This is a genomic window from Massilia oculi, assembly GCF_017582745.1.
In the GTDB taxonomy this organism is placed as follows: domain Bacteria; phylum Pseudomonadota; class Gammaproteobacteria; order Burkholderiales; family Burkholderiaceae_D; genus Telluria; species Telluria oculi_A.
This window is the reverse complement of record NZ_JAFVIM010000018.1, coordinates 1-56,987: the sequence shown is the minus strand read 5'-3', so window position 1 is coordinate 56,987 and position 56,987 is coordinate 1. Positions and strand designations below refer to the sequence as shown.

47 protein-coding genes and 2 pseudogenes (1 of these 49 running past the window's edge) are annotated in these 56,987 nt (G+C 65.0%); 23 read left to right on the top strand and 26 right to left on the bottom strand.

What is annotated here, in order from left to right; genetic code table 11:
• Positions 1–913, bottom strand: the beginning of a protein-coding gene (locus J3U95_RS19395; protein WP_208280301.1) for an FdhF/YdeP family oxidoreductase. Its footprint begins 1,397 nt before the window's first position; only the first 913 of its 2,310 coding nucleotides appear in the window; the start codon lies at positions 911–913; its stop codon lies off the left edge, out of view.
• Between the two features lie 251 nt (positions 914–1,164).
• Between J3U95_RS19395 and J3U95_RS19390 the strand changes: the two genes are divergently transcribed.
• The 3 genes and pseudogenes from J3U95_RS19390 to J3U95_RS19380 all read left to right on the top strand — a co-directional run bounded on the left by J3U95_RS19390 (position 1,165) and on the right by J3U95_RS19380 (position 4,704).
• Positions 1,165–2,712 (top strand): catalase, encoded by a 1,548-nt coding sequence (locus tag J3U95_RS19390; RefSeq protein ID WP_370662086.1) that lies wholly within the window; start codon positions 1,165–1,167, stop codon positions 2,710–2,712.
• 78 nt (positions 2,713–2,790) lie between these two features.
• Positions 2,791–3,792 (top strand): alpha/beta hydrolase family protein, encoded by a 1,002-nt coding sequence (locus tag J3U95_RS19385; RefSeq protein WP_208280300.1) that lies wholly within the window; start codon positions 2,791–2,793, stop codon positions 3,790–3,792.
• Between the two features lie 107 nt (positions 3,793–3,899).
• Positions 3,900–4,704, top strand: a pseudogene (locus tag J3U95_RS19380) (IS1595 family transposase).
• A 64-nt stretch (positions 4,705–4,768) separates the two neighbouring features.
• Here the strand turns inward: J3U95_RS19380 and J3U95_RS19375 are convergent.
• Both J3U95_RS19375 and J3U95_RS19370 read right to left on the bottom strand, forming a co-directional pair.
• On the bottom strand, positions 4,769–6,037 hold the full coding sequence (locus tag J3U95_RS19375) for a nitronate monooxygenase (protein ID WP_208280299.1): 1,269 nt from the start codon (positions 6,035–6,037) through the stop codon (positions 4,769–4,771).
• Between the two features lie 181 nt (positions 6,038–6,218).
• Entirely contained in the window at positions 6,219–6,704 is a 486-nt protein-coding gene (locus tag J3U95_RS19370; protein ID WP_208280298.1) for a YajQ family cyclic di-GMP-binding protein, read from the bottom strand.
• A 145-nt stretch (positions 6,705–6,849) separates the two neighbouring features.
• Between J3U95_RS19370 and murB the strand changes: the two genes are divergently transcribed.
• From murB to blaOXA (J3U95_RS28775), 6 genes and pseudogenes are all read left to right on the top strand, one after another.
• Positions 6,850–7,878 carry a UDP-N-acetylmuramate dehydrogenase gene (murB, locus tag J3U95_RS19365; RefSeq protein ID WP_208280297.1) on the top strand — a complete coding sequence of 343 codons (1,029 nt, stop codon included), beginning with the start codon at positions 6,850–6,852 and terminating at the stop codon, positions 7,876–7,878.
• Positions 7,879–7,888: 10 nt separating this feature from the next.
• Positions 7,889–8,596, top strand: coding sequence for an SDR family oxidoreductase (locus J3U95_RS19360; RefSeq protein WP_208280296.1), 708 nt, complete (start codon positions 7,889–7,891; stop codon positions 8,594–8,596).
• Positions 8,597–8,658: 62 nt separating this feature from the next.
• Positions 8,659–9,042, top strand: coding sequence for a BlaI/MecI/CopY family transcriptional regulator (locus J3U95_RS19355; RefSeq protein ID WP_208280295.1), 384 nt, complete (start codon positions 8,659–8,661; stop codon positions 9,040–9,042).
• Positions 9,039–10,754: a class D beta-lactamase gene (blaOXA, locus tag J3U95_RS19350; RefSeq protein WP_208280294.1), complete on the top strand. Its 1,716-nt coding sequence runs from the start codon at positions 9,039–9,041 to the stop codon at positions 10,752–10,754. Before J3U95_RS19355 ends, blaOXA (J3U95_RS19350) begins: the two co-directional genes overlap by 4 nt.
• A gap of 21 nt (positions 10,755–10,775) precedes the next feature.
• Positions 10,776–11,618, top strand: a pseudogene (bla, locus tag J3U95_RS28780) (subclass B3 metallo-beta-lactamase); the annotation flags it as partial.
• The gene (gene blaOXA, locus J3U95_RS28775) at positions 11,607–12,374 is read left to right on the top strand and encodes a class D beta-lactamase (RefSeq protein WP_370662089.1); all 768 of its coding nucleotides are present in this window, start codon (positions 11,607–11,609) and stop codon (positions 12,372–12,374) included. The pseudogene bla and the gene blaOXA (J3U95_RS28775), both read left to right, overlap by 12 nt.
• A gap of 2 nt (positions 12,375–12,376) precedes the next feature.
• On the opposite strand, the gene J3U95_RS19340 is transcribed toward blaOXA (J3U95_RS28775), so the two are convergent.
• The 6 genes from J3U95_RS19340 to J3U95_RS19315 form a co-directional block, all read right to left on the bottom strand.
• Positions 12,377–12,706 carry a YkgJ family cysteine cluster protein gene (locus tag J3U95_RS19340; RefSeq protein ID WP_208280292.1) on the bottom strand — a complete coding sequence of 110 codons (330 nt, stop codon included), beginning with the start codon at positions 12,704–12,706 and terminating at the stop codon, positions 12,377–12,379.
• Between the two features lie 100 nt (positions 12,707–12,806).
• Entirely contained in the window at positions 12,807–14,039 is a 1,233-nt protein-coding gene (locus tag J3U95_RS19335; RefSeq protein WP_208280291.1) for an argininosuccinate synthase, read from the bottom strand.
• A 115-nt stretch (positions 14,040–14,154) separates the two neighbouring features.
• Complete coding sequence (gene argF / locus J3U95_RS19330) at positions 14,155–15,081, bottom strand: ornithine carbamoyltransferase (protein ID WP_208280290.1); 927 nt, start codon at positions 15,079–15,081, stop codon at positions 14,155–14,157.
• A 231-nt stretch (positions 15,082–15,312) separates the two neighbouring features.
• Positions 15,313–16,215, bottom strand: a complete 903-nt coding sequence (gene rsgA, locus J3U95_RS19325) for a ribosome small subunit-dependent GTPase A (RefSeq protein ID WP_208280289.1) — start codon at positions 16,213–16,215, stop codon at positions 15,313–15,315.
• Complete coding sequence (locus tag J3U95_RS19320) at positions 16,212–16,544, bottom strand: 4a-hydroxytetrahydrobiopterin dehydratase (protein WP_208280288.1); 333 nt, start codon at positions 16,542–16,544, stop codon at positions 16,212–16,214. The genes rsgA and J3U95_RS19320 overlap by 4 nt, the downstream gene beginning before the upstream one ends.
• Complete coding sequence (locus tag J3U95_RS19315) at positions 16,541–17,803, bottom strand: M48 family metallopeptidase (RefSeq protein WP_208280287.1); 1,263 nt, start codon at positions 17,801–17,803, stop codon at positions 16,541–16,543. The genes J3U95_RS19320 and J3U95_RS19315 overlap by 4 nt, the downstream gene beginning before the upstream one ends.
• A gap of 70 nt (positions 17,804–17,873) precedes the next feature.
• On the opposite strand from J3U95_RS19315, the gene orn reads away from it, so the two are divergent.
• The 3 genes from orn to J3U95_RS19300 all read left to right on the top strand — a co-directional run bounded on the left by orn (position 17,874) and on the right by J3U95_RS19300 (position 22,195).
• Positions 17,874–18,458: an oligoribonuclease gene (orn, locus tag J3U95_RS19310; protein WP_208280286.1), complete on the top strand. Its 585-nt coding sequence runs from the start codon at positions 17,874–17,876 to the stop codon at positions 18,456–18,458.
• 52 nt (positions 18,459–18,510) lie between these two features.
• Entirely contained in the window at positions 18,511–21,063 is a 2,553-nt protein-coding gene (locus J3U95_RS19305; protein ID WP_229519958.1) for a hybrid sensor histidine kinase/response regulator, read from the top strand.
• A 61-nt stretch (positions 21,064–21,124) separates the two neighbouring features.
• Positions 21,125–22,195, top strand: a complete 1,071-nt coding sequence (locus J3U95_RS19300; RefSeq protein WP_208280285.1) for a glycoside hydrolase family 43 protein — start codon at positions 21,125–21,127, stop codon at positions 22,193–22,195.
• A gap of 191 nt (positions 22,196–22,386) precedes the next feature.
• Here J3U95_RS19300 and J3U95_RS19295 read toward each other — a convergent pair whose 3' ends face one another.
• Positions 22,387–22,791: an Imm63 family immunity protein gene (locus J3U95_RS19295; protein WP_208280284.1), complete on the bottom strand. Its 405-nt coding sequence runs from the start codon at positions 22,789–22,791 to the stop codon at positions 22,387–22,389.
• Positions 22,792–23,014: 223 nt separating this feature from the next.
• Here J3U95_RS19295 and J3U95_RS19290 point away from each other — a divergent pair, with 223 nt between their 5' ends.
• Entirely contained in the window at positions 23,015–24,157 is a 1,143-nt protein-coding gene (locus J3U95_RS19290) for an HPP family protein (RefSeq protein ID WP_229519957.1), read from the top strand.
• Between the two features lie 144 nt (positions 24,158–24,301).
• Here the strand turns inward: J3U95_RS19290 and J3U95_RS19285 are convergent, their stop codons facing one another.
• Together J3U95_RS19285 and J3U95_RS19280 are read right to left on the bottom strand one after the other, a co-directional pair.
• Positions 24,302–24,994: a UPF0149 family protein gene (locus tag J3U95_RS19285; protein ID WP_208280282.1), complete on the bottom strand. Its 693-nt coding sequence runs from the start codon at positions 24,992–24,994 to the stop codon at positions 24,302–24,304.
• A 141-nt stretch (positions 24,995–25,135) separates the two neighbouring features.
• Entirely contained in the window at positions 25,136–26,176 is a 1,041-nt protein-coding gene (locus tag J3U95_RS19280) for an alpha/beta hydrolase (protein ID WP_208280281.1), read from the bottom strand.
• 158 nt (positions 26,177–26,334) lie between these two features.
• On the opposite strand from J3U95_RS19280, the gene J3U95_RS19275 reads away from it, so the two are divergent.
• A complete protein-coding gene (locus J3U95_RS19275; protein ID WP_208280280.1) occupies positions 26,335–27,342 on the top strand; it encodes a serine/threonine protein kinase in 1,008 nt (335 codons plus the stop codon).
• Positions 27,343–27,445: 103 nt separating this feature from the next.
• On the top strand, positions 27,446–29,872 hold the full coding sequence (locus J3U95_RS19270) for a coiled-coil domain-containing protein (protein ID WP_208280279.1): 2,427 nt from the start codon (positions 27,446–27,448) through the stop codon (positions 29,870–29,872).
• A gap of 133 nt (positions 29,873–30,005) precedes the next feature.
• On the opposite strand, the gene J3U95_RS19265 is transcribed toward J3U95_RS19270, so the two are convergent.
• Together J3U95_RS19265 and J3U95_RS19260 are read right to left on the bottom strand one after the other, a co-directional pair.
• The gene (locus tag J3U95_RS19265) at positions 30,006–30,419 is read right to left on the bottom strand and encodes a DUF8785 domain-containing protein (protein WP_208280278.1); all 414 of its coding nucleotides are present in this window, start codon (positions 30,417–30,419) and stop codon (positions 30,006–30,008) included.
• A gap of 122 nt (positions 30,420–30,541) precedes the next feature.
• Entirely contained in the window at positions 30,542–31,600 is a 1,059-nt protein-coding gene (locus J3U95_RS19260; protein WP_208280277.1) for a DUF475 domain-containing protein, read from the bottom strand.
• A gap of 133 nt (positions 31,601–31,733) precedes the next feature.
• Here J3U95_RS19260 and J3U95_RS19255 point away from each other — a divergent pair, with 133 nt between their 5' ends.
• The 4 genes from J3U95_RS19255 (at position 31,734) to J3U95_RS19240 (ending at position 41,192) form a co-directional block, all read left to right on the top strand.
• A complete protein-coding gene (locus J3U95_RS19255) occupies positions 31,734–32,156 on the top strand; it encodes a divergent PAP2 family protein (protein WP_071363449.1) in 423 nt (140 codons plus the stop codon).
• Positions 32,157–32,387: 231 nt separating this feature from the next.
• The gene (locus J3U95_RS19250; protein WP_208280276.1) at positions 32,388–33,539 is read left to right on the top strand and encodes an efflux RND transporter periplasmic adaptor subunit; all 1,152 of its coding nucleotides are present in this window, start codon (positions 32,388–32,390) and stop codon (positions 33,537–33,539) included.
• 30 nt (positions 33,540–33,569) lie between these two features.
• Positions 33,570–36,770 (top strand): efflux RND transporter permease subunit, encoded by a 3,201-nt coding sequence (locus J3U95_RS19245; protein WP_208280275.1) that lies wholly within the window; start codon positions 33,570–33,572, stop codon positions 36,768–36,770.
• Positions 36,771–37,013: 243 nt separating this feature from the next.
• Complete coding sequence (locus tag J3U95_RS19240; protein ID WP_229519956.1) at positions 37,014–41,192, top strand: ATP-binding protein; 4,179 nt, start codon at positions 37,014–37,016, stop codon at positions 41,190–41,192.
• A gap of 128 nt (positions 41,193–41,320) precedes the next feature.
• On the opposite strand, the gene J3U95_RS19235 is transcribed toward J3U95_RS19240, so the two are convergent.
• The 4 genes from J3U95_RS19235 to J3U95_RS19220 all read right to left on the bottom strand — a co-directional run bounded on the left by J3U95_RS19235 (position 41,321) and on the right by J3U95_RS19220 (position 45,227).
• Positions 41,321–41,695: a hypothetical protein gene (locus J3U95_RS19235; protein ID WP_208280274.1), complete on the bottom strand. Its 375-nt coding sequence runs from the start codon at positions 41,693–41,695 to the stop codon at positions 41,321–41,323.
• Positions 41,696–41,960: 265 nt separating this feature from the next.
• A complete protein-coding gene (locus tag J3U95_RS19230) occupies positions 41,961–42,956 on the bottom strand; it encodes an NAD(P)H-hydrate dehydratase (protein WP_208280273.1) in 996 nt (331 codons plus the stop codon).
• A gap of 9 nt (positions 42,957–42,965) precedes the next feature.
• The gene (locus J3U95_RS19225; RefSeq protein ID WP_208280272.1) at positions 42,966–43,730 is read right to left on the bottom strand and encodes a histidine phosphatase family protein; all 765 of its coding nucleotides are present in this window, start codon (positions 43,728–43,730) and stop codon (positions 42,966–42,968) included.
• Positions 43,731–43,826: 96 nt separating this feature from the next.
• Positions 43,827–45,227 carry an L-cystine transporter gene (locus J3U95_RS19220; protein ID WP_208280271.1) on the bottom strand — a complete coding sequence of 467 codons (1,401 nt, stop codon included), beginning with the start codon at positions 45,225–45,227 and terminating at the stop codon, positions 43,827–43,829.
• A 266-nt stretch (positions 45,228–45,493) separates the two neighbouring features.
• Here J3U95_RS19220 and J3U95_RS19215 point away from each other — a divergent pair, with 266 nt between their 5' ends.
• A complete protein-coding gene (locus J3U95_RS19215; protein WP_208280270.1) occupies positions 45,494–47,245 on the top strand; it encodes a methyl-accepting chemotaxis protein in 1,752 nt (583 codons plus the stop codon).
• A gap of 61 nt (positions 47,246–47,306) precedes the next feature.
• On the opposite strand, the gene J3U95_RS19210 is transcribed toward J3U95_RS19215, so the two are convergent.
• The 5 genes from J3U95_RS19210 to J3U95_RS19190 all read right to left on the bottom strand — a co-directional run bounded on the left by J3U95_RS19210 (position 47,307) and on the right by J3U95_RS19190 (position 51,595).
• A complete protein-coding gene (locus J3U95_RS19210; RefSeq protein WP_208280269.1) occupies positions 47,307–48,659 on the bottom strand; it encodes a DUF3526 domain-containing protein in 1,353 nt (450 codons plus the stop codon).
• Positions 48,656–50,092, bottom strand: a complete 1,437-nt coding sequence (locus tag J3U95_RS19205) for a DUF3526 domain-containing protein (RefSeq protein WP_208280268.1) — start codon at positions 50,090–50,092, stop codon at positions 48,656–48,658. The genes J3U95_RS19210 and J3U95_RS19205 overlap by 4 nt, the downstream gene beginning before the upstream one ends.
• Positions 50,089–50,829, bottom strand: a complete 741-nt coding sequence (locus J3U95_RS19200; protein WP_208280267.1) for an ABC transporter ATP-binding protein — start codon at positions 50,827–50,829, stop codon at positions 50,089–50,091. Before J3U95_RS19200 ends, J3U95_RS19205 begins: the two co-directional genes overlap by 4 nt.
• Positions 50,830–50,982: 153 nt before the next feature.
• A complete protein-coding gene (locus J3U95_RS19195; RefSeq protein WP_208280266.1) occupies positions 50,983–51,309 on the bottom strand; it encodes a hypothetical protein in 327 nt (108 codons plus the stop codon).
• 91 nt (positions 51,310–51,400) lie between these two features.
• A complete protein-coding gene (locus J3U95_RS19190) occupies positions 51,401–51,595 on the bottom strand; it encodes a hypothetical protein (protein ID WP_123068704.1) in 195 nt (64 codons plus the stop codon).
• Positions 51,596–52,394: 799 nt separating this feature from the next.
• Here J3U95_RS19190 and J3U95_RS19185 point away from each other — a divergent pair.
• The 3 genes from J3U95_RS19185 to J3U95_RS19175 are packed head-to-tail and all read left to right on the top strand — an operon-like array spanning position 52,395 to position 55,345.
• Positions 52,395–53,564 carry a CmpA/NrtA family ABC transporter substrate-binding protein gene (locus J3U95_RS19185; protein ID WP_208280265.1) on the top strand — a complete coding sequence of 390 codons (1,170 nt, stop codon included), beginning with the start codon at positions 52,395–52,397 and terminating at the stop codon, positions 53,562–53,564.
• Positions 53,565–53,593: 29 nt separating this feature from the next.
• On the top strand, positions 53,594–54,517 hold the full coding sequence (ntrB, locus tag J3U95_RS19180) for a nitrate ABC transporter permease (protein ID WP_208280264.1): 924 nt from the start codon (positions 53,594–53,596) through the stop codon (positions 54,515–54,517).
• Between the two features lie 15 nt (positions 54,518–54,532).
• Entirely contained in the window at positions 54,533–55,345 is an 813-nt protein-coding gene (locus J3U95_RS19175) for an ABC transporter ATP-binding protein (protein WP_208280263.1), read from the top strand.
• Here J3U95_RS19175 and J3U95_RS19170 read toward each other — a convergent pair whose 3' ends face one another.
• From J3U95_RS19170 to J3U95_RS19160, 3 genes are all read right to left on the bottom strand, one after another.
• On the bottom strand, positions 55,346–55,828 hold the full coding sequence (locus tag J3U95_RS19170; protein WP_208280262.1) for a hypothetical protein: 483 nt from the start codon (positions 55,826–55,828) through the stop codon (positions 55,346–55,348). It abuts the gene before it with no gap.
• A gap of 26 nt (positions 55,829–55,854) precedes the next feature.
• Entirely contained in the window at positions 55,855–56,112 is a 258-nt protein-coding gene (locus J3U95_RS19165) for a complex I 30 kDa subunit family protein (RefSeq protein WP_208280261.1), read from the bottom strand.
• A gap of 263 nt (positions 56,113–56,375) precedes the next feature.
• Positions 56,376–56,654 carry a PAAR domain-containing protein gene (locus tag J3U95_RS19160; RefSeq protein ID WP_208280260.1) on the bottom strand — a complete coding sequence of 93 codons (279 nt, stop codon included), beginning with the start codon at positions 56,652–56,654 and terminating at the stop codon, positions 56,376–56,378.
• Positions 56,655–56,987 lie beyond the last annotated feature (333 nt).

Sequence of the window (56,987 nt, the reverse complement as noted above, 5' to 3'; positions counted from 1 at the left end):
CGGCATCGTCCAGCGCGAAGACGGCCTTGCACATGCCCATGATGGCGGCCGTATCGCCGCCCGGACGGATCTGGTGGTACTGGGTGCTGATCACGGTCTCGTGCCCGGTCAGCATCTCGACCGGCGATTGCGGGTTGGTGAAACTCACCAGGCCGCGCTCGCGCAGTGGATTGAAGGTGATGATCGGCACGTCGCGCTCGCGCACTTCCTGCAGCTGGTGCAGCATGCGCGGGCTGTTCACACCCACGTTCTGGCCGAAGAACAGGATGCAGTCGGTGTGCTTGAAATCGTTCAGCCCCACGGTGCCGACGCCGACCCCGATGGTCTTTTGCAGGCCGACCGAGGTGCTTTCATGGCACATATTCGAGCTGTCAGGCAGGTTGTTGTTGCCGTACATGCGCGCCAGCAGCTGGTACATATACGAGGTTTCCAGCGAGGCGCGGCCGGAGGCATAGAACACCACTTGCTTGCGCTCGCAGGCGCGCAGCCGGGCGCCGATCTCGGCGAAGGCCACGTCCCAGTCGACCGGGCGGTATTTGTCGCTGGCGGCGTCGTAGCGCAGCGGCATCGTCAGGCGGCCGTGGTCTTCCAGCGCATGGTCGCTCCAGCTTTCCAGCTCGGTGAGCGTGTGGCGGTCGAAGAAATCGGGACCGATCGACTTGCTCGTGGTTTCCCAGGCGGTGGCCTTGGCGCCGCTGGAACAGAACTCGAAAGGATGCGGATCGGCCGGCTTGGCCCAGGCGCAACTGACGCAGGCATAGCCGTCGGGCTTGTTCTGCTTGAGCAGCAGGCGGGTGTCCTTCAGCACCACGTGCTGCCCGGTCAGGGCCTTCTTCACGTCATCGACCGAGCCCCAGCCGCCTGCGGGCATGGTGGCGGGTTCGACACGGACGGGTTTCTGTTGCTGGCTCATGGGCTCTCCCTGCAAGTGGAAGGTCTACCGTAGCCGCCACCTTGGCCGACTCTCGGTGCGACCGCGCACATTGGCCGGGAATCCTGAACAAATGACGGGTCATTCGCTGGGCGACATGCGCCAAAGAGTGCATTACCACAAGTGTTGCATACGTTAAATGCCTATCGTTTCTATAAAGATAATTGATTTCATAAATGACATACTCATCTATAAGATAACTATCTCGATTTGAAATTGAATAGGTTTTCACTATGAGTTTTGCTCTCCCATCCGCCGGGCGCCTGGCCTTGTGCGCTTTGACCCTGTCCGCCGGCGCCATGGCGCTGGCCCAGGGCGCCTATGCCCAGACGCTGACCAAGGACAATGGCGCCCCGGTCGGCGATAACCAGAACAGCCAGACCGCCGGTCCCGGCGGCCCGACCCTGCTGCAGGACGTGCACCTGATCCAGAAGCTGCAGCGTTTCGACCGCGAGCGCATCCCGGAACGCGTGGTGCACGCGACCGGCACTGGCGCCCACGGCAGCTTCGTCGCGACCGACGACCTGTCGGACCTGACCAAGGCCAAGCTGTTCAAGCGCGATACCGTGACCCCGGTATTCGTGCGCTTCTCGACCGTGATTCCGAGCCGCTCGGGTGCGGAAACCACGCGTGACCCGCGCGGCTTCGCCACCAAGTTCTATACCCAGGAAGGCAATTGGGACCTGGTCGGCAACAACCTGCCGATCTTCTTCATCCGCGACGCGATCAAGTTCCCGGACATGATCCACGCGCTGAAACCTGACCCGGTTACCAATGTGCAGGAACCCGAGCGCGTGTTCGACTTCTTCTCGCACGTGCCGGAAGCGACCGCCATGCTGACCCGCGTGTATTCGAACTATGGCACGCCGGCCAACTACCGCCAGATGGATGGCAGCAGCGTGCATGCGCTCAAGCTCGTCAATGCCAAGGGTGAGTACGTGTACGCCAAGTTCGCCTGGAAATCGCGCCAGGGCGAGCGCAACCTGCGTCCGCAAGAGATCCCGCTGGTGCAGGGCAAGAGCACGGCCCACGCCACCGTCGATCTGTACGAGTCGATCAAGGTCGGCCAGTTCCCGCGCTGGGACCTGACCGTGCAGGTGCTGAAGCCGCAAGAACTGGACAAGTTCGACTTCGATCCGCTGGATGCGACCAAGATCTGGCCCGGCATCTCGGAGCGCAAGGTCGGCACCATGACCCTGGACCGCGTGCCGGACAATTTCTTCGAGGCGACCGAACAAGTGGCGATGGCGCCGGGCAACCTGGTGCCGGGCATCGAACCTTCGGAAGACCGCATGCTGCAGGGCCGCCTGTTCTCGTACATCGACACCCAGCATCACCGCCTGGGCGCGAACTTTCAGTCGCTGCCGATCAACAAGCCGCTGGTGCCGGTAAGTAACCACCAGCAAGATGGCCAGGGCAATATCGATGGGCGCAAGGGCAGCGTGAACAACCAGCCGAGCCGCCTGGCGCCGCTGGTCGAGGACCCGAACGCGCGCTCGAGCAATCTGCCGCTGACCGGCGCGACCCAGCAGCAGCGCATCGCCAGGACGCTGAACTTCCGCCAGGCAGGCGAGTTCTACCGCTCGCTGAGCAGCCAGGACCGTGACGACCTGATCGTCAACCTGTCGGGCGACCTGAAGCGTGTGCAGAACGTCGAAACCCGCGAGACCATGCTGTCGCACTTCTGGAAGGCCGATGCCGACTACGGCAAGCGCCTGGTGAAGGCGGTCGGCGGCGATCCGGCGAAGATCGCGGCGTTGGCTGCGGCGCTGAAAGAATAAGCGCGACTTACCCGCATCGCATTGCATCGTGATGGGTGGAAAGGCAATATCGAAGTCTTTACATTGCAAAGGACCTTCGTGAGCACTTCCGCCCATCGCTTCATGCTTGCCTTCTCCTTGACGACGGCACTGGCCGCCAGCTTGCCCGCCACAGGTGCCCAGCAGCAGGAGACCTTTCAATTCAATGGCTGGAGCCTGGATCGCGTCACGCTGCCAGCCGATGCAGGGCCTGCGGTCAGCTATTACCTGTCGAAGCCCAAGGCAAAGGCGCCGCTGGTGCTGTTCGTGCAAGGGTCGGGATGCACGCCGCCGTTCAGCGGCCTCGGCACGGAAGAACGCAGCGCCTCGATCCTGCCATGGGTGCCGCTGGCGCAGAGCGGTCGCTATGCAGTGATGTCGGTGGACAAGCCTTATCAGCCTGCGCAGCAGGGCGGGCAGGGCGGCAGCGCCAATGGCTGCGGCGACGCCTTCAACAACCAGTTTTCCTACGATACCTGGCTGGCCACCTTGGGCACGGCGCTGCGCCACGCCCTGGCGCGGCCCGAGATCGATGCCACGCGGGTCCTCGTGGTCGGGATTTCCGAAGGCGGCGTGATGGCGGCGGGGCTGGCGCGCGCCGTGCCCGAAGTGGGCGCGGTGGCGCTGGCCGGTGTTTCCGGCACCACGCAACTGTTCGACAGTATCGCGCGCATCCACCAGGGCGGCGGCAGCGATGACGACAAGCTGCGCGAACTGGCGTCGCTCGACGCCACGCTCAAGGACATCCAGGCCAATCCGGGTAGCGGCAGCAAGTTCGCCTGGGGCCATTCATACCGGCGCTGGAGCAGTTTCTTTGCCCAGTCGCCGGGTGACAACCTGCTGCAATCGAAGGCCCGGGTGTACATCGTGAGCGGGATGCGCGATGCGAGCGTGCCGATCCTCTCGACCGAAGTGATGTACGCGCAGCTGCGCGCGCAAGGCAGGGACGTGACGATACGGCGCCTGCCTGGCGCCAACCATGACCTGGTGACGGAAGGGGGCGGCGCCGAGCAGGTGATGGGCGAGTATGGCGCGATCATGCGCTGGTTCGACGCGAGCTGAACCAGGGAGGGATAAAAAAGGCGCTGTCATCGTTAAATATGGATGAGCATTGAACTGCTGAGCTGATTCGCGGTCCAACCCTGGTCGCCATCGATCGGGAGCGCACTATGAAAGCGCCGGAGTTCGCGAAGCTGGTCGCCCAACTACCGCTACTGAACCAGCCGCAGCGTCAGCAGGTCCTCGCTGCCCTGCACCCGGCAGCCGGACTCGACCGGGTGGTCGCCCTCATCGGCGAGATCCGGTCGAAGGGGCGCCGCTGCCCGGATTGCGGCTGCGAGCGCTGCCACCGTCATGGCCAGGCCAACGACTTGCAACGCTTTCGCTGTTGCGCATGCGGCCGCACCTTCAACGACCTGACCGGCAAGCCACTGGCGCGGCTCAGACACAAGGGAAAGTGGCTCGATTATCTGGACACGGTGCTCGATTCCCGCACGGTAAGGTCTGCGGCCAAGCGGGTCGGCGTGCACCCCAACACCACCTTCCGCTGGCGGCACCGCTTTCTCGACCGGGTCAAGGACGACCGGCCAGAGCGCCTGGTCGGCATCGTCGAGGCCGACGAAACGTTCCTGCTCGAATCGCAGAAGGGTTCACGCAAGCTCGATCGCCCGCCGCGCAAGCGCGGTGGCAGGGCCGCCCTGCGCGGGATTTCCCATCATCTCGACTGCATCCTGGTGGCGCGCGACCGCAGCGGGCAGACCGTCGACGCCGTGACCGGCCGCGGCGCCTTGCGCGATCCATATTCAAAATGTGAACGCATACCACCGGCGCTTCAAGGAATGGCTCGCGCGCTTCCATGGCGTGGCGTCGCGCCGGCTACCCAATTATCTGGGCTGGCATTGGGCGCTCAATGGCGGCCGAGTCACTTCTGTCGAGCAATTGCTGCGTCTTGCATTCGGGGTCACCAACAGGTAACGATGACAGCGCCATAAAAAAAGCCACGACCCGGTCGTGGCTTTCATGGGGAAGGCAGGGCGCTTTACGCCGCCACTACTTCCTGCTTCACCGGCAGCGCGATCTCGTTGTTCACGCTGAACTGGTAATCCTTGAACACGTGTTCCGCGCTCAGGATCTGGTAGTTGCCGTCCGCCAGCAGGTGGGTGGTGTCCTTCAGGCGGTAGGTGTAGTGGCCGCAGGTCCAGCAATTGAAGTTGCGCATGTGCGTGCACAGGCAGGTCTTGTCCATCACGACCACTTTCTTCTGGTCCGGATGGGCCTGCACCTCGCGGTTGTACGAGTTGATGTAGGCGCAGTTGCCGGTGGCGTCCAACAGGTAGCCGTAGGATTCGCAGCCCGGACGGATGCCGGAGCCGATCGCCGGGGTATTCTTGAGCATGCGCATCGGATAGCCGGTCGGCGACACGCCGTTGACTTCGATGTCTTCTTCGCTGGCGCGGAAGTATTCCTGCTTGACGTTGTCCGGCAAGCCGCACTCGTGGGTGACGGTGAAGCGGGTCGCCACCTGCACGCCGCCGGCGCCTTTTTCCAGGAAGCCGACCGCATCCGAACCCGTAAACACGCCGCCGGCAGCGATCACCGGAATGCCCAGTTGCTCGGCCTGCATGAAGGCGAGCACCTCGTCCATGATGGTATGCAGGTCGTACTGTTTCCAGTCATCGATGCCGAAGCCGAGGTGGCCGCCGGCCAGCGGGCCTTCGACGATGACGAAATCCGGCTTGCGGTCCAGGCGCGACACCTTCTTGAGGAAGAGCTGCAGCGCGCGCACCGAAGACACGATGATGCCCAGGTGGGCGTCGCGGAAGCGCGGGTGGTCCTTGATCAGCTCGAACGAGCCCAGGTGCAGGCCGGCCGACAGGGTGATGCCGTCGATGCCGGCGTCCAGCGCCGACGCCAGGCGCACGCGCAGGGTTTCCTTCGGCGCGTTCATGGTCAGCTTTTCCATGCAATTGACGTAGATAAGGCCATCGCCTTTCTTCGCTTCCATGGTCGCACCGACGTGGCGACGGGTTGCCTCGGCCAGGTGATCCAGGTCGAACTGGACCACCGCCTTGTTCATATTGTTGATGTTGAACTTGTAGGTCTTCGTCTTGTCTTTAACGAAGGTGGTGTCGAATTTGCGGTCGGACACGTCCTGGGACATGGCGTCGGAGATATGACCGATACCACCGAGGCGGGCCGCTTCGAGGGCCAGCTCGGACGTCGAAATGTCCACACCCATTCCGCCGATCATGATGGGCACATATTCCTTGTTGCCCATACGTAGGCGGAAATCATCAACACGTTTCATTGCTATCCTTAGACTACCTAATCTGCCCGGGGTTGCGGCGGCGCGCAGCGTCGTAAAAGCGCGTACGAATTTCGCACGGCGCCATTCTACTCCAAGCGGGGCAAGGCGCCGCGGAACCTGTCCACGCGCGCCTCGCTCTCAAGCCGGTCATGCCGGCCACATGCGACTCAGTTCTAAAAAATCAGTCGCGGAAATTATTGAAAGCCAGCGGCAGGTCTTGCACGTCCTTGCGCAGCATCGCCATCGCCGTCTGCAGATCATCGCGCTTTGCACCAGTTACGCGCACCGACTCGCCCTGGATGCTGGCCTGCACCTTCATCTTGCTTTCCTTGATCAGCTTGGTGATCTTTTTCGCGTCTTCGGTCTCGATGCCGTTGCGCACCTTGATCACCTGCTTGACCTTGTCGCCGCCGATTTTCTCGACCTTGCCTTCGTCGAGGAAGCGCACGTCGACCTTGCGCTTCGACATCTTGTTGATGAGCACGTCCTTGACCTGGCCGAGCTGGAAGTCGGAATCGGCCAGCAGCGTCAGTTCGCGCTCTTTTTGTTCGACATTGGCCGAGCTGCCCTTGAAGTCGAAGCGGGTCGTGATTTCCTTGTTCGATTGCTCGACCGCGTTCTTGACTTCGACCATGTCTGCTTCGCAGACCACATCAAACGATGGCATGAAGAATGTCCTTTTTTGATAATGCGTTTAGATTAATCCCTCTATTTTAGCGGACAACGGCCCGGATCGCGACCGTTTTGCCAGGCTGGAAAGTCGGGAATGCGTGAACCACTATAATGAAACGACATTTTCTATCCCAACCGTCATGCATCCAGACCTGTCCATCGTCCACGACCAGCCGCTTGCCGGGCTGAATACCTTCCGTATCCCCGCCACCGCCCGTCAATACGTGCGCGTGACAAGCGCCGGGCAATTGGCGGCAGTGCGCGCCGATTCCGAGCTTGCCAATCTGCCGCGCCTGGTGCTGGGCGGCGGCAGCAACCTGCTGTTCACCCAGGACTTCGACGGCCTGGTGCTGCACATGGCCGGCCAGGGGCGGGAGATCCTGGGCCCGCAGGGCGACAAGGTCCTCGTGCGCGCCCAGGCCGGCGAGAACTGGCACGCCTTCGTCCAGTTTACCCTGGCGCAGGGCCTGGGCGGGCTGGAAAACCTGTCCCTGATCCCCGGCACGGTCGGCGCCGCGCCCATCCAGAACGTGGGGGCGTACGGCGTCGAAACCAGGGATGTGTTCCACAGCCTGACGGCCTTCGACATGGCCAGCGGCGAGATCCGCACCCTGGACGCCGCCGCCTGCCGCTTCGGCTATCGCGACAGCATCTTCAAGCACGCCGAGGGTCGCGATCTGATCGTGCTGGACGTCACCTTCGCCCTGCCGGCGGCCTGGCAGCCGAACCTGCGCTATGCCGAGCTGGCCAACGCGGTGCAGGAAGCGGCGCTGGCGGCGCCGACGCCGCGCGATATCGGCGCCATCGTTGAAGCGATCCGCCGCCGCAAGCTGCCCGATCCGCTCGAGATCGGCAATGCCGGAAGCTTTTTCAAGAACCCGGTGGTCTCAAACGAGGAATGCCGGACCCTGCTCGAGACGTATCCGAACCTCGTCCACCATGCCCAGCCGGACGGCAGCGAGAAGCTGGCGGCGGGCTGGCTGATCGACCAGTGCGGCTGGAAGGGGAAGAACATCGGCCCGGCCGGCGTCTACCACAAGCAGGCGCTGGTGCTGGTGAACCTGGGCGGCGCGATCGGGACCGATGTGGTGCGCCTGGCCCAGGCCATCCAGTCCGACGTGGCGGCCCGCTACGGCGTGGCGCTGGAACCCGAACCCGTATTCATTTAAGGAATTCACCATGAAGAAGGCAATCGTCACCGGCCACACCCGCGGCCTCGGCGCCGCCGTCGCGGCCGAACTGCAGGCGCGCGGCATTGCCGTGCTGGGCCTGGCGCGCGGACGCTCGCCACTGGCCGGCATCGAACAGGTCGAGGTCGACATGGCCGATCCGGCCGCCTTGCAGGCCTGGCTGGCGAGCGTCTCCTTGCGCCAATTCCTGGCCGACGCCAGCCAGGCGCTGCTGGTGAACAATGCCGGCGTCGTCACGCCGGTCGGCCCCCTTGTCGCGCAAGACCCTGCAGAAGTGCTGCGTGCGGTGTTGCTCAACGTCGGGGCGCCGCTGGCGCTCGCGGCTGCCTTCGTCCAGGCCGCGCCGCAGGCCGAGCGGCGCATCCTGCACGTCTCGAGCGGCGCGGCGCGCAATGCCTATCCCGGCTGGGCCGTGTATTGCGCGACCAAGGCCGCGCTCGACCAGCATGCACGCGCGGTGCTCCTCGACGGCGATGTGCGGGTGCGCGCCTGCAGCCTGGCGCCGGGCGTGATCGATACCGATATGCAGGCCGCGATCCGCGCCACGCCGGACGCGAACTTCCCGATGCGCGAGCGGTTCGTCGCGCTGAAGGAGGGCGGTGCGCTGGACTCTCCCGAGGATTGCGCTCGCAAGCTGGCCGACTACCTGCTGGCGCCCGGATTCGGCAGCGAACCGGTCGACGATTTGCGCAACTAGTTGACAGGCATGCGACACTTGTCGCATTATTGCGTCAATCGTCGCAATCTGGAGTTGTCGTCATGGCCGTCCCCTCGATTTCGGAACTGAGTCTCTTGAAGGCGCTGTGGCGCCAGCAACCGCTGAGCGCCCGCGAAATCCACGATGCCGTGGCCCTGGAGCTGGCATGGTCGTATTCGTCGACCCGTAAGACACTCGAGCGCATGCTGGAAAAGAACATGGTGCGCCAGGAGCTGCGCCATGGCGTGCAGGTCTACGAAGCGGTGAGCGACAAGGTCGACACCCTGGCCGCCTTCGCCCATGATTTCGGCCGGCGCGTGATGGAAATCGATACGCCGCTGCCGGTCAATATGTTCACCGGCAGCAAGCTGGTCGACGATGCGGAGCTGGCCCGCCTGGAGCAGCTTCTCAACGACTGGCCCGATGACAAGGATGGCGCCGCATGAACGCGCTCGACCAGCTCGCCATCCGCTTCCTGTTCGCCAGCGCGGGCTGCCTGGCGGCCGGGCTGGCGGTGTGGGGCGCGACCCGGCTGGCGCGCCGCGCGCTGCCGGTGCTGGGCATGCAGCGCTCGACCTGGCTGCTGGGGCAGGCCGCGATCGCGGCCACTTTCTTGCTGCTGTTGATGGCTCCTGCCCAGCAGGCGAATATGCAGCCGGTGTTCGAAGTCGACGTGAGGGCGGTGGCAGCAAGCCTGCCCGCCGCCCTGGCGCCATCGGGCCCCGCCGCCGGCATGCCGGCCACCATCGCAGGTGAGCGTTCCTGGCTGGCGTGGCTGGCCTGGGCCTGGGTGTCGATCTATGCCTGCGGCCTCGCCTGGATGGTCGGCAGGCTGTGGCAGGGCCAGCGGATCGTGCAGCGCCTGATGCGATGCGGGGCGCCCCAGGCGCATCCTGCGCATCCTGCCGTCATCGAAGTCGACGCCCCTATACCCCCGATGCTGGTCGGCCCATTCAAGCCGCGCCTGCTGCTGCCGCGCGGCCTGCGCGACATCGATCCGCTGCAGCGCGAGCTGATCGTGGCCCATGAACTGACGCACTGGCGCCGCGGCGACCTGTGGTGGCTGACGGCGGGCGCCGCGCTGCAGGCGCTGTGCTGGTTCAATCCCGCCATGCGCCTGCTGCGCGAACGACTCACCTGGGCGCAGGAACTCGGCTGCGACCGCGACGTGTTGCGCGGCCGGACGCCGCTCGAACGCCGCGCCTACGCCGCCGCCCTGGTCGCGCAGCTGCGCATGCAGCACCGTACGGTGAATGGGGCATTGGCATTTGGCGGCGTCAGCCCCGATACGCTGGCGGCCCGCGTTGAACTGATCCGTGCTCCCGGCGCCGCGCGCCACGCGGCCTGGGCGCGCGGCGCCGGACTCGCGATCCTGGCGCTGGCCTTCGGCGGCAACCTGGCGCTGCAGCCCGCGCTGGCCTGGAACAATCAGCCGGCCAGGCTCGATTGCACCCTCATGCTCGATGCCGCGAGCGGCGCGCGCCTGGTCGAGCAGGGCGACTGCGATGTGCGCGCCACGCCGGCCTCCACGTTCAATATCGTCGTCAGCCTGATGGGCTATGACGCGGGCATCCTGGTCGACGCCCACACGCCGGCGCTGCCGTTCAAGAAGGGTTATGTCGACTGGCTGCCGGCCTGGCGCACCTCCACCGATCCCACCAGCTGGATCCGCAACTCGACCGTGTGGTATGCGCAGCAAGTGACCTCGCGCCTTGGTCTCGATGGCCTGCAATCGTATTTGCAGCGTTTCGACTACGGCAACCGGGACCTGTCTGGCGGCGTGACCGATGCCTGGATCGGTTCCTCGCTGCAGATCTCGGCGCAAGAGCAGGCGGCGTTCCTGCGCAAGGTCGTCAACCGCGAGCTGGGTTTGAATCCGCAGGCCTACGATATGACGGCGACCCTGTTGCGCCTGCCCGCGCTGCCGAACGGCTGGGACGTCTACGCCAAGACCGGCACTGCCGTGCTGGATCAGCCGAAGGGTTCGCAAGACCCGCCGCGCTCCTATGGCTGGTTCGTCGGCTGGGCCAGCAAGGAAGGGCGCACGATCGTGTTCGCGCGCCTGATCCTGGACCGGGAGCACCCCGATCGCGCGGCCGGGCCGCTATTGAAAGAAGCCTTCCTGCGCGAACTGCCGTCAAGGCTGGACGCGCTCTAAACCCACCCTGAGGAACCCTTCATGAAGATCACAAGCCTGGCATTGGCCGCGGCTGGCCTCGTCACGTGCATGCCTTTCGCATCCGCTAGTGACTGGAACACGCCGCAGGAACCGTTCGCGCTTTCCGCCGACAGCTACTACGTCGGCACGCGCGGCCTCAGCTCCGTCCTGATCACGTCGAAAGCGGGCCACATCCTGATCGACGGCGCCAGCCCGGAAGCGGCCGGCCAGATCGCGGCGAACGTCCGCAAGCTCGGTTTCAAGGTCGAGGACATCCGCATCATCCTCAATTCGCACGAGCACTTCGACCACGCGGGCGGGATCGCCGAGCTGCAGCGGCTGTCCGGCGCCGAGGTCAGGGCCACGCTGGCCGCGGCGCCGGTCCTGCGCACCGGCAAGGCCAGCCGGGGCGATCCGCAATATGCCGGCCTGCTCGAACTCGACATGGCGCCGGTAGCCAATGTCGGCGTCGTGCGCGACGGCGAGACGGTCAAGGTCGGTCCGCTGGCTGTCACCCTGCATTCGACGCCTGGCCATACCCAGGGCGGCTCGACCTGGACATGGGTATCGAACGATGGCGGCAAGCGGGTGAACATGGTGTATGCCGACAGCCTGAACGCCATCGGCGCCGGGGCTTTCCGCTACAGCGGCGACCCGGCCTATCCGAACGCGCGCAGCGACATTGAACGCTCGATCGCGAGGGTCGCGGCGCTGCCTTGCGACGTGCTGGTCTCGGCCCATCCTGAAGGGAGTGATTTGTGGAAGCGTCACGCGCAACGCGCCACTCTGGGCAACGCAGCCTTCGTCGACAAGACCGCTTGCAGCGCCTATGCCGACAAGGGCCGCGCGCGGCTGCAAAAAACGCTGGCGGCGGAAGCGAAGACGCAGCCGATCGTCTGGCGCGACGATGCGAAGATCGGCGAGATGTTCGAGAAGGCAGGCGTGACCGGCACCTTCGTCATGTACGATGTCGCCGCCAACGTCTACACCGGGCATGACCGCCAGCGCGCCAATATCCGCTACGTCCCGGCGTCGACCTACAAGATCCCCAATTCACTGATTGGCTTGGCCACCGGCGCCGTCTCCAGCGTCGACGAAGTGTTGCCCTACGGCGGCGGGCCGACCTATCTACCGCAATGGGCCAAGGACATGCCGCTGCGCGAGGCGATCAGGATATCGAACGTCCCGGTGTACAAGGAACTGGCGCGCCGCATCGGCATGCCGCGCATGCGAGAGGGCCTGCGCCAGCTCGATTACGGCAATATGGATGCGGGGGCAGTCATCGACGCCTTCTGGCTCGAGGGACCGTTGAAGATCAGCGCGGTCGAGCAGACCCGTTTCTTGGGCCGGCTGGCGCAGGGCAAGCTGCCGTTCCCGAAGCCGGCGATGGCGGCGGTGCGCGAGATCGTGCGCCAGGACGACAACGCGAACCTGTACGCCAAGACCGGCTGGTATATGCCCGACGATCGCAAGAACCAGATCGGCTGGTGGGTGGGCTGGGTCGAGAAGGATGGCAAGGTGTATGCGTTTGCGCTGAACGCCGACATCACCGACGATACGATTGGCGCCAAGCGGGTGCCGCTGGGGAAGGCGGCCTTGCAGTCGCTTGGATTGTTGTAGGCCTACCCTGGAATCGGGGCGACGAGCGGCCGCAAGCCATGCCGCTCGCGCGCCCCATTGCACTTGTCATCCCCGATCTGGACCTCCCGGCACGCCGACGGCCGCTGCGCATACACCCCGCAAGCCATCGGCCCCGCATTGCCCGTTCCCAAGGCGATGCAATAGGGGCGGGAGGCATTGGTCCCCTTCATGCACGAAATATGGGGCGTGACCTGTTCGGTCATGGCCTCGGGCAGCCCGAGGTCGAGGGCTTCGGCCCAGTAAAAGGACACGCGGTAGCTCTTGCAACACGCTCCGCAGCTCAGGCAGGGAAGGACGTCGTCGGCGCTCATGATGGCCAATTCTAGCGCGGACGTGGGACGAAAAAAAGCCGCCCGAAGGCGGCTTCCCGATCGGCTTGAAACCGGCTGCGAAGCCGGTTCCGTCGACCTGTTATTGGCCGCGTTTCGCGCGCGCCTTGGCCGCGATCCGCATGCGCAGCGCGTTCAGCTTGATGAAGCCGCCCGCATCCGCCTGGTTGTAGGCGCCGCCGTCTTCGTCGAAGGTAGCGATGTTCATGTCGAACAGCGAATCGGTCTTCGAATCGCGCGACACGACGATCACATTGCCCTTGTACAGCTTGATGCGCACCCAGCCGTTCACGGTCTGCTGGGTGTGGTCGATCAGAGTCTGCAGCGCGACGCGCTCCGGCGCCCACCAGTAGCCGTTATAGATCAGCGAAGCGTAGCGCGGCATCAGGTCGTCCTTCAGGTGCGCCACTTCGCGGTCCAGCGTGATCGATTCGATCGCGCGGTGCGCGCGCAGCATGATGGTGCCGCCCGGGGTTTCGTAGCAGCCGCGCGACTTCATGCCCACATAACGGTTTTCCACCAGGTCCAGGCGGCCGATGCCGTGCTTGCCGCCCAGGCGGTTCAGCTCGGTCAGGACGGCGGCCGGCGACAGGCGCTTGCCGTTCAGGCCGACGATGTCGCCCTTTTCGTATTCGATGTCCAGGTACTCGGCTTCGTCCGGCGCCTGCTCCGGCGACACGGTCCAGCGCCACATCGATTCCTCGGCTTCGGCGCTCGGGTTTTCCAGGTGGCGGCCTTCGAACGAGATGTGCAGCAGGTTGGCGTCCATCGAGTACGGCGCGCCGCCGTTCTTGTGCTTCATGTCGATGTCGATGCCGGCGTCTTCCGCGTACTTCAGCAGTTTTTCGCGCGACAGCAGGTCCCATTCGCGCCATGGGGCGATGATCTTGACGTCGGGTTTCAGCGCATAGGCGCCCAGCTCGAAGCGCACCTGGTCGTTGCCCTTGCCGGTCGCGCCGTGCGAGACGGCGTCGGCGCCGGTCTCGTTGGCGATCTCGATCAGGCGCTTGGCGATCAGCGGACGCGCGATCGAGGTGCCCAGCAGGTATTCGCCTTCATACACGGTGTTGGCGCGGAACATCGGGAACACGAAGTCGCGCACGAACTCCTCGCGCACATCGTCGATGTAGATGTTTTCCGGCTTGATGCCGAACTTCAGCGCCTTGGCGCGCGCCGGTTCCAGTTCCTCACCCTGGCCGAGGTCGGCGGTAAAGGTGACGATTTCGCAGTTGTAATTGTCCTGCAGCCATTTCAGGATGACGGAGGTGTCGAGACCGCCGGAATAGGCAAGGACTACTTTCTTGATGTCGCTCATGGGAGTTCCAGTGATGGAGGGATGGTAGAGGAGAGATGGTCAGCTGGCGCACAGGTTCACCGCGCCAGGGGACGCGATGAACGGCCAACGATCAAGCTTCAGTGGATGAAAAAATTTAATTATCTTCGATACGACCGAGCAGCAGGTACTCGATCAGGGCTTTTTGCACGTGCAGGCGGTTCTCGGCTTCGTCCCAGACCACCGATTGCGGGCCGTCGATGACGCCGGCCGAGACTTCCTCGCCGCGGTGAGCGGGCAGGCAGTGCATGAACAGGGCGTCGCTGGCCGCGCGCGCCATCTTGTCTTCGTCGACGATGAAGCCGTCGAAGGCTTTCAGGCGCTCTGCGTTTTCCTTCTCGTAGCCCATGCTGGTCCAGACGTCGGTATTGACCAGGTGGGCGCCGGCGCAGGCGTCCGACGGGTTGTCGAACAGGGTGTAGCGCGAGGTCGAGACCAGGCTCGGGTCCATCTCGTAGCCCTTCGGCGTCGAGACGTTCAGGTGGAAGCCGAACACTTCGGCCGCCTGCAGCCACGAGTACAGCATATTGTTGGCGTCACCGATCCAGGCCACCGTCTTGCCGGCGATCGAGCCGCGGTGTTCCCAGAAGGTGAACACGTCGGCCAGCACCTGGCAGGGATGGTGTTCGTTGGTGAGGCCGTTGATGACCGGGACGCGCGAGTTGGCGGCGAAGCGCTCGATGATGTCCTGGCCGAAGGTGCGGACCATGATGATGTCGCACATGCGGCTCATCACCTGGCCGGCGTCTTCGACCGGCTCGCCGCGGCCCAGCTGGCTGTCGCGGGTATTCAGATAGATGGCGGCGCCGCCCAGCTGGTGCATGCCGGCCTCGAACGAGAGGCGAGTACGGGTGGAACTCTTCTCGAACACCATCACCAGGGTGCGGTCGACCAGCGGGTGATAGACCTCGTAGGCCTTGAACTTGCGCTTGATGATCGCCGCGCGCTTGATGACGTATTCGAACTCATCGCGCGTGAAGTCGGAGAATTGCAGGAAGTGCTTGATCGGAGTGGTGCCTGGCATAGTGGGTCTACTCGAATGTTATCCCTTGAATTATAAGGGGTTTTTCTTTCCGTTAGGGAAAGTATAGTCTAGGGAAGCACTGGATTATTCTGGCGGATGGGATTGGTACATAAAAAAGCGTCCGGCAAGGCGCACACCGCAGCCATACCGCGTGGTATGGCGAGGATTTGCAACGCAGCAGGGCGATTTTTTATGTGCCAAGACCGCCGCCATGAATAATTCAGCGCTTCCCTAGTACAAGGTCTGTGAGGATTCGTGCAACAGCTGCGCATACAGCTCGTGGCGCATGCGCGCGATCTTGCCGTCGGCGACCGCGTCCAGCACGGCGCACTGCGGCTCGGCCAGATGGCGGCAGTTATAGTACTTGCAGCCGCCCAGATAGGGCTTGAATTCGACGAAGGCGCGTTCCAGCATCCCTTCCGTCAGGTGGTACAGGCCGAATTCCTGGAAACCGGGAGAGTCGATGATCGTCGCCGATTTGCCTTCCGCGCCCGGGAGCCAGTAGAGGCGGGTGAATGTAGTGGTGTGCTTGCCGGTGTCGAGCGCGGCCGAGATCTCGCGCACTGCGATGTCGGCGTCCGGCACCAGGAGGTTGATCATCGACGACTTGCCCATGCCGGATTGGCCGATGAAGATCGACGAGTGGCCTTCGAGCAGCGGGGCCAGGGTCGCCACCGTCTGCTCGGGCTGGGCCTTGGCCGATACCTCGTGCACCGGATAGCCCAGCGCGGCATACGGCGCGACCCGATCGCGCGCGCGCGGCAGCAGGTCTGCGACGTCGGTCTTGTTCAGGATGAGGTGGGCCTCGATGCCGGCCGCCTCGCAGGCGACCAGCGCGCGTGAGACCAGATCGTCGGTAAAGCCTGGCTCGGTGGCGACGACGATGAACAGGCGCGAGATGTTCGCCGCCAGCAGCTTCGATTTGTATTGGTCGGAGCGGTAGAGCAGGGTGGTGCGGTCGGCGATCTTTTCGATCACGGCCTGGTCGGCGGAGGTGCGCTTGAGGTGCACCACGTCGCCCACGGCGACATTGGTCTTCTTGCCGCGCGTGACGCATTGCAGCTTTTCGCCGTCCACGTCGGCCAGGTAGTGGCGGCCGTGGGCCGCGATGATGGTGCCTTTGAGTTCGCTCATGCGCTCGTCATTCCAAGGTAAAGCGCATTCACTTTCGCGGCGCAGATAAAATCGTTTTCAGTCAGGGCGCCGCCGGCCGAGTGGGTGCTCCAGGTGACGCGGCAGGTCGCGAAGCCGACCGTCATCTCTGGATGGTGGTCCTGCGTTTCGGCGACCTGGGCCACGGCGTTCACGAAGGCGATGGTGGCGCGGTAGTCCGGCAGGCGGAACTCGCGCGACAGGATGCCATCGACCGCCGTCCAGCCGGGGACGTCGTTCAGCAAGGCGTCGATCGCCCATGGATCGAGCGCCTTGGCGTTGCGGACGCAGTCGCGATGCTCCAGCTTCATGCGTCCGCCATCGTCAGGTGTTTCACGCGCACCGAGGCCGGCGGATGCGAATCGTAGAAGGCCGAGTGCAGCGGGTCCGGGGTGAGCGTGGAGGCGTTGTCCTCGTACATCTTGACCAGGGCCGACACCAGGTGGCGGCTATCGGTATGCTGGGCCGCGAAGGCGTCGGCCTCGAACTCGTGCTTGCGCGAGGTGATCGAGGACAGCGGCGCCAGCGGGAAGGTGAACACCGGGAGCACCAGCATGAACAGGATCAGGGCCATGCCGTCGTTGGAGGCATTCATGAAGGGCAGCACGCCCAGGCCCGTATAGAACCAGGCCTGGCCTTTCAGGTAGCCGAGCAGGGCCAGGAAGGCCAGCGACATGGCGAACATCACGGCGACGCGCTTGACGATGTGGCGCAGCTTGAAGTGACCCAGTTCGTGCGCCAGCACGGCCTCGATCTCCTGCGGCTCCAGGCGCGAGAGCAGGGTGTCGAAGAACACGATGCGCTTGGCGCGGCCGAAGCCCGAGAAATAGGCGTTGCCGTGGGCGCTGCGCTTGGAACCGTCCATCACGAACAGGCCGCGCGAAGCGAAGCCGACGCGCGCCATCAGGCCCTCGATGCGCTGCTTGAGGCTGGCGTCTTCGAGCGGGCTGAATTTATTGAACATCGGCGCGATCACGCTCGGGTAGATCGCGATCATCAACAACTGGAAGCCGCTCCACACCAGCCAGGTATAGAACCACCACAGGTCCCCCGACTTTTCCATCAGGGTGAGCACGACCCACAGCAGCGGCAGGCCGATGACGGCGCCCACGATCGTGCTCTTGATAAGGTCGGTGAACCACAGGCCGGGCGTCATCTTGTTGAAGCCGAAGCGCTGCTCCAGCACGAACTGGCGATACCAGTCCAATGGCAGGTCGAGCAGGCCGGAGATGACGCCGAAGGCCACCACCAGCGCCAGCTGGTGCCACAACCCCGGACCGGTCAGCGGCAGGATCGCCAGCGACAGCAGCTGCAAGCCGCCCAGCAAGGTAAAACCGATCAGGACCGCACCGCCCCACAGCATGCCCACCAGGCCGAGGCGGGTCTTGGCGACGGTGTAGTCGGCCGCTTTCTGGTGCGCCGCCAGTGGCACCTTTGGTGCAAACTCGGCCGGCACGCTGGCGCGGTGGCGCGCGATGTGCCGGATATGGCGCGCGGCCAGCCAGGTGCGCAGCACCATGGTGAGCACGAAGAAAACGACGAACAAAACCGAAAACCCGAATGAAGACATTCTGTGCCTGTGAGAAAATGCAGGATTAAGTGTAAGACAGACTAAAACACGACTAGGCAAAGAGAGAATTATGTCACAAGCTACACCAACCACCGAGTCCGCCGCAGCCCAGCGTCCAAACGAGTTCAACCTGGTTTGGGTGGACATGGAAATGACCGGCCTGGACCCGGACAACGACCGCATCATCGAAGTGGCGGTGGTCGTTACCGACCCGGAGCTGAACATCATCGCCGAAGGCCCGGTGTTCGCCATCCACCAGTCGGACGCGACGCTGGACAAGATGGACAACTGGAACAAGGGCACCCATGGCAAGTCGGGCCTGATCGACCGAGTGAAAGCCTCGACCGTCAGCGAAGCCCAGGCCGAGCAGGAGCTGATCGCCTTCCTCAAGCAGTACGTGCCGGCGAACAAATCGCCAATGTGCGGCAACTCGATCTGCCAGGACCGCCGCTTCATGGCGCGCGGCATGCCGAAGCTGGAAGCCTTCTTCCACTACCGTAACCTGGACGTGTCAACGCTAAAGGAATTGTGCCGCCGCTGGAAGCCGGAAGTTGCCGGTGGTTTCAAGAAGCATCAGAAGCACACGGCCCTGGCCGACATCACCGAATCGATCGAAGAACTGCGCTATTACCGCGAACATTTCATTCAGAAATAATTCGGCAAAAGCAGTACAAAAAGGCGCACTATTGACAAGAAGGTATGCGAGAATGGCCGATATGGTCCCGTTCACGCATACCGCCTTTCTCGGTGACAGCCAGACGGCCGCGCGCTTGCGCGACCACGACTGGCGCACATCGCCGCTTGGCCCGCCAGAGGGCTGGCCGCCGTCCCTGCGGATGGCGGTCGACATGATGTTGCACTCATCGTTTCCCACGTTCATCGCGTGGGGACCGCAGCTCGCCTTCCTGCACAACGACGCCTATATCCCGATCCTTGGGGAGCGCCACCCGGCCGTGCCCGCCATCCCGTTTGCGCAGCTGTGGGCGGAAGTCATGCCCGAACTGTCGCACCTGATCGAACGTGCGCTGGCAGGAAATTCGGTCTTCCTCCAGGATATGGAGCTCAATCTTCTGCGCAACGGCTATCCGGAGCGCGCCTGGTTCACGTTTTCGTATGCGCCTTTGCATGACGCCCGCGGCGACGTCGCGGGGCTGACTTGCACCGTCATGGAAACCACCGGCCACGTGCTGGCCGCACGCCGGGCCGCGTTCCAGCTGAAGGTTTCGGACGCGCTGGCGCCGCTGGAAGATCCCGGAGAGGTCATCGCGACTGCGAGCGCCTTGCTGGGTGTCGAGCTCGGGGCAGGCCGTGTGCTGTATGCCGAGATCGATCCGCTCAGCGGGCGTCTCGAGGTGCCGCGCTTGTGGGCATCCAAGGGTGTGGCGCGGCGGTCGTCCAGCTTGCCGCTTTCTGCCTTCAGTCCCGCCATCATTGCCGAGCTCGGAGGCGGGTCGGTGGTGCGGATCCACGATGCCGCCAACGATCCGCGCACTGCGAACCTGCGTGCCAGCGGCATCGACGACCGGGTCGGCGCTGCGCTGGTGGTGCCGATCGTCAAATCGGGACGCCTGACCGCCTGTCTTGGCGTGGACACGCCGACGCCACGTTCCTGGAGCGAGTACGACGTCCAGCTCGCGCGCGACGTGGCCGAGCGCACCTGGGCCGCGGCCGAGACCGCGCGCGCCCAGGCGCTGCTGCGCGAAGAGCGCGACCGCAGCCGCGACATCTTCGACAATATCTCCGAAGGCTTCGCCCTGTTCGACCGCAACTGGATCATGCAGCGCATGAACGCCGAGGGCCTGTGCATCTGCGCCGTCACGCGCGAGGAAGTCATCGGCCGCAACCACTGGGAAGTGTTCACCGCCATGGCCGACAGCGAGGCCGGCCAGATGTACCACCGCGTGATGGACACGCGCCGCGCCGGCGCCGCCGAGCAGTGCCACGTGTTCCCCGACGGGCGCCGCATCTGGACCGACATCCGCGCCTATCCGACCCAGGACGGCGGCGTTGCGAGCTTCTTCCGCGACATCACCGACCGCAAGCTGGCCGAAGAAAAACTGATGGAAGCCGACCGCCGCAAGGACGAATTCCTGGCCATGCTGGCGCACGAGCTGCGCAACCCGCTGGCGCCGATCAGCGCCGCCGCCGAGCTGCTCCGGCTGGGCAATATGGACGAGCGTCGGGTGCACCAGAGCAGCACCATCATCGGACGCCAGGTGCGTCACATGACACGCCTGGTGGACGACCTGCTCGACGTCTCGCGCGTCACGCGCGGTCTGATCACGCTAGGCCAGGCGCGGGTGCCGGCGCGCGCCGTGGTCGAAGAAGCGGTGGAGCAGGTGCGGCCGACGATCGACGCGCGCTCGCAGCAGCTCGGCGTGCGCCTGCCGCCGGACTATGCCGCGGTGCGCGGCGACAAGGCGCGCCTGGTGCAGGTGGTGGCCAATGTGCTGGGCAATGCCGCGAAGTACACGCCCCCGGGGCGCGGCATCGACCTGCGCGCCGAGGTGCTGGGCACGCGGCTGGTGCTGAGCGTGCGCGACGAGGGCATCGGGATGGACCGCGAGCTCACCGGACGCGTGTTCGACCTGTTCACCCAGGCCGAGCGTTCGTCCGACCGCTCGCAGGGCGGTCTTGGACTGGGCCTGGCGCTGGTCAAGCATCTGGTCGAGCTGCATGGCGGTACGGTGGGTTGTTCCAGTCCCGGGTTAGGGAAGGGCAGCACCTTCGTGATCAGCTTGCCGCTGCTGCAGGAAGAAGAAACTGCAGCGCCCGTGTCGGACGCTGCCTGCCCGGCCGGCGCCGCGCCCTTGCGCGTGCTGGTGGTGGATGACAATCACGATGCCGCCGAGACGCTGGGGCTGCTGCTGTCGGCGCAGGGGCATGAGGTGGCGATCGAGCATGCCTCGTTGCCGGCGCTCGAGCGCGCGCGTGGTATGCGGCCGGATGTTTGCCTGCTCGATATCGGCTTGCCAGAGATGGATGGGCGCGAACTGGCGCGCAGGCTGAAGGCCGATCCAGTGACGCGTGACGCGACGCTGATTGCTATTACCGGCTATGGCCAGCAGCAGGACCGGGATGCGGCGTTGGCTGCGGGTTTCGCGCATCATCTGGTCAAGCCGGTTAATGTCGATGTGCTGCTGCGCGTGCTCGATGGCGTGCGTGGCGGTTGCGTAGGGGAAGCGGAAGCAGGGGCGGTGGCCGGGACAGGAGCTGGAGCAACCCACGACCCGGACCAGCAAACCGTCGCACCCGCGTAGACGGGTGCCCAAGCTCATAGAGCAGCCACAAAAATAAACCCGTTTTCACGGAGGAGACCCGATGCATAGAAAACCGCGCTTCATCGCAAGAACGTTGGCACTCGCAGTTCTCGGCGCCATCAGCCTGTCGACCTACGCCGCCAACCCGATCGTCCCCGGCTGGTACGCCGACCCCGAAATCCGCATCTACGGCAACAAGTACTGGATCTATCCCACCTATTCGGACCACTACGGTGCCCCGCGCAAGTCGCGCGGATTCACTCCCGAACAGGAGCGCATGCGCGCCAAGTCCGACCTGATCTGGGAACCCTACCTGAAGCAGACCTTCCTCGATGCCTTCTCGTCGACCGACTTGGTCAACTGGACGAAGCACACCCACGTGCTCGACATCGAGAACGTCGCGTGGGCGGCGTATGCGGTGTGGGCTCCGTCCGCGATTGAGCACAACGGCAAGTACTATCTGTTCTTCGGCGCCAACGACATCAAGGCCAATGGTCAGCTGGGCGGCATCGGCGTGGCGGTCAGCGACCGTCCCGAAGGGCCGTTCAAGGATGCGCTCGGCCGTCCGCTGATCGACAAGATCCACAACGGCGCCCAGCCGATCGACCAGATGGTGTTCAAGGACGACGACGGCCAGGTGTATATGTACTACGGCGGCTGGAAGCACGCCAACGTCGTCAAGCTGGCGCCGGACCTGCTGAGCGTCGTGCCGTTCCCAGATGGGGCCACTTACAAGGAGATCACACCTGACCCGGCCTATGTGGAGGGTTCGTTCATGGCCAAGCGCAATGGCGTGTACTACTTCATGTGGTCGGAAGGAGGGTGGACGAGGCCGGATTACCGCGTCGCGTATGCCATGAGCAATTCGCCGTTTGGGCCGTTCAAGCGTATTGGTACAATTCTCCAGCAGGATACGACCATTGCCAATGGGGCCGGGCATCATTCGGTGGCAAACATTCCGGGCACCGACGATTGGTATATTGTTTATCACCGTCGGCCGTTGGGTGACAAGGATGGCCACCACCGCGAGACAGCGATAGAACACATGTACTTTAATGCGGATGGCACGATCAAACCGGTGGTCATGACTACTGAGGGCGTGGCACCGCGACCGATTCCGGCCAACGGCTGAAGGTGTCGCGCGGCTGACGAGGCCGCTCGACGCTTTTTGCAGGAGATGAGAAAGCAGCCGAGCAACGGCGTCAGTCTCTCCAGGAATACTCAGTCGTCAGGCGGTTTGTATGATCGCCTCTGATCCTTTTCAGACGTTCACCAAGTGAGGTACAGCAGGCTTTCACGCTCTCCGACCGAAGTCCCGTCTCACTACTGCAACGGGTACTTCTGCAGGATTAGTTGGTGTTCCGCTTTCAGCCTTGTTCCCCAAGATGGTTTCAATCCTGCCATCAAATTTTCTTGATATGGGAACCAGACGGCCCTGCCATCGCCAGTCGACTTTCGATTGCGCAGCTCGTACGAGGTGGCCATGATAGAGGTAATTCCCTCAAAAAGCAGATACAGGACCTCATCATTATCAAGCCCTGAAATTCTTTCGAGTTCAGAACCGCGCTCAGTTACCACGAATTCAAACTTCCCAAACCTCATCTCAACATGGGGTGTCCCGTCCCGCTGCGGGGAAGTGTGAAATACTTTGTAATATGGCTCAACATCCAGCTGCTCAGCCATTGAGCAAAACTCGGCCGCAAGACCGGAAAGCGACAGCTTCTCCATCGTAAGCTCCACGTAACAGGTCGATCTTGATAACGGCGGGACTTCTACCTATGGGTGATAGTGGCCGTTCTAGAAGATAGTGTATTTGGCTGTTGCTCTGGAAGCAATTTCGACTTAGAGCCATGCGCTCAGCGCTTGATTGTTTGCACTATTTTTGGATGGCTATGCACGCATTTCGTGCAAATGTGCTGTAATGACGCTCTCTGCGCTCAACCTTGGTGCAATGCCATCCTTTCTTCTTTCCATCCTGCGGCGACCGCATCCGGTCGCCCTGCCACCGATCGGCCAGGCGCGGGCCGCGTTCGGCGCACTCTTCGGCCTGGCCCTATCCGGCGTGCTGAGCCAAGTCGTGCTCGCCTGGAGCGCCCCCGGCGCCCACGTCGCCTGGCTGGTCGCCCCCATGGCGGCCTCCGCCGTCTTACTATTCTGCGTCCCCGCCAGCCCCCTGGCCCAGCCCTGGCCCGTCATTGGCGGCAATGTGGTCTCGGCCCTGGTCGGCGTTAGCTGTGCCCAACTGCTGCCCGATCCAATGTTCGCCGCGCCGTTAGCCGGCGGCCTGTCGATCGCCATGATGTTCCTGCTGCGCTGCCTGCATCCGCCGGGCGGGGCGGTGGCGATGACGGCGGTGCTGGGCGGGCCGGCGGTGCACGAGGCCGGCCTGTCGTTCGCCCTGGCGCCGGTGGGCCTGAACACCGTGTTGCTGGTGCTGGCGGCGCTGCTGTACAACCGGGTGACGGGCGCGCATCACGCGCACAAGCCCGCTCCGGCGCCGACCGCCGTGGCGGCCGAGGACATCGACGCTGCGCTGGAGCATTTTGGCGAGGCGGTCGACGTCTCGCGCGAAGACTTGGCCGTCATCGTCAACGATGCCGAGCACCATGCGGCCGAGCGGCGCGTGCGTCACCTGCATGCCGGCGACGTCGTGGTGCCGCCGCTGGCTCTGCTCGAACCCGACATGCCGCTGGCGACGGCGCGCGCCATCCTACTCGAACATGGCTTGCCTTCGCTGCCGGTGGTGGATGGGGAAGGGCGGCTGCTTGGCGTGCTGACCCTCAAATCGCTGCTGCGGGCGGCGGCCGAGGCCGAAGCGTGGAGCATCAAGGCGCGGGCGCTGATCGTACTGCGCGGCCGTAAGCAAGCGGAGCGGGTGGCCGAACTGATGATGACCGGCATCGCGGTGCAGGCGGCGCAGCCGGCGAGCGAGGTGGCCGCGCTGGCGGGCCGTCATGGGCTGGCGCGCGTGCCGGTGGTCAATGCGGCGGGGATGCTGGTCGGAATGGCGGGGCCGGTCGAAGTGCTCGATGCCCTGCATGGGGTGGCGTTGGCGACGGAAGGTTGGCGGCTGCGGCGTCGACACGGAGACTGATGCTGGCTCGGCACTGATTTCAATTGAGATGATCTCGCTGCCAACTATCACCGCGTCGGCGGCATAGCCGCCGACCCTACAGGTGAATCGGGCCGATACAGGTGAATCAGGCCGATCGAGGTGAATCAGCCCGATCCAGGTGAATCAAGCCGATTCCGCCCCGCAGCACTTCTTGAACTTCTTCCCGCTGCCGCAAGGGCAATCGTCGTTGCGCCCGACTTTCGGCTCCTCGCGCACCACTGTCTCGACCGCGGCCTTGCGCAGCGGCAGCCAGTAGCGGTAGAGGGCCGGCACATTGGCTTCGATCTCCAGCGCAAGGGCGTGGATCTTGTGCGGATTGTCGACCAGGGCCAGCTCTTCTTCCTCGATTTCGTCGGCGCCGAGCAGGTAGATCGGGCGAATGAGTTCGGCCACGTCCGAGGTCCAGATCGGATCCCAGGAATCGGCGCGCAGCTCGACGCCTTCCCAGAAGCCCCAGCACCAGGCTTCCGGATCGATCAGGGTCTTGCCTTCGAATTCGTGTTCGACGAACAGCGGCTCGAACTCCTTCGGCGAGACTTCGAAGGTGATCAGCACTTCGTTCATGAAGCGCATGATCAGGTTGATGATCTTTTCTTCTTCGCGCTTGTTCTTCCACTTCGGCGCGGCCGCCTCGTCTTGGCCCCAGACCAGCGGCAGCCATTCGGCCGGCATGATGGTTTCCGGACCGATCGCGATGGCGGTCAGGTAGCCGTGCAGGGTGTCCATCGTCATCGCTTCGTCGGAGCAACGGTCGGACAAGAGGAACTGGTCGAGTTCGTCGAATTCTTTTTCGGAGAGGGGCTGTTCGAGATGCATGGGAGTGTCTGGTGATGGCGCCTGGGCGCCGGTTTTGCGTAAAGGCGCCAGTGTAACGCCTGCGCCGCCGGGCGGCAGCAAAAACCTCTATCCGCACGCCAGATGGCGCCGCGGCGCAACGGCCGCGGCGCCGGTACGGCATCAACGCTTGGCGTCGAAGGCCTTGGTCAGCTCGCCGGCTGCGAACTGCTGGGCTTCCTTGGCTTTCGGCACCACCGCGCCCATGCCGAAGAATTCATGGGTCACGCCCGAGTAATGGCGATAGTTGACGGCCACGCCTTCCTTCTTGAGGCGGTCGGCGTAGGCTTTACCCTCGGTCATCAGCGGGTCGATCTCGGCCGTGATCACGGTCGCCGGCGGCAGACCCTTGAGCGAGGTTGCCTTCAGCGGCAAGGCGTATGGGCTCTTCGGATCGGCGCCATAGTGCTTGAAGAACCAGCCCATCATCGCCTTGTTCAGCGGCTTGGCGTTGGCGTTCTTCTTGTACGACTCGTTGTTCATGTCGTTGTCGACCACCGGATACACCAGCAGCTGGTGCACCGGCAGCTGCGCTTTCTGGTCGCGCGCCATCATCGAGACCACTGTCGCCAGGTTGCCGCCAGCCGATTCGCCGGCCACCGCCACGCGGGTGGCGTCGCCATTGAACTGCCTGGCGTTCTCGATCGCCCATTTGTAGGTGGCGAAGGCGTCCTCAGGCTGGGTCGGGAATTTGTGCTCCGGCGCCAGGCGGTAGTCTGGCGAGACTACGATCGCCTTGGCTTGCTTGGCCAGCGCGCGTATCGATGCTTCGTACACCTTGGTGTCGGCGATCACGAAGCCGCCGCCGTGGTAGTACACGACGACAGGGAACGGACCCTTGCCTTCCGGGGTGAAGACGTGGACCGGGAAGCTGCCGCCCTTGCCCTGGACCGTCTGGGTCTTCATGCTCACGCCCGGTTCCGGCGCCGTGCTCTGGCCGGCGTCCGACAGCACTTTTTTCACCGCATCGGCGGCCGACGGCTGCTTGCGCGCTTCTTCCGGGCTCAGGGTCTCGATCGGCTTCGGTTTCAGCGATGCCATCGCGTCCAGCACCTTCTGCATGCTTGGCTCGGCCTTCGGCGGCTGGGCGGCGGTCTGGGCAATCGCGGTGCCGGCCAGCATGCCGGCGGCCAGTGCAACCATGGTCAAGGTCAGTTTCTTCATATTCTTCCTTATCAGGTTTCTCGCCCGGCGCGACATGCGCCCGGGGCGTTTCTGACATGAGACCTTGTAACAAAGCCGCACTCCGTGCGTGAACGAACTCAGCGCGGGTGAAATGCGGGCCATTCCCGCTTCGCGGTGCGCCGCCGTACAATAGGCACATGGATAACTTAACCACCGACAACGAAACGCCCGAGCATCCGTATGCGCGCCTCGATCCCGCTCTGGTGCTGGACGCGCTCGACAGTGTCGGCATGCATGGCGACGGCCGCCTGCTGGCCCTGAACAGCTACGAGAACCGCGTGTATCAGGTCGGCCGCGAAGAGGGCGGTCCGGTAGTGGTCAAGTTCTACCGGCCCGAACGCTGGAGCGACGCCGCCATCCTCGAAGAACACGCTTTCGTGGCCGAGCTGGTAGAGCGGGAAATCCCGGTGGTGCCCGCGCTGCAGATCGAGGGCAAGACCCTGCATACCTTCCAGGGCTTCCGTTTTTCAGTCTTCCCGCGCCGGGGCGGACGCGCGCCCGAGCTGGGCGATCCCGCGGTGCTGGAGTGGATCGGCCGTTTCATCGGCCGCATCCACGCCCAAGGCGCGGTCAAGGCGTATGAACACCGGCCGGCGCTCGATCCGCTCACTTTCGGCCGCCAGCCTTATGACTGGCTGCGCAAGCACGACTTCGTGCCGCCCGAGCTGATGGCCGCCTGGTCCAGCGTGGTCGAGCAGGCGTTGGACGGCGTGGCGCGCTGCTACGAGCGCGCCGGAGAACTGCCGCTGCTTCGCCTGCATGGCGACTGCCACGGCGGCAACGTGCTGTGGACGCCGGACGGTCCCCATTTCGTCGATTTCGACGACAGCCGCATGGGCCCTGCGGTGCAGGACCTGTGGATGCTGCTCTCGGGCGAGCGCCACGAGATGGTCGGCCAGATGGCCGACGTGCTGGCCGGCTACGAGGACTTTTGCGATTTCCACCCGCGCCAGCTGTACCTGGTCGAGGCGCTGCGCACCCTGCGCCTGATCCATTATGCGGCGTGGCTGGCGATGCGCTGGAGCGATCCGGCTTTCCCTGTCGCCTTCCCCTGGTTTAATACCCAGCGCTACTGGCAAGACCGGATTCTCGAGCTGCGCGAGCAGGTGGCCCTGATGGACGAACCGCCCCTGTGGCCGGTGTGAGGGTCGAATGGATGAGCTGAGCCAATATTGCCGCCCAGTTCCGCGTAGCATACTGAACGGATTTGCCGGATAATCGAACCGACCGCCGCCATTGAGACCTCGCATGGAACCAAACCCAGCCAAGCAAGACGAAGCCGACTTCTCGATCGACCTGTCGCAGGCCGCCGGCATGGCGCCGGCCGAGGCGCCGCCGGAAACGCCCGACGCGTCGCCCGAACCTGCGCCCGCAGCCCCTGCGGCCGCCCCGGCGCCAACCGCGCGCAAGCCCCTGGAAATGCGTGAAATCCAGGAAGCGATCGCGCGCGTGGAAGCCGAGGCCAAGGCCAACGTCGCTCTTGAAAACCGCCAGACCGCCGAATCGCGCGCCCGCACGCTGGCCGACGAGCGCGCCGCCATCGATGCCGCCGCCGCAGCGGCCGCGCTGGCCAATTCGCAGGCCTCCGAAGACGCGATCGCGGCCAACCGCGACCGTTTGGAATCTCTACGCGCCGCCGCCAAGGCGTCCGCCGAGCGCCTCGAAGCGATCCGGCAAGAAACCGCCGAGCTGCGCGCGCGGGTCAAGAGCGATACCGAGATCCGCCTGGCGCTGGAGGCCCGTTCGCGTTCCGAAGAAGAAGCGCGGCGCCGCGCCGCCGTCCAGATGGAAGCCGAGGCCGAACTGGCGGCCAAGGCCGCCCGCGCCGCCGACGAGCTGGTGGCGCATACCGAGCAGGCCAGGCTGCAGGCCGCCGAGCGCATGGCGGCGGTGGAAGCGGCCAAGGAAGAAGTGCTGCATAACGCCAGCGCCGATGCCCGCATCGCGATCCTGGCGCGCGAGCGCGAGCGCGCCGAAAAGGCCGCGCGCCAGACCGCCGAGAAACTGGCCGAGGCTGAGGCGGAAGCGCTCGACCTGACCCAGCAGCGCGAACGCGCCGACCAGGTGGCCCTGGCTTCGGCGTTCCAGCGCGCGGCGGCCGAGGCACGCGCGCTGGAAGAAGCGCGCGCCATGGCCCACATCGAACAGGAACGCGAGGCGATCGCGTTGGCCCAGGCTGAGTCCGAGCGCGTCGCGGCCCAGTCGCTGCGCATGCGCCTGCAGACTGAAAAGGAATTGCGCGACGCCGCCACCCACCGCGAGCGCCTGGAGCAGATGGCGGCTGCCAGCGCCGAGGCGCGGCGCGAGGCCGAGACCCGCATCCTGGCCGCGACCGAAGCCCGGATCGAGACCGATCGCAAGCTGCGCCTGGTGGCCGAGGACCGTGTCCGCGCCGAGGAGGAAGCGGACGAGCAGGTGCAGGCCCGGCTCGAGGCCGAGGCCGAGGCGGCGCTTGACGCGCGCGCGCGCCGCGCGGCCGACGAGGCGGCGGCGGCGGCGGCACTGCGCGAGGCCGAGGAGCACCGGCGCGAGCGGCTTCTCGCCGAAGAAAAAGCGGCGTTGGCCCAGGCCGCGGCCGAAGTCCAGGCCAAGCGCAATGCCGACGAGGCGGAAGCGGTCGCGTTCGAGGCCGAACTGGTCGAGCTGCAGCGCCAGGCTGCGCAACTTGCCGAGCAAAAACGGGAAGAAGCCGAGCGCCTGGCCCAGCTCGAGCGTGAGCGGGTGGCGGCCGAGACCCAGGCGCTGGCTGACCTCGAGCAGAAAGTGGCGGCCGAGCGGGAATTGATGCTGGCGGCCCAGGCGCGCAGCGAAGCCGAAGCTGCCGCGGCGGCGGCGCTGGCCGCCAAGGCCCAGGCCGAGCGCCGTCTTGAAGAAGCCCAGCGCGCGACCTTCGAAGCGCAGCAGGCCCAGATGGATGCGGTGGCGGAAGAAGCCACGCAAGCCGAGGCCACGCGCGACGCCCAGCAGGCGCACGCGCGCCGCGCCCAAGAGCTGGCAGAAGCTCAACTGGAACGGACCGAAGTCGAGCGCCAGCAGGTGGCGCTGACCGAGCAGGCGATCGGCGCCGAGCGCGAAGCCACGCAGGCCGCGCGCGAATCGCTGGCCCTGGTCGAGCGCAAGCTGGCCGCCCAGCGCGCCCAGGCCGCGGCCGACGCCCGCGCGAACGAGGCGCAGGCGGCGCGGCTGGCGTCGGAACATGCCGCCGCCCAGGCCGCCGAAGCGCGCGCCGAGGCCGAGGAAGAACAAGCCCGGTTGGCGCGCGAGCGCGAGCTGGTCGAGCAGGCGGCGGTGCAGGCGGCGGTCGAGAAACGCGAAGCCCAGCGCGCGCTGCTGGAACACGCCCAGGCTCACGCCGAGATGCAGCGCAAGGCGGCGCAGGCGACCCTGCAGATGGCCGATGCGCGCAAGCACCTGGTGAATTTGGAAAGCAAGCGCCAGGACGAGCAGGCCGCCGAACTGGCGGCAACCGAGCGCGTCATCGGCGAGCGCAAGGTGGAAGCCGGCCAGCGTTCGGTGTCGGCCGACCTGACGCGCGAGGTATTGGGACGGTTCAAGCAGTCGCAGGCCAGGGCTGGCGACACCTCGGCTGCGCAGGCGGCGGCGAGGTTGGCGGAAGTGATTGCGAATCAGCGCGAGCTGGATCGCGATTTGGATCGCAAGACGGACCGGGAATAACGCCGAGGGTCCCGTACCCTTCATGTAGGGTGGACGGGTTTTCCGTCCACGCGTTCAACCGGCTTTCGAATCGCCGCGTGGCTTGTTGGCGCTAATTGGACGCGTGGACGGCAAAGCCGTCCACCCCACGAAATTATTGCGCCGGCGTTCCCTGCGCCTGACTCGGCGATACCGGATCCACCGGCCCGGTAATCGCCCGCTTCACGAAATACTCGGTATCGCCAAAGCAGCTGGTCGGCACGCCCTTGTGTTGCTCGTACGAGATCTGCACGCGGCGACCGATATTCTTGTTCAACTGCTGTACCACCGCCTCATCGCGCACGGTGAAGGCGAAGCGCTCGGGAATCGCTCCCGGCATGCTCGACAGCAGAATCTCGCCCTCCCAGGTCTTGCACAGCCAGCCCTTCTTGGAGAACGTCTGCAGGTAGCCGGCGCGGTCGCCCTCGGAATACGACCAAGTCAGGGTGAACCAGGTGTACAGCGAACCGAGCACGGCGACGACGGCGATGACGGACAGCAGGATGGCGGTGGCGCGGGCTTTGGGCATGGTCGGGCAGGGCGATCTAAAGAATGAATACGGGTTGTCAATATGGCAGTGCTTGCGCGATGCGCGCCCATTCTGCCATGCCTTGCCGTAATCGCAAACCGCAATTCTCAGCCGTTGCCGATTCAACCGGTCCGCGCCGCCATCTCCGTCTCCTGCGCCGCGATCCTTCTGCGGTAGCGTATGGACGACCACAGCGACACCAGGATGAAAGCCAGCCCCGACAGCCCGGTGAACCATTCCGGGATGTGATAGTGCACGCTGGCGAACATGATCAGGGCCAGAATGCCGATCGCATAGTGCGCCCCATGCTCGAGATAGACGAATTCCTGCAGCGTGCCCTTGTAGACCAGGAACACCGTCATCGAGCGCACGAACATGGCGCCGATCGCCAGGCCCAGCATGATGATGACGACATCGTTGGTGATGGCGAAGGCCCCGATCACGCCGTCGAAGCTGAACGAGGCGTCCAGCACTTCCAGATAGAGAAAGCCGCCGATGCTGCCCTGCGAGATCATGGCGCCGACCGAGGGATCTTCTTCCTTTTCCTCGAGCAGTCCGCTCAGCCACTTGACGCCGATATAGATCAGCACCCCGGTCACGCCGGCGATCAGCACCGCCAGCTTGCGCACCTCCGGCATCAGCCTCATGGCGCTGATCACGCACAGCAGGGCCAGCAGCACGGCCAGCCCCTCGGAGCCGTATTTGCCGACTTTTTTCTCGAACCAGGTGATCCAATGCAGTTCTTTTTCCCCGTCGAAGAGGAAATTCAGGAACACGAGCATCAGGAAGGCGCCGCCGAAGGCCGCCACCTCGGCGTGGTGTTCGGTCAGGTGGCGCGAATACTCGTTGGGGTTGTCGAGCGCCATATGCCAGACGTCGAGCAGGCCGAGGCCGGTGGCGGCGGCGACGATCACCAGGGGAAACAGCAGGCGCATGCCGAACACCGCCACCAGGATCCCGACCGTGAGGAACAGCTTGCGCCAGAATTCGTTCCAGTGCTTGAGCACCGAGGCGTTGACGACGGCATTGTCGAAAGAAAGCGACACTTCCAGCACGCCGAGGATGGCGGTGATCCACAGGGCCTGCAGCAGCCCGGACATGCCCTTGTGCTCGTAGCCCCACCAGCCGGCGAGGGTCATCAGGACTGCCGTGACGATGAAAGACCACCGGAAATGCCGCATATGCCCCTCTTGTGTGTATTGACTCGTTGGGTCAATATTACCGTTTCCCGGCCTGATGCGTCCGTTCCAAAAGTAGCCCAGCGAGCCTTGCTTCTGAGATAATTCCGCCCAGCATTTTCACCTATAAGACATCATGGAAATTATCTACCTCGCGACGCCCATACTGACCTGGATGGTGGTCGGCCCGATCAAGTTTCTCATTTCGAGCGTCCGCCTGCGGCGCTGGGCCTTCGACCTGGTCGGCAATGGCGGCTTCCCCAGCAACCATAGCGCGGTCGTGTCCAGCATGGCCACCCTGATCGCCCTGCGCGAAGGCATGGGCCATCCGGCCTTCGGCGTGGCCTGCACGCTGGCCTTCATCGTCATGATCGACGCCAACAGCCTGCGCCAGCACGTCGGCCGCCACGCGGTGTCGCTCAACCGCCTGCACGACGGCAAGGCCGACTACGTGATCCTGCGCGAACGCATGGGCCATACCAAGATCGAGATCGCTGGCGGCGTCCTGACCGGCATCGGAATGGGCTTCCTGATCAATGCCGTCCTCGGCGGCTTCTGACCATGTACATACGGTGGGCGTCCATCCCCCGGACGTCCGCCTGTCCGTTTTACCCCGCATCTCGTCCGGGCTGGAATGCAGCTCATCGCCAAAAAACGCAGTTCATCCATCGAATTCGGCGTTATACAGGTTCGTCAATTGACGCCATCAGGGCCCTCCTGAATACTTCGCGCTGGCTGTATCTATTCTCATTTTTATAAAAAAGACCAAGTCCTTCTCTGGAGAACCACAATGCTGCGCAAAACCCTCCTCGTTCTAGCCATCGCTTCAAGCCTCGTCGCCTGCGGCAAGGATTCCGCCCAGGCCCCCGGCCAGGCCAAGGACAACAAGCCCACGCAGCTGACGGTGGCGCCCGAGGATGTATTGACGATCCAGAGCGACTCGATCTCGTCCGGCCCGGTCATCACCGGCTCGATCCAGCCCGAACGCAAGGCCGACCTGCGCGCCGAAGTCTCGGCCATCGTGCTGCAGGTGCTGAAGGAGAACGGCGAGCCGGTCAAGCGCGGCGACGTTCTGGTGCGTCTCGATGAAACCTCGATCCGCGACACCCTGACCTCGGCCGAGGATGCGCAGCGCGCCGCCAGCCTGGCGCTGCAGCAGGCCAATCGCCAGCTCGAACGCCTGAAAACCCTGACCGCCTCCGGCATGACCTCGGCCAAGGCACTGGACGATGCCGAGATGGCGCGCAACAACGCCATGAGCGAGCTGTCGGGCGCGAAGAGCCGTGTCGCCACCGCGCGCCAGCAGCTGGCCCGCACCACGGTGCGCGCGCCGTTCGACGGCATCGTCTCCGAGCGCAAGGTCTCCAACGGCGACACCGCTACCATCGGCAAGGAACTCGTGAAAGTCATCGATCCGACCAGCATGCGCTTCGAAGGCGCGGTGTCGGCCGATTCGGTCAGCACCGTCAAGGTCGGCCAGAAAGTCAATTTCCGCGTCAACGGCTATGGCGAGCAGCAGTTCGCCGGCATCGTGAAACGGATCGATCCGGCCGCCAACCCGGTCACCCGCCAGGTCGAGGTGCTGGTGGGCTTCGCCGATAAATCCCAGCCGCGCGTGGCCGGCCTGTACGCCGAAGGCCGCGTCGATGCTTCCGCCACCGACGCCCTGATGCTGCCGGAATCGGCCCTGGTGCGCGTGGGCGACAACAGCCATACCTGGCGCATCAAGGATAAAACGCTGTCCAAGGTCAATCTGGTGGTTGGCGCGCGCGACCCGCGCACCGGCAACCTGGAAATCAAGCAGGGTCTGGCTGCCGGCGATATCGTGCTGCGCGCCCCGACCTCCAATCTGAAGGATGGCCAGAAGGTCGACATGCCGACGGCCCGCGTCGCCAGCGCCGCAGGGACTGGCAGCGCCAATGCCCCGGTTCAGGGCAAGTAATACGGGAAATAATAACTAGGAAAACAAACCATGTTCCTGTCCAATTTCAGTGTCAAGAAACCGGTCGCGACGATCGTCATCATCGTCGCGATGATGGCCATCGGCCTGCTCGCGCTGTCCAAGCTGCGGGTCAACCAGAACCCCGACGTCGACATCCCGGTCATCGTTGTCGACATCCCATATCCGGGCGCCTCGCCCGAAACGTCGGAACGCGAGATCACCAACCGCCTCGAGAAGCAGATGCAGGCGATCCAGGGCGTCACCGAGGTCAATTCCAATTCCTACGAAGGCGGCGCCACCATCTGGATGGAATTCGACTTCGACCGCAACCTGATCGAAGCCTCGGACGACGTGCGCAACGCCATCGCTGCGGTGCGCTACAAGCTGCCGATCGAGATGCGCGAGCCGGTGCTGCGCCGCATCGACCCGGCCGCCGAGCCGGTGATGTCGCTGGCGCTGTCGTCCAGCACCCAGAGCCATGCCGAGATCTCGCGCTATGCCGAGGACGTGCTGGCCGACCAGTTCCGCGCCATCGACGGCGTCTCGACGGTGGCCGTCAACGGCGCCCTGCGGCGCGAGCTGTCGGTGCTGCTGCGCGCCGAGAAGCTGCGTGAATTCAATGTGTCGGTCACGGAGGTGACCAATGCCCTGCGCAGCGGCAATACCAATGCGCCGGTCGGCAAGCTGCGCGACGAGCTGGACGAGAAGGGCATCCGCCTGGTCGGCCGTATCGAGCGTCCCGAAGACTTCTCGCAAATCGTCGTCAAGCGCAATGGCGACACCATTGTGCGTCTGAACCAGGTGGCCGAGATCCAGGACGGCTTCGCCGACATCAACAGCCTGTCCATGCGCAGCGGCAAGCCGAACGTCGGCCTGCAGATTTCCCGCTCACGTGACGCTTCGACCGTGTCCCTGGCCAAGAAGGTGCACGAGGTCGTCAAGGAAGCGAGCAAGCAACTGCCAGAAGGCACCAAGCTCGAAGTGGTGCGCGACGGCGGCGAAGACGCGCAGTCGAGCCTGAACAACGTGATCGAGGCGCTGGTGCTGGGCGCGGTGCTGACCGTGTTCGTGGTCTACGCTTTCCTCAATTCCTGGCGCTCGACCCTGATCACCGCCCTGGCCCTGCCGACGTCGGTGCTGGCCGCCTTCATCGCGGTCTGGCTGTGCGGCTTCACCCTCAACTTCATGACCCTGCTGGGCCTGTCGCTGGCGATCGGCGTGCTGATCGACGATGCGATCGTGGTGCGCGAGAACATCGTGCGCCACATGGAAATGGGTTCCGACCGCCGCACCGCAGCCCTCGAAGGCACCGCCGAGATCGGCATGGCGGTGGCCGCCACGACCTTCTCGATCATGGCCGTGTTCGTGCCGGTGGCCTTCATGCCGGGCGTGTCCGGCGAGTGGTTCCGTCCTTTCGCCCTCACCGTGACCTGCTCGGTGATCGTGTCGCTGCTCATCTCGTTCACGCTCGACCCGATGCTGTCGGCCTACTGGGGCGATCCGCCCGACCATCACAGCGCGCCGAAGAAGGGCATTGGCCGCGTGCTGGACAAGTTCAACCACTGGTTCGACCATCAGGCCGACCGCTACGGCCGCGTGATCGCGTGGGCGCTGCACCACCGCCGTTGGATGGGCTGCCTGGCGCTGGCCAGCTTCGTCGGCGCGATCGTCCTGCACTCGACCTTCGGCGGATCGAGCTTCCTGCCCAAGATGGATTCGGGCACGATCATGGTCGACGTGCGCGTGCCGGCCTCGTCGAGCGTCGAGTACGCCCGCCGCAAGGTCGAGGCGGCCGCCGAGCTGGCGCGCACCTTGCCCGAAACCGAAGACACCAACAGCAACGTCAACCTGAACGGCGGCAAGGTCTATGTCGACATCGGCAAGCGCCGCCAGCGCGACCGCAGCGCCTCCGAAATCGCGGTCGACCTGCGCCAGAAGATCAGTCGCCTGGTCGGCGCCGAATACGTGGTCATGGATGACCTGAGCGGCAACGGCAAGCCGGTACAGATCGAGTTCAGCGGCCCGGATTCGCGTAAGCTGATGGAGCTGACCAATGCCTATATGGCCAAGCTGCGCGAGGTGCCGGGCGCGGTCGACGTCACCCTGTCGGAGCAGGATCCGAAGAACGAGCTGCAGATCGTGCTCGACCGCGGCCTGGCGAACATGATGGGCATCTCGGTCAACGACGCCGCCCAGTCGCTGCGCGTGGCCTTCGCCGGCATCGAGGTGGGCGACTGGGTCGACCCGACCAGCGAGACCCGCGACGTCGCCGTGCGCCTGCATCCGGACGACCGTGTGAATACCGAGAGCATCGAGCGCCTTCCGATCTCGGTCGGCGGCACCGGCATGATGGTGCCGCTCGACCAGATCGCCGAGATCACCATGGGCAAGGGCCCGTCGGCCATCCGCCACAAGAACGGCGAGCGCATGATCACCGTGTCGGCCAATGCCCAGGGTCGCTCGCCGGGCGAGGTCACGGCCGACGCCATGAAACTGGCGCGCACCTTCGACTTCCCGCCTGGCTATGGCCTGGCGCTGGGCGGCTCGGGTGAAGACCAGCAGGAGCTGTTCACCGAGATGATCATCGCGCTGCTGTCGGGCATCGCCCTGATGTACCTGATCCTGGTGATGCAGTTCGGTTCCTTCACCGCGCCGATCGGCGTGATGATGTCGCTGCCGCTGTCGCTGATCGGCGTGGTCGTGGCGCTGATCATCACGGGCCACACGCTCAACCTGATGAGCATGATCGGCATCATCATGCTGATGGGCCTGGTGGCCAAGAACGCGATCCTGCTGCTGGACGCCGCCCGCGCCCTGGAGCACGAAGGCATGGATCGCGAAGAAGCCCTGATGGCGGCCGGCCGCAAGCGCCTGCGTCCGATCCTGATGACCACCTTCGCGCTGATCGCCGGCATGCTGCCGGTGGCGCTGGCCTTCGGCGACGCGGGCGAGTTCTACCAGCCGCTGGCGATCGCCATCATCGGCGGCACGATCACCTCGACCGTGCTGACCCTGCTGGTGGTGCCGACCTTCTACGACAGCATCGAGATCGCCCGCGACCGCATGGTGGCCAAGTTCGGCCGCCGCGCCGAACGCTGGAACACGCTGCCGGCCTTCCTGCTGACCTTCGTGGAAGCGATCCTGACCCTGACCTTCGTGCGCCTGGTCTATCGCATCATCGTCCGCATCGGCCGCTTCGTGACCGGCCGCGGCAAGGCCTTGCCGGCCTGATCGTTCCCTGCGTGCGGCGTCAGCCGCCTTTAGTCCCGACAAGGCCAGCCACGCGCTGGCCTTGTCGTTTCAGCGCTGCGCTATGGGCGCCCGCTGCGGAGTCGGTGGTATTGCGCCAGTGTTTCCTGTTGTTATGGTCTAATAGCAGGCGCTTGTGGGTAATTCGATACTGAACTGCTTGCCTTGCAGTAATCAATTTCTCAAAAATCCCGTCTTCTATCGCTCGCCGTAAGGTCTTCTTCCATGTCCGAACTCTTATCATCTTCCATTCTGGCCGGTTCCGACCTGAACTGGCTCGCCGGCGGCGGCGAGATGGGCGAACTGATCCGCAGCATGGACTGGTCGAAGACGCCGCTCGGACCGCTGTCCGACTGGCCGCAAAGCCTGCGCACCTCGGTCAGCCTGTGCCTGTCCTCGACCTTCCCGATCCTGGTGTGCTGGGGGCCGGACGACATCCAGATCTACAACGACGCCTACCGCCCGATCTGCGGCGACCTGCATCCGGCGTCGATGGGAGCGCCGTTCAAGGTGGTGTGGGCCTCGGCCCTGCCGGTGGTGGGAGCGGCCTTCGAGCGCGCACACCAGGGCGAGGGCGCCTACATCAAGGACCAGCAGATGTTCCTGGACCGTAGCGGCTACCTCGAAGAAGCCAATATGACCTTCTCGTTCTCGCCGATCCGCGACGAGTCGGGGACGGTGGGCGGCGTCTTTCACCCGATCACCGAGACCACGGCCCAGGTGCTGGGCGCCCGCCGTGCCCAGGGACTGCGCGACCTGACGGCCAGTCTGGCTTCGACCCGTTCAATGGCGGAGATCGGCCAGCAACTGAGCTTGCACGTCGAGCGCATGAGGGCCGACGTGCCGTTCCTGCTGTTCTACCAGATCGACCAGGATAGCGGAATACTGGAGTTGCGCGGCGCCGGCGGCCTGCCGCCACATGGCGCGCTGGCGCCAAGCTCGGCGGCACTGGACGACGCCTGCTGGCCGTTCGCGCGCTGCGCCGCCGCGCATGCGGCCGCACAGGTGGACGACGTCGCGGCGCGCCTGGCCGGGCTGACGTGCGGACCTTACGAGGATCCGCCGCGCTCGGCCCTGGTGCTGCCGCTGTCGCTGCCAGGCCAGCAGCAGCTGTTCGGCTTCGTGGTGGCGGGCGTGAGCGTGCGCCGTGCGCTCGACGCCGACTACCGCAATTTCTATGAATTGCTGGGCGCGGCCGTGAACACGGCGGTCGGGAATGTGCTCGCCTACGAGCAGGAACAGCGTCGCGCCGAAGAACTGGCCAAGATCGACCGCGCCAAGACCGCCTTCTTCTCGAACGTGTCCCATGAATTCCGAACCCCGCTGACCCTGATCCTGGGACCGCTAGACGACGCCCTGGCCGATGACGCGGACAGCATGAGCGCGGCCCAGAGGAAGCGCATCGAGGTCACCCACCGCAACGCGCTGCGCCTGCTCAAGCTGGTCAATTCGCTGCTCGACTTCTCGCGCATCGAGGCCGGTCGGGTGCAGGCCAGCTACGTGCCGGTGGACCTGGCGCATCTGACGCTCGACCTGGCCGGCGTGTTCGAGTCGGCCATGGCCAAGGGCGGCCTGGATTACCGGATCGAGCTGCAGGACCTGGGGCAGCCGGTGTATATCGACCGCGACATGTGGGAAAAAATCGTCTTCAATCTGCTGTCGAACGCCTTCAAGTTCACCCTGAACGGCAGCGTCACGATCAGCCTGCGCGAGCACGCCGGCATGGCGCGGCTGTCGGTGAAGGACACCGGCACCGGCATCCCCGAGCACGAGCTGCCGCGCATGTTCGAGCGCTTCCACCGCATCGAGGGCGCGCCGGGGCGCACCTATGAAGGCACCGGCATCGGCCTGGCCCTGATTCAGGAACTGGTGCGCCTGCATGGCGGTACCATCGCCGTGACCAGCACGTTCGGGGAAGGCACGCGCTTCGATGTCGACCTGCCGTTCGGCCACGCTCACCTTCCGCAGGATCGCATCCTGTATGCGCCGGACACGATGGAAGACCGCCAGCGCATGGGTTCCGCCTTCGTCGAGGAAGCGCTGCGCTGGCTGCCGGATGCCGAGGCCGCGCCGCATGAGAAGGGACATTCGGCGCCGGTCGACATCGCCGGCGAGGCCCGTCCGCGCATCCTGATCGCCGACGACAACAACGATATGCGCGCCTACCTGAAGGCGCTGCTCGAGCCGCATGCCGAGGTGCGCGTGTGCGCCGACGGCCAGGCCGCCTTCGAACTCGCGCTGGCGGAGCCCCCCGACCTGTTGCTGAGCGACGTGATGATGCCGAAGCTCGACGGCTTCGGCCTGATCGCACAGGTCCGCGGCAGCGAGGCGCTGCGCCTGCTGCCGGTGATGCTGTTGTCGGCGCGCGCCGGCGAGGAAGCCAAGGTCGAGGGACTGCAGGCCGGCGCCGACGATTACCTGGTCAAGCCGTTCTCGGCCAACGAGCTGCTGGCCCGGGTGCGCACCCAGGTGGACATGGGGCGGGAGCGGCGTCAGATGGAGCACGATGCCCGCGCGCGTGAAGCCCATGTGCGCGCCCTGGTCGACGCCTCGCCGGCCATGTTGTGGACTACCGACAACGACGGCCAGTGCACCTATCTCAGCCAGCGCTGGTACGACTACACCGGCCGCACGCCGGAGCAGGACCTGGGCCTGGGCTGGCTCGAGAATACCCATCCCGACGACCGGCAGCGCGCTGGCGAGATATTCCTGGCCGCGAACGCTGGGCGCGAGCCTTTTTCGATCGACTACCGCCTGCGCTGCCACGACGGCAGCTATCGCTGGTTCATCGACGCCGGCCTGCCGCGCGTAAACGCGGCGGGCGAGCCGGACGGCTACGTCGGCACCGTGATCGACATCCAGGTGCGCAAGACCTTGCAGGAGCGCTTCGAGCGGGTGTCGGAGGCGGGCGACATCGGCGTCTGGTACGCCGACGCGCCGTTTGCCGAGTTCCAGCTCAATGCCGAGATGGCCATGCACTTCGGCCTGGACGGCGCGCGTCCGGCGTCGGTCGACGCGCTGCTGGCGGCGGTCGACCCGGAAGACCGCGAACGGCTGGCGGCCAGCGTGGAACACGCGGTGCGCGCCGGCGCGCCGCTCGACCTGGAGTTTCGCACCGTGGCGGGCGGCGCGCCGCGCTGGCTGCGGGCGATTGGCTGGTGCGGCCTGGACGAGCATGGACAGCCGGCGCGCTTCGACGGCGTGACCCTCGACATCGACAGCCAGAAGTACGCCGAGCAGGAGCTGCAGCGCCTGGCCAGCGAGCTGGGACAGAAGAACCGCGCCCAGAGCGACTTCCTGTTCACGCTGGCGCACGAGCTGCGCAACCCGCTGGCCCCGATCCGTTCGGGGCTGGAGCTGATGCGCATCGGCGCCGCCGGCGGCGACGTGCAGGCGATCATGCGGCGCCAGGTCGACCACATGGTGCACCTGGTCGACGACCTGCTCGACATGGCGCGCCTGGCCGAGGGCAAGGTGACGCTCAAGCTGGAGCGCATGCTGCTGGCGGACGTCATGCGCGAGGCGGTCGACATGAGCATGCCGCTGGTGGATGCGCGCAAGCATGCGCTGACCGTGCGTGCGCCGGACGCGGGGCTGGCGCTGCACGCCGACCGCCACCGGGTGGCGCAGGTGCTGAGCAACCTGCTCAACAACGCCGCCAAGTACACGCCGCAGGGCGGCGCGATCGAGATCGCGGCGCGGGTCGAAGCGAACGAGGTCGCGATCACCGTTTCGGACAATGGCATCGGCATCGCCGCACCGGCGCTGGAGACGGTGTTCGACATGTATGCCCAGGCCCATCTCGGCACCGAGATGGCGCAGGGCGGCCTGGGCGTGGGCCTGAACCTGGTCCAGCGCCTGGTCAAGCTGCATGGCGGCCGCGTCGCCGCCAGCAGCGCCGGCGCCGGCATGGGCAGCCAGTTCACGGTGTGGCTGCCGTTGCCGAAGGATGCGCAGGCCGAGGCGCCCTGCGCCGCCGCACACGAAGCGGCGACCGCGCCGGTCCCCGCCACGCCGGGCGGCGTGCTGCGCATCCTCGTGGTGGACGACAATGTGGACGCGGCCGAGACCTTGCAAGCCCTGCTCGAGATGAACGACCACACCGTCAGCGTCGCCAACGACGGCGCCGCGGCGTTGCGTCTCGCCGGCGCAGACCTGCCGCAGGTGGTGTTCCTGGATATCGGCCTGCCCGATATGAGCGGCCACGAGGCGGCCGAGGCGATGCGCCGCATTCCGGGCATGGAAGACGCGACGCTGGTGGCGCTGACGGGTTGGGGGGCGGAGCAGGACCGGCGACGTTCGAGCGAAGCGGGGTTCGATCATCACCTGACCAAGCCGGCCGATTTCACGATCGTGGAGAATCTGATCCGCGACGTCGCAGCGAAGAGACGCACGACGGGCTAGCCGGCTGCGGCGGATGTGGGTCTGAAAAAAACAACCCGGCCGTGAGGAGCCGGGTGCTGGTCTTGCGTAGAACGCTGCCCCGAGCGCGCCCCGCGAGCAGGGCGTCGTTCGGTGGATGTCCCAGTCGATTACTGGCCGGTGGTGCCGGTCGGCGGCGTGGTGGTGGTCGCCGGATCGGTGGTGGTGGTGCCGGTGGCGCCTTCCGCGGTGCCGGTGCCGGTGGTGCCCGTTGCGCCGCTGGTGTCGCCGGCGGTGCCGGTTGCGCCGGTGGTGCCACTGGTGCCCATGTCGGTGGTGCCGGTGCCGGTGGTGCCGGTGCCGGTTGCGCCGGTGCCCACGTCACCCGTGGTGCCGGTGGCGCCCGAGGTGCTGCTTGGCATGGTCGCCGAGGTGTCGGCCGGGGTGGTGGTGGTCGCTGCGTCGTCGCGCTTGCAGGCGCCCAGCAGGGAAGCCAGGACGGCGGCGGTCAGCAGGATTTTTGGTGCTTTGGTCATTGCATTCATTGTTAACTCCTCGTTTACGTCTATCTTCGTGCCGAAGTTTCCAGCTCATTGTGGTGAGGCGCTGGAAGGTCAACGGCGCCAGTTAGTTCCAACCCCTTTGCAATTCAGGGGTGGAACACTCAGGGAACCGACGCAATACGCGGCCCCGGTGCGTACTTCAATCCAACTGTGCCCATTAGACTGGATGCCCGGCTACCGGTTCGTTAGATACCGCACTCTTGCGAAACTCCGTAACATTTTTTACAGAGTTTTTTTTGGCCGGGCGTCAGGCTCCCAGCTGTTCGTCCCCCGGCACGGGCCGGATGTTCCTGTCATCGGCGCTGCGCTTGATGTGGTCGGCGCGGCCGATCTGTTCCAGCAACGCGGGAACTTCCATAGAAATTTCTCGCGCCAAATATCCCAAGGTGCCAAGGCGCTCTGCCAGGCGGTCGCCGGCGCGCGCGTGCAATGCCACGCCCCAGCAGGCAGCCTGTTCCGGCGCGGCGCCGCGCGCCAGCAGGCCGGCGATGATGCCGGCCAGGACGTCGCCCGAGCCTGAAATGGCCAGGCCAATATTGCCCGCGCCTTCGTGTTGCCACAGCGTGCCGTCCGGCGCCGCGATCACCGTGCGCGCGCCCTTGAGCGCGATCACCGCATTCCAGTCGCGCGCCGCCTGCAGCGCCGGCGCGTCCGGCGCGCCGACGATGCATTCTTTCTCGAGGCCGGTCAGGTGCGCCATTTCGCCGCAATGCGGGGTCATGATCACGGGCCGCTCGAAGCGCATAGGCTTGCCCTCGGGCCAGTCGTGCGGCATGTGCAGCATGACGTCCATGGCGCAGGCGTCGAGCACCAGGCCGACGTCGGCATCAATCAGGCGCGGCAGCAGCGCGTGCACCAGGCGCGCGGTGCATGGGGCGTCGCGCATGCCGGGGCCGACCAGCACCGCGTCGACCTTGTCGGCCAGCGGATCCAGGCTGCCCAGTGCGTCGAGGTGGAAACCGTCGGTGTCGTTTTCCACCAGGCCGATCACGCGCGCCTCGGGCATCGCCAGCGCCACCAGCTGGGCCACGCTGGCCCCGGTGGCGATGGTCAGCTTGCCAGCGCCGGCACGCAGGGCCGCCGTGGCTGCCAGGATGATGGCGCCCGGCATTTCGCGCGAGCCGCCCAGCACCAGGACGTGGCCGCGCAATTCCTTGTCGCCCTCGGCCTGGGGCTGCGGCAGCGGCCATGCGGCCAGGCAGGCGGCGTCGAGGTCGTGCACGGTTTGATTGCTGGAATCCATGGCGTGGCGTCAAGCCTTGGGCGAGGTCGGCAAGTCCTTGGCGACGGTCACCGGCGTGCCGGTGGCTTCCAGCGGCGCCACGAAGTTCACCAGGCGCAATGCCAGGTCGCCGCGCTTGCCCTTGTCGGGGTCGAACTCATAGGACGTGACCGAGCAGTTGGGCACGTCGCCGGCGCGGTCGAAGTCCAGGATCTGCGCCTCGTTCAGGTGTTCGAACAGGTAGCGGAAGCAGTTAACCGTGACCTGGTGCGCGACGATCAGCACGCGCTCGCCGCAGAAGTCGCGCTCGAGCGTGTCCATCACGCTGCGCAGGCGCAGGATGACGTCGCACCAGCTTTCGCCGCCAGGCGGGCGGAAATAGAACTTGCCGACGTGCTGGCGCTGCTCGTACAGATCGGGGAAGTGGTGGGCGATGCCGTGCGTGGTGAGACGGTCGAGCACGCCGAATTCTTTCTCGCGCAGGCGCTCGTCGGACAGCACGCACAGCAGCTCGTCGCGCTCCAGGCGCTGCATCAGGATGTTGGCCGTCTCGGCCGCGCGGACGTAGGGCGAGTGCAGCACCACATTGGGACGCTGGTGCGGTGGCAGGGCGGCGAACCAGGCGCCGAGGGCTTCGGACTGGCGCTCGCCCAATTCGGACAGCGGCACGTCGACGTCGCGATCGGCGATGTCGATGCGGTGCCCGGCGGCGGCTTCTGCCAGGTCACGCGCGACGTTGCCCGCGCTTTGTCCATGCCTGACCAGCCAGATTTCCTGTGGCCACTTTTGCTCCATCGCCGTCCGCCGAAAAGTTAACATGGCGTCATCATGACGGATTCGGCAAGGCGTCAGCGCACGATTGCTGCCGCCTGCGGCAATGTTTACGCGTGCTTACACGGCCTGTTCTTCGCCGTCGAGGTTGACGTCGGCGTCGTCCTGGAACACCCGCATATCGGTCTGGCCCAGCACCCGGCTGGTGACGCTGCCGGCCGCGATCGAGCCGCTGACGTTGAGCGCCGTGCGGCCCATGTCGATCAGCGGCTCCACCGAGATCAACAGGCCCGCCAGCGCCACCGGCAAGTCCATCGCCGACAGCACGATCAGGGCCGCGAAGGTGGCGCCGCCGCCGACCCCGGCCACGCCGATCGAGCCGAAGGCGACGATCGCCAGCAGCGGCAAGAGAAAAGCGGCCGTGAACGGATCGATGCCGACCGTCGGCGCGATCATCACCGCCAGCATCGCCGGATAGATGCCGGCGCAGCCGTTCTGGCCGATGGTGGCGCCGAACGAGGCGGCGAAGTTGGCCGTGCCTTCCGGCGTGCCCAGGCGCGCGGTCTGGGTCGCCACGCTCATCGGGATCGAGCCGGCGCTGGTGCGCGAGGTGAAGGCGAACACCAGCACCGGGAAGATCTTCTTCACGTAGCGCAGCGGGTTGAGCCCGACGCCGGCCACCATCGCCAGGTGCACGCAGAACATCAGCGCCAGCGCCGCATACGAGGCGACCACGAAATTGAGCAGGCCCAGGATGTCCTGCAGGCTGGAGCCGGCCACCATCTTGGCCATCAGCGCGAACACGCCGAACGGGGTCAGGCGCAGCACCAGGGTCACCATGCGCATCACGATCACGTGGGCCACGTGCACGAAGCCGCTGAAGGACTGGAACACTTCCGGCTTCTTGCCGGCGATGCCGACCGCCGAGATGCCAATGAAGACTGCGAACACCACCACCGCGATGGTCGAGGTCTTGCGCGCGCCCGTCATGTCGAGGAAGGGATTGGCCGGGATGAAGGACAGCAGCAGCGACGGCAGCGACAGTTGCTGCGCCGTGGCCAGGTTGCCCTGCAGGTATTCGCCGCGCGCGACTTCGGCGCTCGAAGCGGTCAGGCCTACGGCCGACAGGCCGAACAGCTTGGCCATCGCGATGCCGATGATGGCCGCGACCACGGTCGTGATGAGCAGGATGCCGATGGTGAGGGTGCTGATCTTGCCGAGCGACGCGGCATCGCGCAGCTTGAGGATGGCCTGCACGATCGACACCATGATCAGCGGGATGATGATCATTTGCAGCAGCTTGACGTAGCCGCTGCCGATCACGTCGAGCCAGGCATTGGTCGCCACGATGTCGCTCGAGCCGGCGCCATACACGGCTTGCAGCCCGGCGCCGAACACGACGCCCAGCCCGAGGCCGGCGAACACGCGCTTGGTGAACGACGCATGGCGCGCCTGCATGCCATACAGGAGTGCACAGATGGCCAGGGCAAGGGTCAGGTTAAGGAGGACGGGGAAGGTCATGACACTCGGTTGAAGCAAGGAATCGCGCCATTCTATCGGCAAAGTTGCCTTGCCGTAGTGTTAATGTCACATTTGCTTATGCCTTCAGCGCATATTGACGGCCGATTATCGCGTTCCGCTGGACTTGTCGGGTATCTGTTGCTGCACGGCGACGGAAGATGAGTCATAACGCAAGGAAATACTCAATGCTTCCCATAAAGGGAACAATGTTTCTATAATCCAATGGATACCACATTTTTTATCCATGGGCTTAAGGCCAGCGAATCATGTTCAAACATCTCAGCATCAAGTCGCGCCTCATCTTCGTCATCGCCTTCCTGGCAGTCGAACTGGTCGCCGGCGCGGTCATCGGCATCTATAACCTCGGCGTCGCGAATACCGAACTCAAGCAGATGTACGACCACCGCCTGGTCGGCCTGAGCCAGGTGGGCCAGGTCACCCAGCTGATCACCACCAACCAGCTGGCCGTCGCCAAGGCGGTCAATCTGGAAGATGTCGGCTTGCGCAATGCCGCGCTCGAGTCGGTCGATGCGAATATCGTGGTGATCAGCAAGATCCTCGATAGCTACCGCCAGCTGCCGATGACGCCTGGCGAGCAGGCCCTGTACCAGCAATTCACCGAGGCGCGCAAGGTATTCGTCGAGCAGGGCATCCGCCCGGCCATGGCCGCGATCCGTGCCGGCGACAACGCCGGCGCCGTGGCCCAGCTCAACGGCCAGATGACCAGGCTGTACCTGCCGGTGGCCGATCTCGGCGCCAAGCTGGTCAAGGAACAGCAGGACGCCGCGCTGAAGGAATACCAGGCCTCGCAATCGACCTTCGAGCTCGTGCGCGCGGTCTGCCTGGCCGGCCTGGTATTCGGCCTGATCATGGCCGCCTTCGTCGGCTGGGTGCTGGTGCGCGCCATCGTGCGTCCGCTGGAGCAGGCGGTCGCGATCGCCGGCGCCGTGGCCCAGGGCGACCTGACCCAGACCATCGAAGTGACCTCGAAGGACGAGACCGGCCGCCTGCTGCAGGCGCTGAAGGACATGAACGATTCGCTGGTGAAGATCGTGAGCCAGGTCCGCACCGGCACCGACAATATCGCCACCGCCTCGAGCCAGATCGCGGCCGGCAACCTGGACCTGTCGTCGCGCACCGAGCAGCAGGCCGGTTCGCTGGAAGAAACCGCATCGTCGATGGAAGAGCTGACCTCGACCGTCAAGCAGAACGCGGACAACGCACGCCAGGCCAACGCCCTGGCCACCTCGGCCTCTGAAGTGGCGGGCAAGGGCGGCGCGGTGGTCGAGCAGGTGGTGCAGACCATGGGCGCGATCAACGCCTCGTCGACCCGCATCGTGGACATCATCGCCGTCATCGACGGCATCGCCTTCCAGACCAATATCCTGGCGCTGAACGCCGCAGTCGAAGCGGCGCGCGCCGGCGAGCAGGGCCGCGGCTTCGCGGTCGTGGCGGGCGAGGTGCGCAGCCTGGCGCAGCGCTCGGCGGCTGCGGCCAAGGAAATCAAGCTCTTGATCGACGACTCGGTGGACAAGGTGCACCACGGCTCCGAGCTGGTCGAACGCGCCGGCGCCACGATGCAGGAAATCGTGCAGAGCGTGAACCGCGTGACCGACATCATGTCCGAGATCACCGCCGCCAGCCAGGAACAGACCGCCGGCATCGAACAGATCAACGGCGCCGTGGCCCAGATGGACCAGGTGACCACGCAGAACGCGGCGCTGGTGGAAGAAGCGTCGGCCGCGGCGGCCTCGCTGCAGGAAGAAGCTACCGCGCTGGCGCATACCGTGGGCGCGTTCAAGCTGACCAATGCCGGCACCAGCCGCGCCAGCGCGGCGGCGCCGCGCGTGACCACGACCTTGCCGGCGGTGGTGGCGAAGGCACCGGTAAAGGCGGCGAAACCTGCCGCTGCGGCCAAGCCGGTCAAGGCCGCGCCGGCTCAGCCGAAGTCGGAAGCCGCTGCCAAGCCGAAGAAGGCCGAAACCGCGGACGTCGGCGACGGTTGGGAAGAGTTCTGATTCCTGCCTGACGCCAGCGGAAGGAAAAAGCCAACCTGAAGGTTGGCTTTTTTTTCGTCCACTACGTGCGCAGCTTGCGCAGTCCGATCGCCAGCAGCGCCAGCGCCAACGCACCCAGCGCCAGCAGCTGCCCCACTGGCAGGCGGCCCGGCGATGCAACATGCTCATAGCGCGGCAGCTGCGCCAGATCGTCCTGCGTCATCGCCCGCTCCTCGAACAGATACGGATAGAAGAAGCGCCGCAGCTGCGTGTGATACGCCGCGATGCGGTCCTGGTAGGCGAGCTGCGCCAACAGATCGGTATCGGCCAGCCGGTGCAGCAGCACCTGCACGTTCACCGACGCCAGCACCAGGCCGACGCGCGCCGTCCAGCTTTCCCTCGCCTGCATGCTGGCGCGGTATTGGGCGACGTCGGAGGCCACGGCGTCGTCGCCCGCCTGGTGCATCGCGTAATACCATTTCCAGTGGAAGCGCCCCTCGACCGGCGGCGTATCCTTCCATTCGGGATGGCTGATGAAGAACTTCGCGAACGTCTCCGGTTTCGGGATATCCCAGCCCGAGTGCACGGCCTGGCGCTGCGCCAGCGCCAGCTCGACACCCTTGGAAACCGGCGACAGGCGCGCGATCGCGGCGTCGGCCAGGGTCGGCAGGATCATCGTCAGGCCGACCAGGCAGGCCAGCAGGATCGCGGCGCTGCTGCTGGAGGTGCGGGCGCGCGCGGCCACCCAGCCGGCAAGGCCGAACCAGAAGGCGAGATAGAGCGTGGCTACCAGCGCGATCGCCGCGAAGCCCGCCAGCCCGGCGCCGGCCACCAGCGCGCCGCAGGCCACCGGCAGCAGTGCGGCCAGCCACACCAGGCCATAGCGCAAGCCAACCCTGCGCCGCCAGGTGTTGGCCGCAGCCGCGGGGAGCGACGCCAGCAGCCGCAGGCGGCCCGCTTCGCGCTCGCTCGAGACCAGGTCGTGCATCAGCGCGATCACGAACAGCGGCGCCAGGAAGACCAGCACGAAGGCGAAGTCGAAGCGGCCAGGCATGGCCAGTTCGGGGTTGATCGCTTCCGACTCGTACAGTTGGGAGTGCAGGCCGAGCAGGCGCACGCGCAGGGCCTGCGGCTGCAGGTCGCGCTGGCCGATGGCCACGAAGGCCAGCGGCGATGGCGGGTTCACCGTCAGGTGCGGCAGGTAGTAGCCGACCGAACCGGCTTCGGCTTCGCCACTCTTGAGCTGCTTGGCGGCGATGGCGGCGTAGTCCTGCGCGTGGCTGGAGGCGATGCGATCGAGCGCGGCGCGCTGCTGGCTCACGGCCTGCAGGCCGGTCCAGACCGACAGCGCACACAAGAGCGCCAGCAGCACGATGGCGCCGACGGCCAGCCTGGAATGCGCGATCTGGCGGAGTTCAAAATTCAGCGTGTTCATTTGGCCTTCCTTTCGAGGCGTTTCGCGATCACATGGCCGGCGCCGAACAGTGCCAGCAACCACCCGCCCAACACGGCGAAGGCGGGCCAGGCGTGGCGGGCGGCTACCTCGGCATAGGAGGCGGGCGGATAGCCGAAGCGCGGCGTGTCGTCCCAATGGTGCTTGTCGATACGTTCGTCGCCGGCGCCTTGCGGCGAGACGACGTTGGCGTGCAGGCCGTTGAGCGACTGGACGAAGGCGTAGCGGTATTTTTCTCCCTCGGCCAGGAAGCGCGCGTGGCTGTCGAGGTTGGTGCCGGCCAGCGCGGTCGACATGCGGCGCAGCGCGATCACGGGGCTGAACAGGCTGGCAGAGTGCACGATCGCGTTCTCTTCGCGCTGGCGCGCGAAGTCGGCGCGCATGAATTCGTCGAACAGTTGGCTCGTCATGCGCTCGCCTTCGGCCATCAGCAGGCCTCCATAGTTCACCGGCAGGTCTTCGACCCGCTCTACGCCGTATTTCTCCAGGGTGCGCGCGCGGAAGGCGTTGAAATAGGGGTCAATGGGATCGTGGCTGTCGCCGATCGCTGCCAGGCGTTCGTGGATCGCGACCTCCGTCTCGATGCGGCTCGGCCGGCCGACGTCGCCGGCGGCGAAGTCGGGCATCACGCGAGGCAGCAGGATCGCGGTGACGATCCAGCCGGCCACCAGGGCCAGCAAGGCATCGCGCGCACGTGGCAGGCTGCTCGACACGAGCACCGCCGCCACCACCCACAGCAGCAGGTAGAGCGCATACCCGAGCAGCATCGTCAGTGCCTGCGGCGCCACGGCCGGATGCAGCAGGGCGATCGCGACCAGCGCGATGAAGGCGGGCAGGCCGAGCAGCAGCGCCACGCCGGCATGCGCGGCCAGCTTGCCGAGCAACAGGGTCGCGCCGGGGATGCCCTGCACGATCTGCAGGCGCAACTGGCCGCGCTCGCGCTCGCGCGCCACGCTGCCGAAGGCCAGGAACACGATCAGCAAGGGCGTCAGCACCTGCAGCACGAAGGCCGGGGTGAGCTGGCCGAAGCGCAGCAGCACCGAGGACTGGCCGGCGTCGCTGAAGTTGGCGCTGTTCTGGCGGTGGCCTTCGAGGAACAGCGTGTTGCCCGTGAACGGATCGACGCCGAAGTCGAAGAAGGCGAGGGGACTCAGTGGACGGAACACGTAGTGCCCGTAGTGCACCACGCGGTGCGGGTGACGGTCGGGCTGGTTGTGCCACTGTTCGTCGGCCGTGTCTTGAAAGCGCGCGCGCTCGGCGTTCACGGCGTCCACGCGTTCATGGCTGACCAGGATCGCGGCCAGGGTCAGCGCCAGCATCAGGATGCCGGCGGCCACCGCCACCTGGTTGCGCAGCATGGCGCGCCATTCGCTGCGGGCGATGGCGGGCAGCGCTTGCCTCAGGGTGGCGCTCATGCCGCATCCTTTGCCTGGCTCGTTCCCGCATATCTCCGGTACAGGTCGCGCACGTCGTAGCGTTCTTCTCCGCTGGCCGCGACCTCGTGGCTGATATGGCCGCGCTCGAGAAATCCGATGCGGTCGGCCACCTCGGCCGCTCCCAATAAATCGTGGGTGACCATGAAGATCGCGCTGCCGCGTGCGCGCAGGCCTTGCAGCAGGGCGTTGAATTCACTGGTGGCTTGCGGATCGAGGCCGGTGGTGGGTTCGTCCAGCAGCAGCACCGGCACCTGGCGCGCCACGGCCAGCGCGATCGCGACCTTCTGGCGCATGCCTTTCGAGTAGCCGCCCAGGCGGCGCCGCCAAGCCGAGGCATCCAGGCGCACGGCGTCCAGGGCCTCGTCGATCGTGGCGTCGGTCCAGCTGCTGCCGGCCAGGCGCAGGAAGTATTCGATGTTCTCGCGCGCGTCCAGGTGCTCGTACAAGGCGACGTTTTCCGGCACATAGGCCAGTTGGCCGCGCGCCGCCAGCGGGTCGGCGGCGACGTCGATGCCGCACACGCGCACGCTGCCGGAGCGGGGAACCGTGAAGCCGAGGAAGGTATTCATGGTGGTCGACTTGCCGGCGCCGTTGCCGCCCAGGAGGGCATAGATCTCGCCGCGCGCGACGCGCAGGGACAGGTCGCGCAGTACGGGCGCGGACTGGTAGGCGACGGTAATGCCGTTCGCCTCGAGGGCTGGGGTAGTCTTGGTCATCGTGGTCCTTTGTGGTGAAGCTGGAGCAGTAGGCGGCACGCGAGCCGCAGCATCAAAGCCGGCGGCAGCGCGCGCAGGATGCACGCCGTGCGCGAATGCGCAGGCGCGCCCGCAGGTCGGTTTGACGCGGCCCGCGAGGGATTCAAAGACGGATCAGTGGCGCGGAGGCGCCTGGCGGGAAGGAATCAGGTAGCGGCGCAGGACGACCGGCGCGGGGCGCGGCAGGCGCGCAAGGACGAAGGCGATGACAAGGAAGAGCGCCAGCAGTTGTGGCGATGCCGCTGGAAGGTCGGCGGTGGAATGGGAAGCGATCTGGCAGCTGACGCAGTCGGACAGCTGTTCGGACAGGTCATGGTCGTGGAACGAGGCGCCCACGAGTTGCAGGGCAAGGATCAGCGCGCACAGGCAGGCCAGCACCCGGCGCAGGGGTGCGCTCGCTGCACGATAAGGTGCGTGCTGACGTGTGGCCTGGAACTGCATGCGATCCCGATCGACGATGATACGGGGCAGTATAGCCCAGCGGTCATCGAATCGACAACCGGGCCGCATGCGGCAAGGTACACGGCAGGGCTTACTCGAAGGCGATCAGCAGTGCGGTCAGGCCGATGCATGCAGCGGCGATGACGCCGATGCGGGTGCGCAGGCGGCGGCCACTGGAGACGATGTCCTTGGCGATGCCGCGCTTCGGCGCGCGCGGGTTGCTGCGGTCGACCGCGGTTGCTGCATGGATCGAAGAGTGATGGCGTTCGGTATGTTCGGTGTTCATGGTTAACTCCAGCGCCGTCCCGAATGAGACCGGCAAATAAATGATGAATGGCCGGCGTGAGCCGGGCGTAATACGAAGATGGTTTGCCGTTCAGGCGCGCGGGGCGCGCTGGGCAGGATGAAGAGCTGACTGGCAACTGGGCCGCACCGCCACGTCGTTGGGATAACGCAGGCTGGGGTAGAGCGGACAGTAAATGCGTGACATGCGGATGCCAGTACAAAGCGTCGAATTCGGGACCCGGGGCGGCAACAAGACCTTCAAGTCTGGCTGCGTTCAGGACGTTATTTATTTTACATGCATGCCACGTATAGACAAGGGCCGCACGATTGAAAACAACTGATGTTTTCACATAGCAACAATCCATCCTAGCATGACGGGCCGGCTAGTAGAAGAGTGTATTTGCAGCTTCTCTGACCTGACGCAACAGCCTGTCCAAAATGATGCGCTGCGCAATCGCAGTGTGCAGTTCGCGCCATCGTGTGGTGCGCCAGCGCCGCAGGAGGATGGTGGCTCACTCTGTGCGCTTGCCTGGCATGAAGATTGCATAATCATCATCAGCGCAACGGAGCGCTGCGTGCGCCGCCAACGAGGGCAGCGCCCACCAAGACAACGACGTCTACCGGGACATGAATACGTTCATGCCGGGTATGCGTCTTTTTTTTTGCCTGACTACATTGGGATTGCGATGAAAAATCAGAAGCTTGAAGCGAAGAGCGTAGCGACGGCGGATGTCGGCGAAGTCGATGTCACGCGCAGGAAGGTCATTCATGGCGCAGGTCTGGTAGCGGGAGGAAGCTTGATGGGGCTGGCAACGGGTGGCGTATGGGCGGCGGGTTCGGACAAGCCGGAAAAGACCGAGATCAAGATCGGGTTCATTCCCCTGACCGATTGCGCGTCGGTGGTGATGGCCTCGGTCCTGGGCCTCGACAAGAAGTATGGCGTGAAGTTCGTGCTGAGCAAGGAGGCCTCTTGGGCCGGCGTGCGCGACAAGCTGGCCAACGGCGACCTGGATGCGGCCCACGTGCTGTACGGGCTGCTGTATGGCGTCCAGATGGGCATCGGCGGACAGCGCAAGGACATGGCGGTGCTGATGGGCCTGAACAACAACGGCCAGGCGATCACGCTCTCGAAGCAGCTGGCGACCAAGGGCGCGGTGGACGGCCAGTCGCTGGCCAAGGTGATGCGCGCCGAAAAACGCGAATTTACCTTCGCCCAGACCTTCCCGACCGGCACCCACGCGATGTGGCTTTATTACTGGCTGGCGGCCAACGGCATCAACCCGATGAAGGAAGCGAAAGTCATCACGGTGCCGCCGCCGCAGATGGTGGCGAATATGCGGGTCGGGAATATGGACGGCTTCTGCGTCGGCGAACCGTGGGGCCACCGCGCCATCATGGACGGCATCGGCATCACCGCCATCACGACCCAGGACATCTGGCGCGACCACCCGGAAAAGGTGCTGGGCTCGACCCTGGAATTCGCGAAGAAGCACCCGAACACCTGCCGCGCCATGATGGCCGCCATCATCGAGGCCAGCCGCTGGATCGACGCCTCGATGGCCAACAAGAACAAGATGGCCGAGGTCATCGCCGCCAAATCGTACGTCAACACCAGCAAGGACGCGATCGACCAACGCATCATGGGCCGCTACCAGAACGGCCTCGGCAAGACCTGGGACGACCAGAACTACATGAAGTTCTATAACGACGGCGCGGTCAACTTCCCGTATCTGTCGGACGGCATGTGGTTCATGACCCAGCATCGCCGCTGGGGTCTGCTCAAGCAGGATCCCGACTACCTGGCCGTGGCCAGCGCGGTCAACCAGGTCGCGTTGTACAAGGACGCGGCGACGCAGGCCAAGGCGCCGCTGCCTTCCAGCCCGATGCGCAGCTCGAAGCTGATGGACGGCAGTGTCTGGGACGGCAAGGACCCGAAAGCCTATGCCGCCTCGTTCAAGGTCCGGGTCTGACTTTCATCTTGTCTGAATAGGGGAATGCCATGAACGCTATCCTGAAATCCGAACGCCATGCGCCGCACGCCGGCGGCGCCAACGTCGTCACGTTGCCGCTTGCCGTCGATGCGCCTGCCGCCAGTGCCGCGCCTCCCGCGCGCAAGCCGGCGCCCGTCGTGCGCGGCACGCAGCCGTTCGCAAGGGCGGTGAAGGCGGTCCTGCCGCCGTTGGTGGGTATCGCCTTCGTGGTGCTGGTGTGGCAGCTGATCGCGACCCGCAACGAGACCTTCCCGTCGCCGCTGGCGACATTCCAGGAGGCGCTCAAGCTGTTCGCCGATCCGTTCTACCACAATAGCCCGAACGATCAGGGCATCGGCTGGAACGTGCTGGCCTCGCTCAAGCGGGTAGCGGTGGGCTTCGGGCTGGCGGCGCTGGTTGGCATTCCGCTCGGCTTCATCATCGGGCGGGTTCGTTTCGTGAGCGGCATGTTCGGTCCGATCATCAGCCTGTTGAAACCCGTGTCGCCGCTGGCCTGGCTGCCGATCGGCCTGCTGGTGTTCAAGTCGGCCGATCCGGCGGCGATCTGGTCGATCTTCATCTGCTCGATCTGGCCGATGATCATCAACACGGCCGTTGGCGTGCAGCGCGTGCCGCAGGATTACATGAACGTGGCGCGCGTGCTGAACCTGTCGGAGTGGAAGATCCTGACCAAGATCCTGCTGCCTTCGGCGCTGCCGTACATCCTGACCGGCGTGCGCCTCGCCATCGGCACCGCATGGCTGGTGATCGTGGCGGCCGAGATGCTGACCGGCGGCGTCGGCATCGGCTTCTGGGTGTGGGACGAGTGGAACAACCTGAATGTGGCGAACATCATCATCGCCATCGTCGTGATTGGCGTGGTGGGGCTGCTGCTCGAGCAGGCGCTGGTGGCGCTGGCACGGGCGCTGACGCACGAACAAGTGGCTAACTGATTGAGGAGTGCGATCATGGATGACCTTCAAAGCAAATTCATCGACATCACTGGCGTGGAGATGGCGTTTCATACGAAGAAGGGCGTGTTCCAGGCGTTGCAGGGGATCGATCTTGCGGTGCGCAAGGGGGAGTTCATTACGCTGATTGGGCACTCGGGCTGCGGCAAGTCGACCTTGCTGAACCTGATCGCCGGCTTGTTGAAGCCGACGGCGGGCGTGCTGCTGTGCGCGAATCGAGAGATCGCGGGACCGTCGCCGGAGCGGGCGGTGGTGTTTCAGAATCATTCGCTGCTGCCGTGGTTGACGTGCTACGAGAATATCCATCTCGGGGTCGAGCGGGTGTTTGGCGGCGCCGAGACGCGGGCTCAGCTGCGTGAGCGTACGCTCGCCGCGCTTGCGTTGGTGGGGTTGTCGAGCGCGGAGGGAAAACGGCCGCACGAGATTTCGGGCGGCATGAAGCAGCGCGTCGGCATCGCTCGGGCGCTGGCGATGGAGCCGAAGGTGTTGTTGATGGATGAGCCGTTTGGCGCGCTCGATGCGTTGACGCGGGCGCATTTGCAGGACGAGCTGCTCAAGATCGTGGCTGCGACCAAATCGACTGTCGTGATGGTGACGCACGATGTGGATGAGGCGGTGTTGCTGTCGGACCGGATCGTCATGCTGACCAATGGGCCGGCGGCGACCATCGGCGAAATCGTCGAAGTGGAACTGGAGCGGCCGCGTGATCGGGTCGCGTTGGCGCAGGATGCGCGCTATACCGAGCATCGCAAGGCAGTGCTCGAGTTCCTGTACCGCAAGCAGGCGCATCCGGCGGCGGAAGCGGCGTAGCTAGCCAGGCGCCGGTCGCGGATAGAACTTCCACAGGAAGGAAGGTACCGACTGGCGCCATTCTTCCTCGGTCTGGTCTGGCACCGCGCGCAGGTCGAGCAGCCATTCGCGCACGACCTTGCCGGCGGCGATCTCGACGTAGATCTCGTCCGGGTAGATATCCCGAGGCAGGTAGCCAGTACGGCGGCGCTCGCCGTGCCAGCCGCGGATGATGCCGCTGAACCAGGTAGCGGCCAGTGGTAATGCGGTATCCGGGAAGAGCAGCGAAAAACCGATTTGCGGGTTGAAACCGGTTAGGAACAAGACGCGCTCAGCGCCGCATTCCCGGATTTCCCAGGTGCCGTAATAGCCGTTCGAGCAGCCGGGCCACGGCTTGAAGCGGGGCGGTGAAGGCAGTGACTTGCGATACGGCTCGAGCGCAAAGGTGTCGATCGAATAGGCGGTGCCATCGACGGTCATGCGCTCGGCGAAGTCCATCGTCATGCGTGTTCCTCCAGCTCAGGCCTGGCTCAAGAGGTTTTCTTTTTCTGCACCTGGCGCTGCTGCTGTTTGCGCTGCGTCTGGTTGCGGTTCTGCTTGGCTTCGTACAGCGCCACGGCGTCGCGCTTGGCCTGGGCGACCGTGCGCAGTTCTTCCTTGTCGTCGTGGGTGACGAAGTAGTCGTTGGCCTGCGCATCGACCACCAGCTTGATCGCGGCTTCGTCGTCGAGGTTGTAGATTTCGGTGAGGAGGGTCGTTACTTCATCGAGAAAGTCTTCGTAGGTCATGGTGCGGTCGTCGTTGAGCGAGTGAGGAGGCAAGGATAAGCTGAAAACGAAAACGCCAGCCCGGAGGCTGACGTTTCTACTGAATCTAGGTGGGCCGTGCTGGGCTCGGACCGGCGCTAAGCCGAGGGGAAGGAATAGTAGCTTATCGGGAGTCGCATCACAAGTACGTCACATGAGGAGTTGGCCATGTCTACGCTTGGCCTGCAGGGGCGCTACGTTACGCTGCTAGTCTTCGGTCGACAAGTCAACACCTCGCAAGGTCATCAACCGACCGTTGCAGGCAAGCTGCCGATCAGCTTGCACCCGCATTCCGTCATGCATCCCTCGACCGCAACGGGCACCCCGTCGATTGTCAATGTGTCGTGGGCAGTAATGATTTTGTTGACACCGTGCGGTTTGCCACCGGGGTAGGGCAGCGGGCAGTCTACTTTGTCACCCAGCCGGGCGATCGCTCTTCCCCTGATGTCGTGCTTGGGTGAACCGCTAATCACTGTGCCGCCGTGATCGGTTTTGTCTCCGACTGTAATGATCTTCAAAGACATTTGGCTCCCCAGTGGAATCGGTGACTTCAATAGATTGGGCAGTCCGTCATGAGTTCGACTGCCTCATGAATGCCCTCCCACGGCAGTTCTATGTGCTTTCTTGCTGGCTCAGCGAGTTGTAGTTGAACCGGATTGAGCTCTTAATGTGATGGATGTGATCATGCGTTTGAATCAATCTGTATGAGCGATCTGCAAGATTCGCAACAGCCGCGGACCTGTCAGAAATTCTGTGTGCGGGGCCAGAATTTCGTAGTTAATTAATCGCGTTCGTGAAGCGTTCGCCGAACATGATGGCGAACTGGTTGGCAGCAAGCTTCCAGGTACGCGGCGCCA

Excerpts from the sequence above, each read along its gene's own strand:
- J3U95_RS19355 (WP_208280295.1), top strand. The coding sequence starts at position 8,659 with ATGGCCGTCCCCTCGATTTCGGAACTGAGTCTCTTGAAGGCGCTGTGG.
- J3U95_RS19205 (WP_208280268.1), bottom strand. The coding sequence starts at position 50,092 with ATGAGCGCCACCCTGAGGCAAGCGCTGCCCGCCATCGCCCGCAGCGAA.
- J3U95_RS19335 (WP_208280291.1), bottom strand. The coding sequence starts at position 14,039 with ATGAGCGACATCAAGAAAGTAGTCCTTGCCTATTCCGGCGGTCTCGAC.
- J3U95_RS19235 (WP_208280274.1), bottom strand. The coding sequence starts at position 41,695 with ATGAATGCAATGACCAAAGCACCAAAAATCCTGCTGACCGCCGCCGTC.
- J3U95_RS19270 (WP_208280279.1), top strand. The coding sequence starts at position 27,446 with ATGGAACCAAACCCAGCCAAGCAAGACGAAGCCGACTTCTCGATCGAC.
- J3U95_RS19275 (WP_208280280.1), top strand. The coding sequence starts at position 26,335 with ATGGATAACTTAACCACCGACAACGAAACGCCCGAGCATCCGTATGCG.
- ntrB (WP_208280264.1), top strand. The coding sequence starts at position 53,594 with ATGAACGCTATCCTGAAATCCGAACGCCATGCGCCGCACGCCGGCGGC.
- J3U95_RS19285 (WP_208280282.1), bottom strand. The coding sequence starts at position 24,994 with ATGCATCTCGAACAGCCCCTCTCCGAAAAAGAATTCGACGAACTCGAC.
- J3U95_RS19300 (WP_208280285.1), top strand. The coding sequence starts at position 21,125 with ATGCATAGAAAACCGCGCTTCATCGCAAGAACGTTGGCACTCGCAGTT.
- J3U95_RS19370 (WP_208280298.1), bottom strand. The coding sequence starts at position 6,704 with ATGCCATCGTTTGATGTGGTCTGCGAAGCAGACATGGTCGAAGTCAAG.
- blaOXA (WP_208280294.1), top strand. The coding sequence starts at position 9,039 with ATGAACGCGCTCGACCAGCTCGCCATCCGCTTCCTGTTCGCCAGCGCG.
- J3U95_RS19215 (WP_208280270.1), top strand. The coding sequence starts at position 45,494 with ATGTTCAAACATCTCAGCATCAAGTCGCGCCTCATCTTCGTCATCGCC.
- J3U95_RS19265 (WP_208280278.1), bottom strand. The coding sequence starts at position 30,419 with ATGCCCAAAGCCCGCGCCACCGCCATCCTGCTGTCCGTCATCGCCGTC.
- orn (WP_208280286.1), top strand. The coding sequence starts at position 17,874 with ATGTCACAAGCTACACCAACCACCGAGTCCGCCGCAGCCCAGCGTCCA.
- J3U95_RS19255 (WP_071363449.1), top strand. The coding sequence starts at position 31,734 with ATGGAAATTATCTACCTCGCGACGCCCATACTGACCTGGATGGTGGTC.
- J3U95_RS19360 (WP_208280296.1), top strand. The coding sequence starts at position 7,889 with ATGAAGAAGGCAATCGTCACCGGCCACACCCGCGGCCTCGGCGCCGCC.
- J3U95_RS19390 (WP_370662086.1), top strand. The coding sequence starts at position 1,165 with ATGAGTTTTGCTCTCCCATCCGCCGGGCGCCTGGCCTTGTGCGCTTTG.
- J3U95_RS19225 (WP_208280272.1), bottom strand. The coding sequence starts at position 43,730 with ATGGAGCAAAAGTGGCCACAGGAAATCTGGCTGGTCAGGCATGGACAA.
- J3U95_RS19320 (WP_208280288.1), bottom strand. The coding sequence starts at position 16,544 with ATGAAGCTGGAGCATCGCGACTGCGTCCGCAACGCCAAGGCGCTCGAT.
- argF (WP_208280290.1), bottom strand. The coding sequence starts at position 15,081 with ATGCCAGGCACCACTCCGATCAAGCACTTCCTGCAATTCTCCGACTTC.
- murB (WP_208280297.1), top strand. The coding sequence starts at position 6,850 with ATGCATCCAGACCTGTCCATCGTCCACGACCAGCCGCTTGCCGGGCTG.
- J3U95_RS19160 (WP_208280260.1), bottom strand. The coding sequence starts at position 56,654 with ATGTCTTTGAAGATCATTACAGTCGGAGACAAAACCGATCACGGCGGC.
- J3U95_RS19175 (WP_208280263.1), top strand. The coding sequence starts at position 54,533 with ATGGATGACCTTCAAAGCAAATTCATCGACATCACTGGCGTGGAGATG.
- J3U95_RS19250 (WP_208280276.1), top strand. The coding sequence starts at position 32,388 with ATGCTGCGCAAAACCCTCCTCGTTCTAGCCATCGCTTCAAGCCTCGTC.
- J3U95_RS19185 (WP_208280265.1), top strand. The coding sequence starts at position 52,395 with ATGGGGCTGGCAACGGGTGGCGTATGGGCGGCGGGTTCGGACAAGCCG.
- J3U95_RS19305 (WP_229519958.1), top strand. The coding sequence starts at position 18,511 with ATGGCCGATATGGTCCCGTTCACGCATACCGCCTTTCTCGGTGACAGC.
- J3U95_RS19220 (WP_208280271.1), bottom strand. The coding sequence starts at position 45,227 with ATGACCTTCCCCGTCCTCCTTAACCTGACCCTTGCCCTGGCCATCTGT.
- J3U95_RS19375 (WP_208280299.1), bottom strand. The coding sequence starts at position 6,037 with ATGAAACGTGTTGATGATTTCCGCCTACGTATGGGCAACAAGGAATAT.
- J3U95_RS19190 (WP_123068704.1), bottom strand. The coding sequence starts at position 51,595 with ATGAACACCGAACATACCGAACGCCATCACTCTTCGATCCATGCAGCA.
- J3U95_RS19245 (WP_208280275.1), top strand. The coding sequence starts at position 33,570 with ATGTTCCTGTCCAATTTCAGTGTCAAGAAACCGGTCGCGACGATCGTC.
- J3U95_RS19165 (WP_208280261.1), bottom strand. The coding sequence starts at position 56,112 with ATGACCTACGAAGACTTTCTCGATGAAGTAACGACCCTCCTCACCGAA.
- J3U95_RS19315 (WP_208280287.1), bottom strand. The coding sequence starts at position 17,803 with ATGTCTTCATTCGGGTTTTCGGTTTTGTTCGTCGTTTTCTTCGTGCTC.
- J3U95_RS19280 (WP_208280281.1), bottom strand. The coding sequence starts at position 26,176 with ATGAAGAAACTGACCTTGACCATGGTTGCACTGGCCGCCGGCATGCTG.
- rsgA (WP_208280289.1), bottom strand. The coding sequence starts at position 16,215 with ATGAGCGAACTCAAAGGCACCATCATCGCGGCCCACGGCCGCCACTAC.
- J3U95_RS19295 (WP_208280284.1), bottom strand. The coding sequence starts at position 22,791 with ATGGAGAAGCTGTCGCTTTCCGGTCTTGCGGCCGAGTTTTGCTCAATG.
- J3U95_RS19200 (WP_208280267.1), bottom strand. The coding sequence starts at position 50,829 with ATGACCAAGACTACCCCAGCCCTCGAGGCGAACGGCATTACCGTCGCC.
- J3U95_RS19240 (WP_229519956.1), top strand. The coding sequence starts at position 37,014 with ATGTCCGAACTCTTATCATCTTCCATTCTGGCCGGTTCCGACCTGAAC.
- J3U95_RS19210 (WP_208280269.1), bottom strand. The coding sequence starts at position 48,659 with ATGAACACGCTGAATTTTGAACTCCGCCAGATCGCGCATTCCAGGCTG.
- J3U95_RS19170 (WP_208280262.1), bottom strand. The coding sequence starts at position 55,828 with ATGACGATGGACTTCGCCGAGCGCATGACCGTCGATGGCACCGCCTAT.
- J3U95_RS19195 (WP_208280266.1), bottom strand. The coding sequence starts at position 51,309 with ATGCAGTTCCAGGCCACACGTCAGCACGCACCTTATCGTGCAGCGAGC.
- J3U95_RS19340 (WP_208280292.1), bottom strand. The coding sequence starts at position 12,706 with ATGAGCGCCGACGACGTCCTTCCCTGCCTGAGCTGCGGAGCGTGTTGC.
- J3U95_RS19290 (WP_229519957.1), top strand. The coding sequence starts at position 23,015 with ATGCCATCCTTTCTTCTTTCCATCCTGCGGCGACCGCATCCGGTCGCC.
- J3U95_RS19230 (WP_208280273.1), bottom strand. The coding sequence starts at position 42,956 with ATGGATTCCAGCAATCAAACCGTGCACGACCTCGACGCCGCCTGCCTG.
- J3U95_RS19260 (WP_208280277.1), bottom strand. The coding sequence starts at position 31,600 with ATGCGGCATTTCCGGTGGTCTTTCATCGTCACGGCAGTCCTGATGACC.